This is a genomic window from Raoultella sp. (genome assembly GCF_039594335.1).
Classification (GTDB): domain Bacteria; phylum Pseudomonadota; class Gammaproteobacteria; order Enterobacterales; family Enterobacteriaceae; genus Klebsiella.
The window spans coordinates 1-42,402 of record NZ_JBCNNS010000030.1 but is presented as its reverse complement, the minus strand read 5'-3'; the positions used below and the strand labels follow the sequence as shown (position 1 = coordinate 42,402).

The following is a 42,402-nucleotide window of genomic DNA, read 5'->3' as shown; positions in this document are numbered from 1 at the left end:
TCTATCGGTGTGGTTGCGCAGATCCCTAACCTGCATCGCTTCCTGAAGAACAAAGATATCGATATTGAACTGCATACCGCCGGGCAGTACAAACGTACCTTAACAATGCTGGGTGAGAATACTGACGAAGGTCGGCGTAAGTTCCGCGAAGATCTGAATGAGACCCATCAGTTGTTCAAAGATTTTGTCCATAAAATGCGGCCGTCGCTGGATATAGAGACCGTCGCAACCGGTGAACACTGGTATGGTGTTCAGGCGTTGGAGAAAGGGCTGGTGGACGTCGTGGAAACCAGTGACGAACTGCTTCTGGGGCTGATCGATAATCACGATGTGATAGGCGTTCGTTACCAGCAGCGCAAAAAAATGCTCGACCGTTTTACCAGCAGTGCGGCCGAAAGCGCCGACCGTCTGCTGCTACGCTGGTGGCAGCGAGGGGAAAAGCCGCTGATGTAATCAGCGAATGTGAACAAAGCAACGCGAGGCAACTGTCTCGCGTTGGCGTTTTATGCCCGCGCAATAAATATAAGAGGGCTTAATCGGCCAGATGGTATTTCTCTGACAGCGCATGCGCGAGGTATTTGAACATATTGAATACCGCCGTGCTTTTCGCCGTTGGTAAGCCTTGCTCATCAAGATAAAACTCTCCGCTGAAGACCAGAACACCGTTACGCTGAACGACGTCGGTCGCTGCGATCCCGGCTAGCGTATCTTCATGTTCACGAATGAGTTTATTGGCTATTTCAAGCAGCGACTGGCGATCGATAGGTTGGGTTGTACCTTGCATAAGTGACTCCTGTGATTCTTCGCCCGGTAGTTTACGCCGCGCGGCGAGATGGGGCAAATTTTCCATTCAGAGTACAGGGTTAATGGCAAAGCTCTAAGAAACATGACTTTACTGGCAGGATTTGCTTTTGCATGCTAATAAAGTTGCGTAACGAATTTTATCAGGTACAGTGTGACGCTTTCGGCGATCTGGCAACAGATTTGCTTGACATTCGGCCAAAAATTCTTCGTGCTATGTCACCTGACGAGCAAAAGTCAGTAAACTCAGCTATCTGGTTTTATGGATGTGGAACTGGACGTGCAAAGGGTTGATATCCATCGACGGCGTCGCAACATTTGACTTACGTCGTCAGCGGATGGTGAATCAAAATGTGCGATGTATTCCTGGATGAATCAAATTAGGTAAAGGTGAATATGGGTAAAGCTCTCGTTATCGTTGAGTCCCCGGCAAAAGCCAAAACGATCAATAAGTATCTGGGTAATGACTACGTGGTGAAATCCAGCGTAGGTCATATCCGCGATTTGCCGACCAGTGGCTCAGCTTCCAAAAAGAGCGCCGACTCTACCTCCACCAAAGGGGCTAAAAAGCCTAAAAAGGATGAACGTAGCGCTCTGGTCAATCGTATGGGCGTTGACCCGTGGCATGACTGGGATGCTCAGTATGAAGTACTTCCGGGTAAAGAAAAGGTAGTTTCAGAACTCAAACAGTTGGCGGAAAAAGCCGACCACATCTATCTCGCAACCGACCTTGACCGCGAAGGGGAAGCCATTGCATGGCACCTGCGGGAGGTGATCGGTGGAGATGAAAAACGCTATAGCCGCGTGGTGTTCAACGAAATCACTAAAAATGCGATCCGTCAGGCTTTTGAGAAGCCGGGCGAGCTGAATATCGATCGTGTTAATGCCCAGCAGGCGCGCCGTTTTATGGACCGCGTCGTGGGCTATATGGTTTCTCCGCTGCTGTGGAAAAAAATTGCCCGCGGTCTGTCCGCTGGCCGCGTCCAGTCGGTTGCCGTACGTCTGGTCGTGGAGCGTGAGCGCGAAATTAAAGTGTTCGTGCCGGAAGAATTCTGGGAAATCGACGCCAGCACCACCACTCCGGGTGGCGATGTTCTGCCGCTGCAGGTGACGCATAAGCACGACAAGCCGTTCCGTCCGGTTAACCGCGATGAAACCATGGCTGCCGTTGCGCTGCTGGAGAAAGCCAGTTACAGCGTGCTGGAGCGCGAAGATAAACCGACCAGCAGCAAGCCCGGCGCGCCGTTTATTACCTCGACCTTGCAGCAGGCAGCCAGCACCCGCCTGGGCTTCGGGGTGAAGAAAACCATGATGATGGCGCAGCGCCTCTATGAAGCCGGCTACATCACCTATATGCGTACCGATTCAACGAACCTGAGTCAGGATGCGCTGAGCATGGTTCGTGGTTATATCGGCGATAACTTCGGCAAAAAATATCTGCCGGAGAACGCGAACCAGTACGCCAGCAAAGAAAACTCACAGGAAGCGCACGAAGCGATTCGTCCTTCTGACGTCAACGTGATGGCGGAAGACCTTAAAGGGATGGAAGCAGACGCGCTGAAACTGTATCAGCTGATCTGGCGCCAGTTTGTCGCCTGTCAGATGACGCCGGCGCAGTACGATTCAACCACGCTGACCGTGAAAGCCGGCGAGTTTAAACTCAAAGCGCGCGGTCGTACCCTGCGTTTTGACGGCTGGACAAAAGTGATGCCGGCGCTGCGTAAGGGCGATGAAGATCGGACGTTACCGGTCGTCAATCAAGGCGAGAGCCTGAGCCTGGTCGAACTGACCCCGGCACAGCACTTTACCAAACCGCCTGCGCGCTTTAGCGAAGCGTCGCTGGTCAAAGAGCTGGAAAAACGCGGGATCGGTCGTCCGTCTACCTATGCGTCGATCATTTCTACTATCCAGGATCGTGGCTATGTGCGGGTGGAAAACCGCCGCTTTTACGCCGAGAAAATGGGTGAGATTGTCACCGATCGTCTGGAAGAGAACTTCCGCGATCTGATGAACTACGATTTTACCGCGCAAATGGAAGATCGCCTCGATCAGGTGGCGAATCATCAGGCCGAATGGCATCAGGTACTGAATCACTTCTTCGGTGACTTCACGACTCAGCTGGAAACGGCGGAGAAGGATCCGCAAGAGGGCGGCATGCAGCCGAACCCGATGGTGCTGACCAGCATCGACTGTCCGACCTGCGGTCGTAAGATGGGAATTCGCACGGCCAGCACCGGGGTGTTCCTCGGTTGTTCCGGTTATGCACTGCCGCCGAAAGAACGTTGCAAGACCACCATCAACCTGGTGCCGGAAAACGAAGTGCTCAACGTGCTGGAAGGCGACGATGCCGAAACCAACGCGCTGCGTGCCAAGCGTCGCTGCCAGAAGTGCGGCACGGCGATGGACAGCTACCTGATCGATCCTAAACGCAAGCTGCACGTATGTGGTAACAACCCGACCTGCGATGGCTATGAGATTGAAGAGGGTGAGTTCCGCATCAAGGGTTATGACGGCCCGATCGTTGAGTGCGAAAAATGCGGTTCTGAAATGCACCTGAAAATGGGCCGTTTTGGTAAGTACATGGCTTGCACTAACGACGAATGTAAGAATACGCGCAAAATTCTGCGTAACGGCGAAGTCGCTCCACCGAAGGAAGATCCGGTTCCGTTACCGGAGCTGCCGTGTGAGAAGTCGGACGCCTGGTTCGTCCTGCGTGATGGTGCGGCAGGGGTTTTCCTTGCGGCAAACACCTTCCCGAAATCGCGTGAAACTCGTGCGCCGCTGGTGGAAGAGCTGCATCGCTTCCGCGATCGTCTGCCGGAGAAACTGCGTTATCTGGCCGACGCGCCGCAGCAGGATCCCGACGGTAACAAAACGCTGGTGCGTTTTAGCCGTAAAAGCAAGCAACAGTACGTGGCGTCAGAAAAAGAGGGCAAAGCGACCGGCTGGTCAGCCTTCTATATTGACGGTAAATGGACTGAAGCCAGCAAGTAAGCCAGCACTCTCCCTGGAGGGCCGCGATGCGGCCCTTTTTCTCACTGATTTTCCTGCCTTATTCACCCTTCCCGTATGCCGCACGCCGGCCTTATAACCTGCTTATTATTTTTCGTTAGTATCTATACACTGTAGATATAAATGATATAGTGGTTATAGCTAATCTCTTTTTTATTATTAAATCGTCTTATACATCATCGTGTTCAGGATGCTTTGTGGTGCCATCACGGCGAATCGCAGGGACGGCAAACGTGTCGCTTGCCGGCAGGTGGCCTGAACGTAAATGTATGAACGAATTCATTTTACGCGTTAACGGATATCAGCCATGAAACTACAGCAACTCCGCTACATCGTTGAGGTTGTTAACCATAATCTGAATGTCTCCTCGACTGCCGAGGGTCTGTATACCTCACAGCCCGGTATCAGCAAGCAGGTACGCATGCTGGAAGATGAGCTCGGTATTCAGATTTTCGCCCGTAGCGGCAAACATTTAACTCAGGTGACGCCGGCAGGTCAGGAGATCATCCGTATCGCCCGCGAAGTCCTGTCGAAGGTTGATGCGATTAAATCGGTCGCCGGCGAACATACCTGGCCCGACAAAGGCTCGCTGTATGTGGCTACCACCCATACCCAGGCCCGCTATGCGTTACCCGGAGTGATAAAAGGTTTTATTGAGCGCTACCCGCGCGTCTCCTTGCATATGCATCAGGGATCGCCGACGCAAATTGCGGAAGCGGTGTCAAAAGGGAATGCTGATTTCGCGATCGCGACCGAAGCATTGCACCTCTATGATGATCTGGTCATGCTGCCGTGCTATCACTGGAATCGTTCGATTGTGGTGACGCCTGAACATCCGCTGGCCTCCCGCGGGTCGGTGACGATTGAAGAGCTGGCCCAGTATCCGCTGGTCACCTACACCTTTGGGTTTACCGGCCGCTCTGAGCTGGATACCGCCTTTAACCGCGCCGGGCTGACGCCGCGCATCGTTTTCACCGCCACCGATGCTGACGTTATCAAAACCTACGTCCGTCTTGGCCTTGGGGTCGGGGTGATTGCCAGCATGGCGGTGGATCCCGTTTCCGATCCTGACCTGGTTAAGCTTGATGCTAACGATATTTTCAGCCACAGCACCACGAAGATAGGTTTCCGTCGCAGTACCTTCCTTCGTAGCTATATGTATGATTTTATTCAACGTTTTGCGCCGCATTTGACGCGAGATGTGGTGGATACCGCGGTGGCTTTGCGCTCGAATGAAGATATTGAGGCAATGTTTAAAGATATTAAACTACCGGAAAAATAACCCTGTAAGTTATAATGGCATCCTTGCGGGGATGCCAGAAACTATTATGGCCTATAATTGGGCCTCTAAACCTCGTGTAAATCACAATTTTCGTTAACTCCTCGTACCACATTTTCAAATATACCTGCCGCGATCAAATTAATGATTAAAGGTGTCCCTTTCTAAGAAAAGTAGCTGGATTAATCTTAATCCCATAATTAATATTTAATCGTACCTGATAATTTTAGCGATTGGTGGTGATGAAATGATAAGTGATATCGATTATATGAAGTTTGCGATGTCACAGGAAAGTGATAAAACGGAGATCGATCCTGTGTTGAGAAGTCGGGCCTGGAGCGCTGTTATCCTTGGGCTTGCGATGTTCTGGAGTATTGTTGCATTGGTGATTTGTAACGTTTGGATCATTAGCTGAACGTGTTTTCCTGAGTCTGAATATATGTCAGTTTTATGACAGTCAAAATATGAGGTATTGTTTAATCTAATAAACTAATGGCACCAAGGGGGATATATTTCGCCACAATGGTTTTTAATCCCATACTCATCTTGTTGAACTAATCGTCAATAAACCGGCGATTAGTTCTTTTTCGTTCCTGCGTATTAATCAACCTGCCCTGTTACACTCGTTTCATCAATTGTATTCAACATTTTCCGCTGTTGTTATTCAGGTTTTCTGTCCTTATCGGTTTTTAGTTCGTTTCCGCCGATTTTAGCAATTCGGGTTGTTATCAAAGTGTTATGCCTGGTATGTGTTATCTTTAATATTAACCCTGAGGAGGATCAGGGCATGCCATCCCTGTGATAAAGGAGGAGCTATGTCGTCAACCCTACGAGCAGCCAGTAAGGATACGCTACAGGTCAAAGATAAAACCTACCACTACTACAGCTTACCGCTGGCCGCTAAAGAACTGGGCGATCTGACCCGTTTGCCCAAATCGCTTAAAGTCCTGCTGGAAAATCTGCTGCGCTGGCAGGACGGTGACTCGGTCACCGCCGAAGATATTCATGCGCTGGCAGGCTGGCTTGAACATGCCCATGCTGACCGGGAAATCGCCTATCGTCCTGCGCGCGTTCTGATGCAGGATTTTACCGGCGTACCCGCGGTGGTGGATCTCGCGGCAATGCGTGAAGCGGTCAAACGCCTGGGAGGCGATACGGCGAAGGTCAACCCGCTGTCACCGGTTGACCTGGTTATCGACCACTCGGTCACCGTCGACCGTTTCGGCAATGACGATGCGTTCGAGGAAAACGTCCGTCTTGAGATGGAACGCAACCACGAGCGCTACGTTTTCCTGCGCTGGGGACAGCAGGCGTTCAGCCGCTTCAGCGTCGTGCCGCCGGGCACCGGTATTTGCCATCAGGTTAACCTCGAGTACCTTGGCAAAGCGGTCTGGAGTGAAGAGCAAAACGGCGAATGGCTTGCCTGGCCCGATACGCTGGTCGGTACCGATTCGCATACCACGATGATCAACGGACTGGGTGTGCTGGGCTGGGGCGTCGGGGGCATTGAAGCGGAAGCCGCGATGCTCGGCCAGCCGGTCTCGATGCTGATCCCGGATGTGGTGGGTTTTAAACTGAGCGGTAAACTGCGCGAGGGGATCACCGCCACCGACCTCGTGCTTACCGTTACCCAGATGCTACGTCAGCACGGTGTGGTGGGTAAGTTTGTTGAGTTTTACGGCGATGGTCTGGATTCGCTGCCGCTGGCCGACCGCGCGACCATTGCCAATATGTCACCCGAATACGGTGCGACCTGCGGCTTCTTCCCGATTGATGCGGTGACCCTGAGCTATATGCGTCTGAGCGGCCGTAGCGATGAACAGGTGGCTTTGGTGGAAGCCTACACCAAAGCGCAGGGAATGTGGCGTCAGACGGGCGATGAGCCGATCTTCACCAGCACGCTGGCGTTGGATATGGGCACGGTAGAAGCCAGCCTGGCGGGGCCAAAACGGCCGCAGGATCGCGTAGCGCTGGGCGAGGTACCGAAAGCTTTTGCTGCCAGCAGCGAGCTAGAGGTCAATCAGACGCAAAAACAGCGCCAGCCGGTCGACTATACGCTGAACGGGCATCGCTATTCGCTCCCCGACGGTGCGGTGGCGATTGCCGCGATCACTTCCTGTACCAACACCTCTAACCCCAGCGTGCTCATGGCCGCTGGCCTGCTGGCCAAAAAAGCGGTTGAGCTGGGTCTTAAGCCACAACCGTGGGTAAAAGCCTCTCTGGCGCCAGGTTCGAAAGTGGTGTCAGATTATCTGGCCCATGCCGGGCTGACGCCGTATCTCGACGAGTTGGGTTTCAACCTGGTCGGCTATGGGTGTACCACCTGTATCGGTAACTCCGGGCCGCTGCCGGAACCGATTGAACAGGCGATCAAAAAAGGGGATTTAACCGTCGGCGCGGTGTTGTCCGGTAACCGCAACTTCGAAGGGCGTATCCATCCGCTGGTGAAAACCAACTGGCTGGCATCACCGCCGCTGGTCGTGGCCTACGCCCTGGCCGGAAACATGAACCTCAATCTGACCCGCGATCCGCTTGGTATCGGCAAAAATGGTCAGCCGGTGTTTCTGAAGGATATCTGGCCGAGCGGCCTTGAGATCGCCGAGGCGGTTGAGCTGGTCACGACCGATATGTTCCACAAAGAGTACGCGGAGGTGTTTGAAGGAACGCCGGAATGGAAAGCCATCGCCGTCGATCGCTCTGATACCTACGACTGGCAGGAGGATTCAACCTATATCCGTCTGTCGCCTTTCTTTGACGAGATGGGGGTTCTGCCTGAGCCGGTGGAAGACATTCACGGCGCGCGTATTCTGGCGATGCTCGGCGACTCGGTCACCACGGACCACATCTCTCCGGCCGGGAGTATCAAGCCGGACAGCCCGGCCGGACGCTATTTACAAGAATACGGTGTCGCGCGCGCCGACTTCAACTCCTACGGTTCCCGCCGCGGCAACCATGAAGTGATGATGCGCGGTACCTTTGCCAACATCCGTATTCGCAACGAAATGGTGCCGGGTGTGGAAGGGGGGATGACCCGACACTTGCCGGGCAGCGAACCGATAGCGATTTATGACGCGGCGATGCGCTATAAAAATGAGGGGATCCCGCTGGCAGTGATTGCCGGAAAAGAGTACGGTTCGGGCTCCAGCCGCGACTGGGCGGCAAAAGGCCCTCGGCTGCTTGGCGTGCGGGTGGTGATTGCTGAATCATTCGAACGCATTCACCGTTCCAACCTGATCGGAATGGGGATCCTGCCGCTGGAGTTCCCGCAGGGCGTCACGCGTAAAACGCTGGGGTTGAACGGGGAGGAGCGGATAGATATCAGTAACCTGCAGGCCTTGCAGCCTGGTGCGACGGTGCCGGTGACGCTGACGCGGGCGGACGGCACACAAGAGCTGCTCCACTGCCGTTGTCGCATCGATACCGCTACCGAACTGACCTACTATCAGAATGACGGCATTCTGCATTATGTGATCCGCAACATGCTGTAAAAAAGGGCCAGCACACGCTGGCCCTTCATTTTTTTCTGGCGATTTACTTTTTCAACAAATGCCCCATCTTGGCGGCCTTGGTGTCCAGATAGTGGGCATTTTTCGGGTTACGCCCGACAATCAGCGGAACGCGTTCAACGATATTAATCCCGGCTTCGCTGAGAATTTCCACTTTTTTGGGGTTGTTGGTCAGCAGACGCACCTGGTTGACGTGGAGCAGTTTGAACATATCTGCGCACAGCGTAAAGTCGCGCTCGTCCGCCGCAAAGCCCAACTGATGGTTGGCTTCCACGGTATCATAGCCCTGGTCCTGCAACGCATAGGCGCGAATTTTATTCAGCAGACCAATGTTGCGGCCTTCCTGACGATGGTACAGCAGGATACCGCGCCCCTCCTCGGCAATATGCGACAGTGCCGCTTCGAGCTGAAAACCGCAATCACAACGCAGGCTAAAAAGAGCGTCGCCCGTTAAGCACTCAGAATGTACGCGAGCAAGGACCGGGGACTGGCCCGAAATATCGCCGAAGACCAGCGCGACATGATCCTGCCCGGTTGCCAGTTCTTCAAATCCCACCATCAGGAAATCGCCCCAGGGGGTTGGCAGTTTGGCTTCTGCCACACGTTTAAGCTGCATGTGTTTCTCCAGATTTTATCAGCACCTGAATGTGCTTTCTGTTTGGCGCTATTTTGCCACAATGGCGCGGCGTTCTCCTAATTACGCACGGCTGCCTGCGCGTAAAGCGCACAAACGTACCACTTTCCGTTATGATAGTCGGAAGAAGAAATAAGGAGAGAAGATGCTGTCGATTGCCAGACGAACCGCCCTCGGTGCGGCATTGCTTATGATTATGCCCGGCATAGTGTGGGTATCTGGCTGGAAGTGGCAGCCAGACCTTCCGCAAGCGTGGTTAAAACTACTCTACTGGGTGACAGAGAGCGTGACACAGCCGTGGGGCATCATCACCCATACGGTGTTATGCGGCTGGTTTCTGTGGTGTTTGCGTTTTCGTCTTCGAGCTGCGGTGATGCTGTTTGTGATTCTTGGGGCGGCGATCCTGCTGGGGCAGGGCATAAAATCCTGGATAAAAGAGCAGGTCCAGGAGCCGCGTCCTTTTGTGGTTTGGCTGGAAAAGACGCAGCAGGTGCCAGTTGACCAATTCTACGCGTTAAAACGCAAAGATCGCGCTAAACTGGTGCATGAGCAGTTGGCGCAAGAGCAGGATATTCCCCGATTCCTGCGCAAGCACTGGCAGAAAGAGACCGGTTTTGCTTTTCCGTCCGGGCACACGATGTTTGCGGCCAGTTGGGCATTGTTGGGGGTTGGACTGCTGTGGCCCCGGCGACGCTGGCTGACCATTGCCGCGCTGCTGACGTGGGCAATGGCCGTGATGGGCAGCCGTCTGGCGCTGGGCATGCACTGGCCGCAAGATTTGCTGGTCGCTACGCTTATCTCGTGGCTGCTGGTGACGCTGGCCACCTGGCTTACCCAGCGACTGTGCGGCCCGCTTACGCCGCAGGAAGAAGAGGCGCAGGAGATTAAGACACGGACGATAAATCAGGGATAACGTTGATTTTCGCGCCAGACGGACGCATATCCTGACAGGGTGTCATGCTTTTCCATTTCACCGCTGTCGCGAAAATGATACTTTATAGGGCTGAACGCGGGATTTTTTCGCTCAACCCACAAAACGGGAAGTAGTGTGAAATATTTACTGATTTTCTTACTGGTATTCGCCATCTTCGTCATCTCCGTGACGTTAGGTGCACAGAATGATCAACTGGTCACGTTCAACTATTTGCTCGCGCAGGGTGAATTCCGTATTTCGACGTTGCTGGCAGTGCTCTTTGCCGCAGGGTTTGCAATTGGCTGGCTGATTTGCGGCCTTTTCTGGCTGCGGGTTCGCGTTTCTCTGGTTCGCGCTGAACGTAAAGTCAAGCGCCTCGAACATCAGATAGCGCCAACCAACGCCGCGCCGGCCAACGCAGGTATTCCTGCGGTGAAGGAATAATCATTTATGCTGGAGTTGTTGTTTCTGCTTTTGCCCGTTGCCGCTGCTTACGGATGGTACATGGGCCGCAGAAGTGCACAACAGTCCAAACAGGACGACGCTAGCCGCCGGTCACGTGACTACGTGACCGGGGTGAACTTCCTGCTGAGCAACCAGCAGGATAAAGCGGTGGATCTGTTCCTCGATATGCTGAAAGAGGATACCGGTACCGTTGAGGCCCACCTGACGTTGGGTAACCTGTTCCGCTCGCGCGGTGAGGTTGACCGGGCTATCCGTATTCATCAGAGTCTGATGGAGAGCGCCTCGCTGACCTACGATCAGCGGCTGCTGGCCGTGCAGCAACTGGGTCGCGACTATATGGCCGCCGGTCTCTACGATCGTGCGGAAGATATGTTCAAGCAGCTGGTGGATGAAACCGATTTTCGCCTCAGCGCGCTGCAGCAACTGTTGCAAATCTATCAGGCCACCAGCGACTGGCAGTCGGCCATCGATGTTGCCGAGCGATTAGTGAAGCTGGGTAAAGAAAAACACCGCGGCGATATTGCCAACTTCTGGTGCGAGCTCGCGCTGCAGCAGATGGCGAACAGCGATATGGATAAAGCAATGTCGTTGCTCAAAAAAGGGGCTGCAGCGGACCGCAACAGCGCCCGCGTGTCGATCATGATGGGCCGGGTATGGATGGAGAAGGGCGATTACGCAAAAGCGGTAGAGAGCCTGGAACGGGTCATCAATCAGGATAAAGAGCTGGTGGGTGAAACGCTCGATATGCTGCAGACCTGTTATCAGCAGCTGGGTAAACTTGATGAATGGGAGCTCTTCCTGCGCCGTTGCGCCGATGAAAACACCGGGGCAACCGCGGAGCTGATGCTGGCACAAATTCTCGAACAGCGCGAAGGCGTGGAAGTTGCGCAGAGCTATGTTACCCGTCAGCTGGAGCGTCATCCGACGATGCGGGTCTTCCATAAGCTGATGGACTACCACCTTAATGAAGCTGAAGAGGGGCGCGCGAAGGAGAGCCTCGGCGTTTTGCGCAATATGGTGGGTGAGCAGGTTCGCAGCAAACCGCGCTACCGTTGTCAAAAGTGCGGTTTTACCGCCCACACTCTGTACTGGCACTGCCCGTCCTGCCGATCGTGGTCAACGATTAAACCCATTCGCGGCCTCGACGGACAATAGTTTTTAAAAAATCGCAATTTAGTTACAACATCCTTTTCGGTTTTTATCACTCGCTGCCTTTAACGCCAGCGCGGTCATCGTTCAGCAGGCGACGAAAAGCAGCCTGTCAATTTCCCTCCATCGCAGGTAGAATGCTGCCCGTTTACCTTTTTTGCGCCAAACGGCGCCCATCAACAATTAAGGTCTGGTCATGACGTCTACTGCTTCTTCTTCGCCTCGCGTTGTCACATCCTCTCCCGTTGTTGTTGCGCTCGATTATGATAACCGCGACAAAGCGCTGGCCTTTGTTGATCGCATTGATCCACGCGATTGCCGCCTGAAGGTGGGCAAGGAGATGTTTACGCTGCTGGGGCCACAGTTTGTTCGCGACTTGCATCAGCGCGGTTTTGAGGTTTTCCTCGACCTGAAATTTCATGATATCCCGAACACCACTGCGCGCGCTGTAGCCGCTGCGGCAGAGCTGGGCGTCTGGATGGTCAATGTTCATGCTTCTGGCGGTGCGCGAATGATGACTGCGGCACGTGAAGCGTTGCTGCCGTTTGGCCAGGATGCGCCGCTGTTGATTGCCGTGACCGTCCTGACCAGCATGGAAGCCAGCGATCTCCAGGAGCTTGGCATCGCGCTTTCACCCGCCGATCATGCGGCAAAACTGGCGGCGTTAACGCAGCGCTGCGGCCTGGACGGCGTGGTCTGTTCTGCGCAGGAAGCGGCACGCTTCAAGCAGGAGTTGGGACAGGCCTTTAAGCTGGTGACGCCCGGTATTCGCCCGCAGGGCAGCGATGCAGGAGACCAGCGCCGCATCATGACGCCGGAGCAGGCACAGCAAGCCGGCGTAGACTATATGGTGATTGGCCGTCCTGTGACTCAGTCTGCGGATCCGGCGGCGACATTACGCAGCATCAATGCGTCACTGAATAAGGGGGCATAATGACCGATTCCAATAGCCGTCTGGTTTATTCGACGGAAAGTGGCCGTATTGACGAACCAAAGGCGGTGGTTGAGCGGCCTAAAGGCGATGGTGTGGTACGTATTCAGCGTCAGACCAGCGGCCGCAAGGGGAAAGGCGTATGCCTGATCGCCGGGATTGACCTCGATGATGATGCGCTGGCAAAACTGGCCGCAGAGCTGAAAAAGAAGTGCGGTTGTGGCGGGTCGGTGAAAGATGGCGTGATTGAAATTCAGGGCGATAAGCGCGATTTGCTCAAATCACTGCTGGAAGCCAAAGGCATGAAAGTTAAGTTGGCGGGCGGTTAATAAACAACAAGGCCACGGTAAATACCGTGGCCTTGATTCTTTGCAAGTGCGTAAGTCTGCTGATGCGGATTATTTTTATCGTGGGTCCAGTTCAGACCTTATTTACCCACCTGGTGACCGATAATCCCGCCAACCGCGGCGCCGCCCAGGGTGCCCAGCGTGCTGCCATCGGTTAATACTGCGCCACCGAGTGCACCCGCACCTGCGCCGATTGCGGTATTACGATCGCGTTTGGACCAGTTGGAACATGCGCTCAGGGACATTACTACGGTAACGGCCAGAACAGCGGCAGCCATTTTTTTGCTCATTGAAATCATCATAATTTTCTCCTGAATAATCTATTCATGGATGCAACTTCCTTTACAGCATAGCGTGATGCTAAGTTTTAAGGGTTATTCCATGAAACTTAAGTTGCGCAGGTGTTACTTTAATCACGCAGGTGATAGTCACTTCCTGTTATATCGCTAACATTAATTCTACTTTTTTTTTATTTTACCGGCAGGTAAAAACTCTTAATTGCAGGCTCAGAAAACTCTCAGACAGTGATTCATGCGGCCTGCGCCCACGCAGGTGGGCGACGGGAGGAGAATAAACGCTGGGCGAAAAAGAGAGTCGGGACGAATTCAGGAAAAACTGACGATATCGACTGTGAGCCCGCTTTCTGTCAACTGCTGGCGTGCGTCATCGTGCAGACTGCTGTCGGTAATAATGCGGCTAAACCGCGCCACTGGACCGAGCGGATAAGGGTGCACGACGCTGAACTTCGAACTGTCGCTCAGGACAATCGCCTCACAGCCCTTTTCAAGGACGGCATTGACCACATCTGCGCGCATCATATCCCTCCCGGTAAAACCGGTTTCCGGCTGCCAGCCATCGATGCCAATAAAGGCTTTGCTGAAGTGGACCTGCTGAATAAACTGCCGCGTGAGGGGGCCGACCATACTTTCGCTGCGCTTCTGGTAGATTCCACCGAGCAGAATGACCTCCCCGGGCGTCTCTTTAAGCAGATGCGCAATATAGCTGCTGACGGTGATGATGGTAATATCGCCGCGCTCGGCAAGCGTTCGGGCGAGCAGGGCATTGCAACTGCCGTTTTCGATAAATACCGTTTCACCCGCATTGACCAGCTCTGCGGCGCGCGTAGCCAGTTCACGCTTAATCGAGAAATGGGTCATCATACGCGTTTCGACATCTTCGCTGTCCAGCGGCACGGCGAAACCATGGGTCCGGCGCAGATAGCTCTGCTTTTCCAGTAAATTCAAATCCTGACGAATCGTGACTTCAGAGACACCGGTCATTTTCGCGAGATCGGCCACGCTCATGCGGCCTTTATCGATGACCATTTGCAAAATACTTTGTTGTCGGGCGTTCATAGCAACATCACAGTTAGGGGGCTACTTGGGCTGACAATCGACATCATTGATCGATTGTGGCGATGTGGGCGATCAAATTTCCCAGGGCGCTTTGGCTTGGCCGGGTTTCGCTTCCGGCTCGTCGTCAGCAAGCGCCTGGAGTTCCGCTTTGAGGATCTCCAGATTATGAATTGCAGAGTGATAATCTCCGGCAACCAGAATATCCAGCACGGTATCGATACGTTGGGCGAGCAGGCGGGCATTCAGATCAGACATAGCATTATCCTGGTTACAAAAACGAATGAAATCAATGATGCAAAAAACAGATGAAAAAGAGAAGAGAAAAAAACACACAACGTAAATCATCTGCGCTGTAGCGTCAGGAAAAAGAGGAAATACGGGGCAATAGCAAACAATACGCGGAAAAAATAAGCGGCCCCCGATAGCGGGAGCCGCTGAAGACGGCTATCAGGCGAACGGACGCGCGATGACGCTGCGGGTTTCCATACGGACTTCAGCAATCTTGACGTCGATAACGTCAGTGACTTTGTAGACGGTTTCGCCTTTGATCTGCACAGTACCGTTTTCCTGGCTACAGACCAGTTCATCACGCACGGCGTGCAGGAACGGTGCCGGGATAAAGGCGACGGCGCCGTTGTCCACCAGACGCACGCGCATCCCGCCCCGGCTGATATCGATAATTTCCGCGGCATAGCGCGTATCGGTACCTGCCTGCGGGCTCAGATAGCGGGCGTACAGCCAGTCACCCACATCGCGTTCGGCCATGCGGTTCAGGCGGCGGCGCTCGGCCATCTGTACGGCAATTTCATCTTGCGGACGCGTTGCCGTTTCACCTTTGATGATTGCTTTCAGCAGACGATGGTTAATCATGTCGCCATATTTACGAATCGGTGAGGTCCAGGTGGCATAGGCTTCAAGGCCAAGGCCAAAGTGCGGACCCGGTTCGGTGCTGATTTCCGCGAAGGACTGGAAGCGACGAATACGGCTGTCGAGGAAACCCGACGGCTGGGCATCAAGCTCGCGACGCAGTTTGCAGAAACCGTCAAGCGTCAGCACTTCAACCGGATCAACGTGGACGTCATGGGTCTTCAGCAACGTTGCCAGCTGTTCGGTGTTGGCCGGATCAAAACCGGTATGCACGTTATAGACACCAAAGCCCAGCTTGTCGCGCAGAACGCGGGCCGCGCAAATGTTTGCCGCAATCATTGACTCTTCGACAATGCGGTTAGCGATGCGACGCGGTTCGGCAACGATATCCAGCACCTCGCCTTTCTCACCCAACACGAAACGGTAGTCCGGACGGTCCTTAAACACCAGCGCATGGGTTTTACGCCATTCGCTGCGGCGCAGGCAGACATCCTGCAGCAGTTTAATCTGCTGAGCGATAGACTCGCTTCCAGGCTGCCAGCTGCCGGTATTTTCCAGCCAGTCAGAGACGTTGTCGTAGGCCAGTTTGGCTTTTGACTCAATGGTCGCCGCGAAGAATTCGATATCGTCTTCAATCGTGCCGTCAGTCGTCAGGATCATGCGGCAGGCGAGGACCGGACGCACTTCGTTAGCGCGCAGAGAGCACAGGTCGTCAGACAGCTCGCGCGGCAACATCGGGATATTAAAGCCCGGGAGATAGTTGGTGAAGGCGCGAATTTTTGCCACTTTGTCCAGTTTGCTACCTTCGGCAATCCAGGCGGTCGGATCGGCGATAGCAACGGTCAAATGCAGCTTGCCGTCGTCGGCGGCTTCGGCATACAGCGCATCGTCCATATCTTCGGTGCTGGCGCTGTCAATGGTGACGAAGTCCTGCGCCGTTAAGTCACGACGTTCCAGGCCCTCATCCAGCATCTCGGTCGCTACGCCGTCCGGGGCTTCTTTTTCCAGATTGTGACGCGCCAGCGTAACCCACCACGGAACGAAATGATCGTCGCTGAAGGTGATAAATTGGGTTAATTCGGCATAAAAACCGCGGTCACCTTTCAGCGGATGACGGCGCATTTCAGCAACGGCCCAGTCTCCCTCTTTAAAATCATGGCTGACGCTACGATCGGCGCGGCAGGGAATGGCGTCTTTCAGCAGCGGATGATCGGGAACGATAGACAGTCGGTCATCTTTCTTATGCACTTTACCGACGAAACGGGTCAGGAAAGGTTCAATCAACTCTTCCGGCTCGGCGCTTTCACGTTCTTTTTCAGTGTGGATCACGGCGCTGATACGGTCACCATGCATCACTTTTTTCATTTGCGGCGGCGGAATAAAGTAGCTTTTCTGCGCATCAACTTCGAGAAAGCCAAAACCTTTTTCCGTCCCCTTAACGACCCCTTCAACACGAGGAGTCTGGGAATGCAGTTGCTGTTTAAGCTGCGCTAGCAGCGGGTTGTCCTGAAACATAATTAGGTATTTTCGTGGCTAAAAGAGCGGCTGACATTTTTACGCGATAATGCCTGTTGCAGCAAGCGATGTTTGGCATTTTACGTCTGTTGACGAACGATTCCGAGGGCGATTTTCAGACGATTCATCCAGCCACATACTCCGTTCCACGCCAGGATATCGATAATCTGCGCCTGGGAAAGCCCATGTTCCGCGAGGGGAGTTAATTGTGCTGCGCTGAAACGGTCAGGCGCCCGGGTTAAAAGCTGTACCGCCTGCAAGATGATGCGCTCGGTGGGATGGCTTTGTTCCCAGGCCTCTAGCGCCCGCTCGTCGTTGCGTAACGCATCACAAAGCTGCGGGGAAGTGGACCCCGTTTCGGCCCAGGCGTTAAAACAGCTGGCGCTACCGTTGATGCGGGCGGTCATCAGCGCCACCAGCGAAGCAAAAGGTTGATTCACGCTCAATTGGGTGAGTAACTGATGTTGAGCTTTGAGTATTGTTTCGTGGACCGCAAGCAGTGGCGCCAGTCCGGACAAGCCAGGATGTGTTAGCCAGTCGGCCAGCAGCGCCTGGCGTTCGTCATTGGCATAGCGGAGATCGCTATCGTTGATGTCGGGTACCCAGGTGAGCTGACCGAGCGTAAAATCGTCTGCCGGCGCATCTTCCTGCTGCGGCATTCCCGGCATCCAGCGCACCGGAAAGCGAAGGCCAGCGTGAAACGCGGCAATAGCGCGCGCCTGGAAACCGACAAAACCCACAATCTGATTAATGAGAATCATATCGCGGCTGGTCAACCCAACCTCATCCAACTGGCTGCGGGAAAGGGCGTTAATGACCGAAGGCGAACCGGCCAGCTGGCGGGCATATTGGGTCATTTGCGCCAGCCGGCGGTTGCTCTCACGGGAAGAGTCCGGTCCTGGCAGCGGCGCCAGCCGGGCAGCATAGTGATTACACAGCCGCTGCACGCCATACACCTGAGCGACGGTCAACGCCGTGCTCAGCCGGTCATAGGCGCTAACGGTTTGTAAGCGATTGACGACGACGGAGGCAGGAAAGAGCGCCTCGGCCAGACATCGCGCTGGCGTCAGCCAGCCCGCATGCGCGCGAAGCCACTCTTCCGGTAACGTCAGATCGAGTAAAAAGCGATCTTCGACATGGGCGGCTTCAGGGACGAGCGGCAGCACATCCACCGGGCAGATTGTTGACTGGGTTTCATGATACCAGTGGTTTTTGCCATAAACGCGGCGTTGCTCCATGGGCGTTCCTTGATCGGTATGTGGCGAGCCGCACTTCAGTGGGCCATATATGCATAACTATCCTGGCGTAACCCTGTAGCGGGAGAAAATATTGATACGTGCTAACAAATAGCTGTTTGGAATAACAGGGGTGAATATAGGTATCTGGTATGCAGAAAATGCAGAGAAGAGAAGGATGTCGCGAAGGCAATCCCTCCTCACCAGCGTGAGGAGGGAAAAGAACTTATTTCAGTTCCAGCTCGTTCATTGCCGCGATGCTGAAACCACCATCGACGTGAACGACTTCACCGGAGATACCGGCAGACAGATTGGAGCACAGGAAGGCTGCGCTGTTACCCACGTCTTCGATAGTCACGGTACGGCGAATCGGGGTGACCGCTTCGCAATGCGCCAGCATTTTACGGAAGTCTTTAATGCCGGAAGCGGCCAGCGTACGGATTGGACCCGCAGAGATAGCGTTGACACGCACGCCTTCCGGACCCATCGCGTTCGCCATGTAGCGCACGTTCGCTTCCAGAGACGCTTTTGCCAGACCCATAACGTTGTAGTTAGGAATCGCACGCTCTGCACCCAGGTAGGAGAGCGTCAGCAGGGCGGAGCCCGGGTTCAGCATACTGCGGCAAGCTTTTGCCATCGCCACGAAGCTGTAGGCGCTGATATCGTGAGCGATTTTGAAACCTTCGCGGGTGACCGCGTTGACATAATCGCCGTCCAGCTGGTCAGCCGGCGCGTAACCGATTGAGTGAACGAAACCATCAAATTTCGGCCACACTTTCGTCAGTTCAGCGAACAGAGAGTCGATGCTCTCATCTTCAGCCACGTCGCACGGCAGAACGATGTCAGAACCCAGTGCCGCGGCAAATTCTTCCACACGACCTTTCAGTTTTTCGTTCTGATAGGTGAACGCCAGTTCAGCCCCTTCACGGTGCATTGCTTGCGCAATACCGTAGGCGATGGACAGTTTGCTGGCAACGCCAGTGACCAGAATGCGCTTACCGGAAAGAAAACCCATAGCTTTAATCCTTATCGTTATTGCTTATTTTTACTTTAACAATCATGGGGTTAAGGTTGTTATTTCAAAATAACTCAAATTTAGCCGAGAATTATATCCCACTGATGACCCCTTATGTCACGCTATTTTCGTGCCTTAACGCGTAATGCTGAGCGGACACCCTCCAGTATATCACCGGATATCAGGCCCGTTTGGCGCAGTTCGGTGGGGAAAAGAGCGCTAACGACGGGTTGTGCCGTCCAGCAGAAGCCAGGTATCTGCCGGGAGCAGATACCTGCTCGCTCGGCGAGGTCTGAGATCTCGACAGGGGCGGCGAATATTCCCACGTTGGCCGCGCCGCAGCAACCAGGGATACAGGGAGCTCTTAGCGGTGAAGGCCGTTGGACAGGCGTGCTGATTATTTACCGTCTTTGCGCCAGGCATCGGCGGTCAGCGCCTCGCCAAAGTGGCCGGCAATCAGGCGTCGGGTGAGGTCATGCAGAGGTGACGCCAGTACATCGGCGGTGCTGCCGCGTTCGACGACCTCGCCCTGATGCATCACCAGAACCTGATCGCTGATATGCTTCATCATTCCCAGATGCTGGGTCACATAGATATACGAAATCCCCTGTTTCTCCTGTAACTCCAGCATCAGGTTGATCAACTGCGAACGCATCGACATATCCAGCGACGCCAGGGCTTCATCGCAGATGATCACTTTCGGACGCAGAATCAATGCGCGTGCGAGGCCCAGACGCTGTTTCTGCCCTGGAGCCAGCATATGCGGATAGTAGCTCACGTGGTCCGGCAGCAGGCCGACCATCCGCAGCGTCTCAATAACCTGCTTCTCCCGCGCCTCCGGTTCGAGATCGGTATTCAGGCGCAGCGGGAAGTCGAGGATCTGCGAAATACGCTGCCGCGGGTTGAGCGAGGTCGACGGGTCCTGAAAAATCATGCGGATACGCTGGCTGCGGAAAGAGTAGTCGCCAAACGTTAGCGGGTGATCGTCAATCAACAGCTCGCCGGATGTCGGCTCTATCATACCCGCCAGCATTTTCGCCAGGGTCGATTTTCCTGAACCGTTCTCACCAATAATCGCCAGCGTCTGGCGCTCGCGTAGCGTAAAACTGAGCGGTTTCACCGCCTCCACCATCTGACGACGAAACCAGCCGGTACGGTAGCGAAAGGTCTTACTCAGATTACGGACTTCGAGCAATGTTTCGACCATTTCACTCTTTCTCCATGTTTAGCGGGAAATGACAGGCGTACAGATGTGTTCTGGCTCCGGTCAGGCGTGGCGTTTCAATACACTCGCGTTGCGCGTAGGGGCAGCGCGGTCCAAGACGACAGCCAATCGGCAGTTGCTCGAGCAGGGGAATGGCTCCCGGCAACGTATTCAGGCGACTTTTATGCGGGAGTGCGCTGCCAAAATCCGGGATCGCGCGGATTAACGCCTGGGTATACGGATGATGAGGCGTGGTCACCAGCTCTTCGCTGGGTGCCGTTTCTACCGTTTGTCCGCAATACATGACATTGATTTTATCTGCCCATTTGCTAAGCATTTGCATATCGTGGCTGATCAACAATATGGTGGTGTTATTGTTCTGGTTCAGACGCGTAAGCAGGCGGATGATTTGCGCCTGGGTCGTCGGTTCCATGGCGTTGGTCGGTTCATCGGCGATCAGCAGACGCGGTTGGTTGGCGAGGGCGATGGCAATCATCACCTTCTGGCACTCCCCGTCAGTTAATTCGTAGGGGAAACTGCGTATGGCGTCTTTGTGATCTTTAATGCCGACACGGTGCAGCAGTTCGATGGCCCGGCGTTTTCGCCAGCCGATACGCTGCCACCAGCGGCCTTTAAAGGTCCAGCCGGGGATATTCTGCATTAGCTGCAGGCCAATACGTTCCGACGGGTCGAGACAGGATTGCGGCTCCTGAAAGATCATCGACACGTTGTGGCCAATTAGCTTGCGGCGCTCGCGGCCGGAGAGACGTAAGAGATCGATATCATCGAAGCGCATACGGTCGGCGGTGACCCGCCAGTTGTCTTTGGTGACGCCACAGATCGCTTTGGCAATTAAGCTCTTACCGGAGCCGGATTCGCCCACCAGACCGCGAATTTCACCTTCCGCAAGGGTCAAGCTGACGCGGTCGACGGCTTTGACCCAGCCTTCATTGGTTTTGAACTCAATGGTTAAGTTGCGAATATCAAGTAACGGCATTATTCCACCCCGGCGATAATGGCCCGGCGGATCCCGTCGCCCAGCAGGTTGACCAACAGGACGCTAATCATAATCGCCGCGCCGGGCAACATCACCGTCCATGGCGCGACGTAAATCAGTTCCAGCGCGTCGCCCAGCATCGCACCCCATTCCGGTGAAGGAAGTTGGGCGCCGAGGTCGAGAAAGCCCAGGGCAGCGATATCGAGAATCGCCATTGATAACGCGCGGGTGATCTCGGTGACCAGCCCGGAAGCGATATTCGGCAACACCGCAAACCAGAGAATATTTAATGTTGATGCGCCGTCGAGACGGGCGGCAATGACGTACTCTTTTTCCAGCTCATCATGCACCATGCTGTAGACTGAGCGCACGACACGCGGCAGCAACGCCAACCAGACGGCAAACATCGCGTGGCTCAGATGCGGCCCGGCGAAAGCCACGACAATAATGGCCAGCAGCAGTGACGGAATCGACAGCAGAGTATCGAGGATATGGTTCAACATCGCCGACAGCAGGCCATGGGTTGAACCGGCAACGACGCCGAGCACCAGCCCGAATAGCGTGGCCGCGAAGGTGACGACAAAAGCGCCGCCAACGGTCGGCGCCGCGCCGCTCAGCAGACGGCTCAGCACATCGCGCCCGAGATCGTCGGTCCCGAGGAAGAACGACACTTCACCATAGCGCGACCATGACGGCGGCAGCAACTGGTAGCCAAGAAACTGCTGATCGATACCGTAAGGCGCAAACCAGCCGCCAAAGACGCACAGCAGCACCAGAGCCGCGCAGCCGTACAGGCCGATCATCGCGGTCGTATCGCCGTAGAATTTTCGCCAGACGGTACGCAGCGCACCGGGCGGACGCTTTTCCAGATACACGCTATCGTAGGGCATATGAATCCGTTTTAAGTTTGTTAGTCATGCTTTGTGTCTTTTTAATACTTCTGCTTTCTGAGCGGCTTTGCCGCCCGTTTTTGCTTTAAATCTGTTTCGCCCGGACAGCCCTGAAGGTGCTCAATTTACAGGAAATGTACACATTCATGCGTCTATCGTCTGCGGAATGCACACACGCTAACTGATACCTGGTTAAGAAAAGCCTTTGGCAAAAAATCGATGTCATTTCAGATGCTCACGGACTGAATATCAGACTCTCTGTAACCGGCAGTATAACATTCTTTATCGCTACAGATGGAACGGCAAGGCCGTACAGCTGACGACTGGCGATTATCCGAGCGTATAGGGAGCGCAGGCAGCAATTCAGCGCCTGGCAGGCGGAAGGTGTGGGCTGAGTTTCTTTGATGATATGGGGAGACGAGTGATGAGCTGCAGCGAGAGAGCAGGGGTATATCGGCGGAGATCGCCGGGTTATGACTCCTGATGGTGTGGATCGCTGCCGCAGGATGATGGCGAACGGCGCTAACCGGAAGCAGGTCGCAGACGTGCTCAGGGAGGAGTGAAGACCGTTTATAAGTATTTCCCTGCAACCGTCAGTGACGTGATCCAAAATGTCAGTAGTTTTTCTTCAGTGTGACATTTGAGATAATCAATGTTTTCAGCTTTGAAAACAGTTTGGTTTGGTTGTGAACGGTAAGAAAACAATAAGTTTTGAGCAATTTTTAACTATTAACAGCAATCTTGGGCATATATCCGATACATGGTCTGACTTGTGGGCGTTGATTTTTTATACAGGTCTGAGTGTTGGGCGATTAATCACGCTGCGCTATGAAGATATCGGACTGAATTCATTATATTTGCGGGAAACAGGGCGGTTAAAAGCAATGAAGATTCAGCTCTCATCCCCATCACGCGCATTACTGAGTCGCAGGCGAGAGAGATACCCGGAAGACATTTTTGTTTTCCAGAGTCACTCAAATCGCGTCAAAAATCAGGTTGGTCCGGTTACCGTGATTGCCTTTAATACCGCATTAAGAAGGGCCGGAGAGGTCTTGCCGCTTCGTACGGTAAGCAGCAGAAGCGCCAGAAATGTAGCAGTATAAAGATGTTCACCAATGAAGGCGCATTACCAGAGACTGCCCGTCATTCTGTGTCATTGCCACCGTATGAATAGTGACCGTTTAGACGGCCACCGAACTCGATAATAAAACGACTCATCGCCAGACACCAATTCCGTATCGGCATACTCCACTTTTTTGACGCTGACTGGATAGCCAGACCGGTCGGAAATTCAGCCCTGCCAGCTACCGTGCACACGACCTGTCAGTGGCAGAAAATCTGCTGAAACACCATCATCTGCGAGGGAGCATGAGCGCAAAAGTCTGCTGCTACGACAATGCCTGTGCGGAAAGCTTCTTTCACACACTACTTCTTTCACACACTAAAAGTGGAATGTATCCACGGTGAACATTTTAACAGCCGGGAAATCATGCGGGCGACGGTGTTTAATTATATCGAGTGTAATTACAAGCGTTGCCGTCTACACAGTGCCTGTGATGGACTCCGTCCGGAACAATTTGAAAACCAGAACCTCGCTTAGGGCTCTGTCCATATTACGTGGGTAAGATCAAGAGACAATTTATGTTTCTGGTAAATCAATGATAACCAATGTACCAAAACTGCCGATTTCCACAGTATGAGGAACGCCAGCTTTGGCTACATAAAGCTGGCCAGACGTTACAGAGATTTTTTTACCTTTAACACTCAGTTCGAGACGCCCGTCAATGACCAGTAACCCCTCATCATACTCATGTACCTCTTCAATTACTGAGCGTTCATCCATACGTAAAATTTTGAGATTTGTTTCCCCAATGCGGCCTAATACTTGAGATCGCCAGGCCTCCTGTAATGCATGTGCTTCGGTCCTAAGGTCAAAAAGCGACATAAGATCATTCCCTTTAATATACGTTTAGTGCATTTATGACATAGAAATTCCCTCTCACCATATAACAAATATGGAAAAACAAGTCGAAAAAGAGGCTATATCTTTTCTCAATACGGTATTAATTCTGCAGTGCCAGATTATGGAGTCTGTTTTGGCCAGAACTTTAATTATCGAAGGACCAATGGGGTAATTGCGTCCGCTTCTCGCGGCGATGTCAATCGATGGATGCAACAGACTGGTTAAACCGCTCTGCGGGTGGTTCATCGCCTGGTGTTTTTCTCGGCCTCTCGTTGAACGACCTGGCAACCCTGTTTAGCCTTTGCTGGCTGTGAACCGCTAAGGCAGTTCCTTTTGGAAAATATTGTCGGGGCAACCTGTTCGTATTTTCATTTGAGCCACGTTGCCAGGGAGATTGAAGATCACAGAAATAAATCTGAATGGCTGTCGCTAAAGTAAATCAGATGTGGTTGGTCATGATCGGTTAAAACCTTCTATAAATCGCATCAGGTTTAATATTTTTTGGCCAGCATATCCCATGTTATAGCTCGTGCAATAAAACATAGCAAATGCAATATCTTGTTGATATAAAAGAATATTTTGAATGAACTAATGGTTTGTGGCATTATGCGGCTTCCTTTGCCAGGCGTCATAGCAAAGGAAGTTTCCTGGCTCGTGATACGTTTCGCTACGTGCAGGTTTTCAATAAACCGGCAATGACTTGTCAGGAAAAATTAAAAGCCGGAAGCATTCCGGGTTACCCATAAATTTATAAGCCTGAGTAATGTCAATATGATGTCTTCAATTGCTGAGCTTTTTTTTTCGCTTATCATCATCCTTATTGCGGCCGAAATTTTTACCAACGCGCTCGAACACCTCGGCCAGAAACTACGTCTTTCGCAGGGGGTCACGGGTTCACTTTTCGCAGCAGTAGGGACAGCTCTGCCTGAGACGATTGTGCCGCTTCTGGCCATCATTTCCGGCCCCACCCTGTCAAGCCACAGTGAGGAAATTGGGGTGGGTGCGATTCTGGGGGCTCCTCTTATGCTGTCAACGCTGTCGATTTTTCTGATGGGGGCTGCGGTTATAGGAAAACGAGGACCTGCAGGAAAAATCAATCCAGAACCAAGTGGATTCCAGCGAGATACTGGCTTTTTTCTGGTTGCTTTCATTCTTGCCACTCTGGCGATGTATATTCCGCATGACAAGACGCTCTACAGACAGATCATCAGCGTGATTCTGGTACTGCTGTATTTACTGTATGTGTATCGGACGATAAAAGCATCTCACCATCTGGTTCAGGAAGGTGGGGGAACTCAAGCAGAGCGGCCTCTGTTCTTATCCCATGCGGGGTTACCCGGAAATTTTCTCGTGATTCTCATGCAAGTTATGCTGGGTCTCGGCATCCTGCTGGCAGGGGCCTTTTGGTTTATAACTGGTGTGGAAAGTGCCTCAGGATATTTTGGTATCTCGGCTCTGCTGCTGTCACTGATCATTATTCCGGTTGCCACGGAGTTACCAGAAAAAGTTAACAGTATTTTGTGGATACGTCGTGGCAAGGACACTCTGGCGGTGGCCAATATTACAGGGGCGATGGTATTTCAGGGAACGATACTGCCGGCGATTGGTATCATGTTGACACCGTGGGAGCCCCGCTCGGAAGTCATTACCGGCGTTTTCATTACGCTTACCGCCGCATTCTGGCTGTGGCTCGCGGCGAGGAAAAAGAAAATCCCTGTGGCCTGGTTAGGATTGAACGGTCTGCTTTACGTTCTGTATATCGGCATTTCGTTGTATAACCAGTAAGTCGCTTGCCTGAATTCTTTACCCGATATGAGCGACAGTATGAGGTAGCTCAATACAGCACCTATAACCGCAACGCCAGGCATAATCGGGATGCCCGTTCCTCGGGTGACGCCTGACACCGTCATCGTCTTCCCGGAAACCGTGAGTGCTGACAGGCTGCAGGTCGCAATCAGTAAAGCCACCGCACACAACGATGCTCTAATCTGAAGTACGGGGAGCGCGACAGTGGCACGTAATGCATGATTATGACTGGCAAAAGCGGGGGGCGTCATCCTTGCACCAGAGATAATAGAAGCGCCTGAGCAGCTCTGGTGGCCAGCCGGGTTCGCCAGGCATCTCGGCCATTTCCAACCCTTCTCCGCGATGTCTGAGGCAGGCGGCCATAATCTCCCAGGTAAATTCCGGGTGAAACTGCACCGAATACGCTGTGTCGCTATAGCGTAGAATCTGGCAGGCGTCCCGGGCGGAAAACGCCAGCACGCTGGCACCTTCCGGTGGTTGTAGCACGGTTTGCCGGTGCGAAAGCCAGGCCGAAAAGCGCCTGGGAAATGCCGTTAGCAGCGGGGCCGTGCTTTGTTCGGCGATCTGGATCAGCTGTAGCCCGCGTTCGCTCCCCAACGGATTATCAGCAACCACTCCTCCCAGCGCGTGGGCAATCAGCTGGTGGCCATAGCAGACGCCCAGTAGCGGCAGATTCAGGGCGTGAGCGCGGCGTATCCACTGAGCGGTCTTCTCGCTCCACGCCAGCCTGTCGGTGACCATCGCCCAGGAGCCGCTGATGATGGCGCCGCAGATGGTGTCGAAAGCGGGCAGGGGAACATGGTGATCCGGGCGAATAATCCGGTACTCCCCTCGGGTTAAGGCGAGCGCCTGAACGAACCATTGGCTTTACTCGCCTGTCGCCTGCCGGATGACCGCCGGCGGTTCGCCCATTTGAATAATCGCCAGCGGCCTGGCCATCTTAGTCCTGCAGATAAAAGTCGAGGCTGGAATTCAGCACTGGGCGAATAATCCCCGTCCGTACCACAAAGTCGCCGAACGCCTCATCCGGCTTAGCCGCCTGCGCCCAGGCGCTCAACAACGCGTCAAGATCGCGGATAATCTCCTCAAGCGGCTGGTTCTCTTTATAGAGGCGAGGAATACGTGTTCCCTCGCGGTTGCCGCCGAGGTAGAGGTCATAGCGGCCCACGGCGCGGCCCACCAGGCCGATTTCGGCCAGCATCGCCCTGCCACAGCCGTTCGGGCAGCCGGTGACGCGAAATATCACCGACCGATCGGCAATCTTGTTGCGTAATAAGATCTCGTCAAGGCGATCGACGATGCCCGGCAACACGCGTTCGGCCTCGGCCATCGCCAGCGGACAGGTGGGATAGGAGACGCAGGCCATCGCGCTTTTTCGCTGCGGCGATACGGTGTCATCAATCAGGGAATAGCGCTGTGCCAGGGCGTCAATCTGCGCACGGTTGTGCTCGCTGACGCCGGCGATAATGATGTTTTGATTGGGGGTTAAGCGAAAATCACCCTCGTGGACGGCGGCGATGGCGGCAAGGCCCGACTTGAGCGGCTTGCCAGGCTTATCAATTAATCTGCCGCTTGGGATAAACAGAGTGAGATGGTGCTTACCGTCGATCCCTTCGACCCAACCGATACGATCGCCGCGACCGCTGAAAGCGTACGGCCGCAGTGGTTGGAATGTCATGCCTGCCCGCTGCTCGACTTCCGCTTTAAACACCTCAATGCCGAGCCGATCGATGGTATATTTCGTTTTGGCGTTGCGTCGATTTGCGCGGTTTCCCCGGTCTCTTTGAGTGGCGACAACGGCGGTGGCAACCGCCAGCGTGGCGCTTAACGGAATATATCCCAGCTCCGTTGCAAGGCGCGGATAGGTGCTATGGTCGCCGTGGGTCATCGCCAGGCCGCCGCCGACAAGCACGTTGAATCCCGTCAGCTGCCCATTCTCGCCGATAGCAATAAAGTTAAGATCGTTGGCGTGCAAATCGACGTCGTTTTGCGGCGGGATGACCACTGCAGTTTTAAATTTGCGCGGCAGATAGCTGTTGCCCAGAATGGTCTCTTCTTCCGGCTGCGCGATTTTTTCACCGTCCAGCCAGACCTCGGCATAGGCGTTTGTTTTCGGCAACAGATGCTCCGATATCTTTTTGGCCCACTCGTAAGCCTGATGATGAAGCCCGGACTCCACCGGATTAGAAGTACACAGCACGTTACGGTTGACGTCGCCCGCCGTCGCCCGCGAATCGAGACCCAGCCGATGCAAGAGCCGATGAACCGGCTTGATATTGCGCTTTAGCACGCCGTGAAGCTGCAACGCCTGGCGGTTGGTGATGCGAATGCTGCCGTAAAGCGTATGCTGCGACGCAAACTCGTCGATCCCCAGCCACTGCTGCGGGCTGATGATCCCGCCGGGTAAACGCACCCGCAGCATCACCGTATGCAGCGGTTCCAGCATTTGCGCCGCTCTTTCCTGGCGAATATCGCGATCGTCCTGCTGGTACATGCCGTGAAAGCGGATCAACTGGAAGTTATCGCCGAGAAATCCGCCGGTTAATTCGTTATGCAGATCCTCTTTAATCGTGCCGCGCAGAAGCTGGCTCTGCTGTTTTAATCGCTCATTATCCGAAAGTTTATCATTGCTCATTATAGTGTTCTCAAAAATGTGCGGGTTAATTCGCCCGAAAATACCGGGAAATTACATCACAGCAGATCCTTAACCAACATGAACAGTTATTTGGTTAATTGATATAACAGTTGTTATAACCGCTAGTTCTAATTAATCATTATTCGTCCTGAACAGTTTTACCGTTATACCTTAGCAATTATTTTGCTAATGGCTGTTCGCGCTGCCGACAGGCGGCATCATGGCTGCGGTGATATTGAGTCTGCCAGTGCGAAAGGTGATTTATTTTTTATGCGCTGCGCCGGTCGGCAGGCTATCCACGGCAGGCACTGTGTACATATAGTGCTGAATCTGGCCGATAAACGCCTGTTTACTTTTGAAATTATATTTAAGGTAAGCTGAGGCGGTATCTTCAATCCCGAGGAGGATATCCATCATCGCATATTCAATCTTTTTATGGCTGATGTAGGCGCTTACAGTCGTTCCGGTTCGCTTTTTAAAAATACGATGTACATATTGCCGGGAAACCTGCAGATATTCAGCGAGATCATAAACTGAAATGTTATTTTTAATATGTTGATAAATATACTGGATGGCAAAATTAACCAATGCGCGGTCATTAGATATTATGCTGTCGGAGAGTTGAGTCTGGTGTTGCATAGATACTGGTTCTTGTTTGACTTTATCTTTTTATCATAGGCGATTTAAAACAGAACGAAATATACAATATTGTGGTTTTTATGGATAACAGTATTACGAGTGCCGCGATGATCAGGATTTTAGCGCAGGCATTTTGTATGTATCATTAACGCTCGTAGCGCGAGGCAATGCCTCAAGCATGGCCGATGCAATGAGCCATGCCGGACAGGGGCGAACTAAATGGCGAGTTTTGTCTTCACCATGCTGATCCAGCTGATGATTATCGGCCTGCCGGTCTGGAGTATACATGTCCACCTGCTGATCCGTGCTTAACGCAGGGTGCAGAGGCGGTTAGCGCAGCCCTGGCAGATTATCTGCCAGGGCTGTTTTGGTTCAGGCGGCGGGCGAGCGGCCATGAAATTGCTGAGCGGCAGCCTTGTCCCGGCACTGCTGGCCGTAGCGGCCGGGGGTGACGCCGGTGACGCGTTGAAACGCGCGATTAAACGCGGCCTGGGATTGATAGCCGACCCGTTCTGCGCTTTGCGTCAGGCTCACGCCGTTGGTGATGTGCTGGCAGGCGAGCGCAATGCGAATATGGCGCACGATTTCAGCCGGTGGCAGCGGCGAAACTTGGTTAAAGCGCTGAATAAACCACGAGCGCGAAAGGCCCGATGCGCGCGCCATGGTTTCCACCGTCCAGCAGCGTGCGGGGAACAAAACAATCTCCGCCATCAGATTAAGGAACTCCTTCGTCAGCGGAATATTATCCAGCGGGGTCTTCACCGTATGGCAGGATAAATAGTGGCGGATCACCATAAAAAAGAGTAATTCCGTCAGTGAAGCGATAAGTTTTTCACTGCGCAGCGCCGTCTGCTTCGCCTCCTGATTAATTACCGCCACCAGTTTGTCGATGGAGCCGGACCGGTCGTCCTGCGCTTTAAATACGATAACCTGCGGTAAAAAGCTCAACAGCATCTGGCTAATGGTGGTTTTAAAGGTAATAAAACCGCAGGTTAATGCGGTGCTGGTCTCATCTTTATAAGCGAGCGGTTGCATTTCCCGCACCGGCGCCCGGTAAGCGCTTTGCGCATTTTCATGGGAGGAAAGAACGAATGGACAATCCTGTAAGATAAAAACCATACTGCCTTTTTCCAGTCGCAGTGGATCAGCAGACAGGGCGCTGTGCAGCCAGCAACGCCCCTCCATCACCAAGTGATAGCTGGCTTTGCCGCTGCCAGAAGTACCGCCTTGCCATGAGCCGCAATATTTGCCCACATGGTAAACGGAGTTCTCAATACTCAGATTATCTAATAACCATTCGCTATTTAGCATAGTAAAAAAGAATAAATAAAGGACGAATGAACAATAATCAGCTTTTTATCAGTATTGCTCCCCGCGTTCAATAAAAACATACTAGTTGTAATTTAACTGGAGACTCATCATGACAAGAATTACCTTACAGACTCTGGCTGGCGCTCCGGAGGAATCAAAACCGTATCTGGAAAATGCCCGGCGCGCTTCAGGCTTTATTCCTAATTTATTACTGGCGCTGTCTAATTCGCCACAGGCGTTGGAAACATATATAACAGTCGGCGCTATAAATAATAATAACAGTCTATCCGCAGCGGAACGAGAAACGGTGCAATTAATTGCCGCAACTGTTCACGGTTGCGGTTTTTGTGTGGCGGGGCACAGCGCAACGGTTGAAAAGAAAAAAATCATGCCGACGGCCGATTTACAGGCGCTACGCCAGCGGCAGCCGCTGCCCGACCCGCATCTTGAAGCTATCGCCAGCTTCACCCGCGAGGTCATCGCCACGCGCGGCGCGGTTAGCGAGGCGGAATGGCAGGCGTTTCGCGCGGCGGGGTACGGCGAGCGCCAGGCGCTGGATGTGATCCTCGGCGTCAGCCTGGCTACGCTGTGCAACTTCGCCAACAGCCTGGCGCAAACGCCGCTCAATATTGAGCTAAGCCCGTGGGCCTGGTCCGACTGAACCTGGCCGCCCTCTGCTGAAGGAGAGTACGCATGCTACATCACTCATTACGCGAGTGGCTTGACGATCGGGCGGCGGAACTTGACCGCTCCGGCGAACACAGCCATGCGCTATTGCAAAAGCTGGCGGAAGCGAACCTGTTTCGTATCGGGATCGCGCCGGCGTCCGGGGGCAGCGGCGGTACGCTGCTGGACGCGATTGACGCCATCAGCGCGGTGGCCCGCCATTCGCTGACGGCGGCGTTTATGTTCTGGGGACACCGTACCTATATCGACATCCTGACCCAGGCGCTGCAGAGCGCATTACGCGAACGTATATTGCCCGATCTGCTGTCAGGCCGGCTGGCGGGGGCGACCGGTTTATCCAACGCGATGAAATTCCTCTCCGGGCTCGAAGAGCTGCAGGTCGGCGGCGTACCTGACGGGGTGGGGGGCTGGCGGCTCTCCGGGCAACTTTACTGGGTTACCAATTTGCAAATCCGCGGTTTCCAGGCGGTGGCGGTTGTTCAGCCTGATGGCAGCGGCGAACCGTTCATCGCCAGTATCGGATCCGGCCTTACCGGCGTGTCGCGCTCTGCCGATCTTGCGCTGATGGCGATGCAGGGCAGCGCCACGGCGGCATTGCGCTTTGACGATGTCGCGCTGGAAAAAGACGCGGTGATCCATCCTGCTGCCCGGACGTTTTTGCCTGCGGTGCGCCCGCGCTTTCTCGGTTTGCAGTGCGGCATGGCGCTCGGGCTGACCGAACGGATTCTTGACGAGTGCCGCGACCGATTAAGCGACGGCCACGTACTGCGCGGGGAATGGCAGATACTGCTACAGCGCTATCGCCAGATCCGCAGCGACCTTTACGCAGGGGTAGAAAGCCAGCGATTTGTACAGCAGCCCGGAGAACTGTTCCGGCTGCGCATCGGGCTGGTCGAACTGGCGATGAGCAGCATACAACTGGAACTGATGCTGGCGGGAGGCCGGGCCTACCTGTCGCCGCAGGGCGATCAGACCGCGCGCCGCTGGCGTGAATGCGCCTTCCTGCCGCTGGTCACCCCCAGCGTTGTGCAGCTGAAACAGCAGCTGGCAAGGCTGTCCTCATGACCGTTTTGCTGCATGCCAGCCGCCTTGAGGTGGGGTATCGCCGCGGTCAGGTGACGACCCGCTTGCTGCAGGATTTCAACTTTGCGCTGGCGGAAAATGAAATTGTCGCGGTGGTGGGAGCCAGCGGCGTCGGGAAATCCAGCCTGCTGCGGATCCTGGCCGGGCTGGAAAAACCGCTGGCCGGTGAGGTGAACTATCTCGGCCAGCCGCTGGACGGCCCGCATCCTCACCTTTCGGTGGCTTTCCAGGACCCCACGCTGCTGCCCTGGCGCACGCTGGAACACAATGTCGCCTTTGGCCTCGATTTCCGCCATCAGCCGCGGCTTAGCGCGCGGGAACGTCGGGAACGCGTGCAACAGGCGATTGCGTCGGTCGGCCTGAGCGCCCACCTCAGTAAGTTACCGGCCCAGCTTTCCGGCGGGATGGCTCAGCGCGTGGCGCTAGCCCGATGCCTGGCGCGGCGGCCGAAGGTCATGCTGCTTGATGAGCCGTTCAGCGCGCTGGATGAAGTCACCCGCCACGACATGCAGCGGCTGTTGATCGCTGTGCTTAATCAACACCGGATGTCGGCGCTGCTGATTACTCATGACATTGACGAGGCGCTGCTGGTGGCGGACCGGGTTATTTTGCTGGGCGGCGCCCCGGGTCGTCTGATGGGCGAATGGTCCCCGCAGATCCCCCATCCGCGCGATAATGCGCTGGAGGCGCTCGCCACCCTGCGGCTGGAAATATTGAAGAAACTGCGCGATGTACGCGCGGATACTGATGCGGAGAAACGCCATGTGCCTGATGTGTGATGCGATGTCGCGACGCGACTTTCTGAAACTGAGCGCGCTGCTGAGCGCCGGAACCGCTCTCCCGCTGATAATGCAACAGCAGGCACGCGCTGCCGTTGAACCGGACGCGCCGGTCAGAGTGGGTTATCTGCCGATCACCGATGCGGCGCCGCTGCTGGTGGCGCACGGGCTCGGTCTGTTCGACAAGGCCGGGGTGAAGGCCGAGCGTCCGGTGATGTTCCGCAGTTGGTCGCAACTGACCGAGGCGTTTATCGCCGGCCGGGTGAACGTGATTCATATGCTCTCGCCGGTGACGATCTGGGCGCGCTACCAGGCGAAACTGCCGGCCAGGGTGGTAGCCTGGAACCATACCAACGGCTCGGCGCTGACCGTGGCACCGCAGATTAGTCGCCCCGAAGAGCTGGAGGGGAAAACCGTCGCCGTGCCTTTCTGGTACTCAATACATAACGTGGTGCTGCAGCAAATATTACGCAGCGCCGGGCTGCAGGCGGTCACCGGCGTGCCGGGGAAAAAGCAGGTTCGCCTGCTGGTGCTTTCGCCTGCTGATATGGTGCCCGCGCTGGCGGCCGGGCAGATTCAGGGCTTTATCGTCGCCGAACCGTTTAACGCGCTGGCGGAAGCGCGCCATGTCGGGCGGATCCTGCGTTTTACGGGCGACGTCTGGCAAAACCACGCCTGCTGCGTGGTAATGATGCACGATAGCGATCTCAGTACGCGACCAACGTGGAGCCAGAGCGTGACCGATGCGCTGGTTAACGCCCAGCGGTGGATCCGCCAGCATCGGGCGGAAACGGCGCAACTGCTGGCGCGCAGCGATGAGCATCGCTATACGCCGCACGATGCTGAGGTGCTTCGTCAGGTACTGCTGCCCACTCCGGCGATGCAGGCCAGTTGGCAAAAGGACGGCGCGATCCGCCACGAAGCGTGGCGCCAGCAGCGGATTGATTTCCAGCCCTGGCCGTACGCCAGCTATTTCGCATCGCTGACCGAGCAGCTGAAGCAGACGGTAATGGAGGGAGATCGTGATTTTCTCACCCGGCTCGACGGACATCAGGTCGCCGCCGAGCTGGTGGCGTCGGATTTCGTGCGTCAGAGTATCGCCCGTGTCGGCGGCATGACCGCGTTTGGTCTGCCCGACCAGGCGTTTGACCGTGAGGAAACGATCGCGCCATGAAGTCGCTTTTCATCCGTATTGGCTGGGCGCTTCCCGGTCTTACACTTCTGCTGCTGCTCTGGGGTGCAATAACGCACTTTGCCGGGGGAATGGCCGGGCTGTTTGCGCCGGAAAATGCCTTCCGCAGCCTGCTGGAGATGCTTGTTCAGGGGGAACTGATGCGTAATATCGCCATCAGCCTGTCGCGTGTGGCGGTTGGACTGGGGCTGGCGATAATGGTCGGTATCCCGTGCGGCCTGCTAATTGGCTGCTCGGCAGCAAGCGAACGTCTGGCGATGCCGGCGCTGCAGTTTCTGCGCATGATCTCGCCGCTCTCGTGGATGCCCGTCGCCGTGATGCTGCTGGGGATCGGCGATCGCCCGATCTGGTTCTTGCTTAGCTTTGCCGCCGTGTGGCCGGTGCTGCTCAATACCGCCAGCGGCGTCAGGCAGTTGCCCCCCGGCTGGCTGCTGCTGGCCCGTTCGTTGAGCGCAACGCGCCGGGAAACGCTCTGGCATATTATTCTGCCCGGCGTTCGCGCCCATATTCTCACCGGTGTCCGGTTGGCCATCGGTATCCTGTGGATTGTGTTGGTGCCTTGTGAAATGCTGGGGGTCAGCTCAGGGCTGGGCTATGCCATCCTTGATGCCCGTGACCGACTGGATTATTCCGCCCTGATGGCGGTGATTGTGACTATCGGTGCTATCGGTTTTCTGATGGACTGGCTGGCCAGATATTTTATCCGCACGGTGAGCACCTGAATTCTCTTAACCCCCGCCGAGGGCGAATGTTCTCGGCATGTCGTTGCGCATCAGCGCATCGGCGTAGAAATCAGAGACGCTGCTTTCACGGATCGCCTGAGGTTGACAGGGGGGCTTCGCCCGGTGGCGCGGCCACGGTTCTGACCCTGTCGCGATGGGGATTCCCGCTAACCCGCACGTCAAAATGATACTGCTGCATAGGTCAGCAGTTGCTCGTCGCTGACCTCCTGTGTCAGAGACTTCGACAGAGAACGCGGGCGGCGTGCACCAGCAGCCCCTCAGCTGCTGTTCGGCGTTCCTGAGCCGGCCATCGCCAGAAAATGCGGCTTATCACCTGCGCACTGCCCAGCCTCATATATTTTGCATGCGGAATAGTTGCCATCAGGTGACACTGTCGCGGGAAGTGCCCGTACGTTGACCAGGACTTTTGCGTCAGCGCCCGAATTTTCAGTTGCTCTCAAGATAAAGGTTTGCCCATTCCGCAGTGTCTCTGATAACCGTGAGTATGGTTTCGGCTGATGTCCTGACAGGTTCGTCCGTCAGTCGGGTGTCTGCTGACGCCACATTTAATCAGCGCTTTCCCGGAGCGGGAAAGCGCCATTCTGGTCAGATAAGCCGGGTATCAGCCTCTGAGACGGGCGGCGGTTTCCGCTACGCGCTGCCCCAGCAGCCTTGCCGTCTCCAGGTCGCCGCTGCGAGGAGCCTCATCCGGCGACGCGTCGGACGGGGATATGGCCAGTGCGCCGGCAAAGCCGGCAGTCCAGTTGACGTCCTGCGGACCGCTGGCCTTGGTGTTGGCGGGTAGCTGACCCAGTCCGACCCAGACCTGGCTGTGCTGCTGGGATAGCGTCCACTGGTACTGGATGGCGGAAAACTTATCGCCGTTCACGGAGGCAGAGTTAGTGAAGCCAGCCGCCACGGTGTCCTTAAGCGCCTGTTTTACCCATAGCTTTGACGAGGCGTCGGCAAACTTTTTGAACTGCCACGCCGGGCCACCCATGTAGGTCGGGGATCCGTAAATCACTGCGTCCTGCTGAGCCAGCAGCTCAAAACTGTCCTCCGGCAGGTCGCCGTTTTCATCAATACGCAGAACGGTGACGTCGGTTCCGGCCACGCTGCGCGCACCTTGCTCAACGGCTTCCGCCTGCTTTGCCGTGTGTCCGTAACCACTGAAGAATACGATTGCTACTTTTGCCATGTCAGTTTCCTCGGTTGTGATAATCCGTATTGGTTATGTCAGTGATGGTAGCTCTGCCAGCGCTGCGCTGATGCTTTGCATCCCGCCGTACAGAGCATGGCCGCTGATGACGTGCTCAGCATCGTCAGCGGTTGCCAGCAGCAGGGGCACGCCCCTGACGCCTTTTTCGCTCATGAGACGCTGTACTCGGGCAGTGCGCAAGTCGGAGAGACTGCGCAGTCCATCGTCAGCCTCAAGCCTGTCCGCCAGCTCAGCGCCGCCGTCAGTGCCGTGCTCCTGCGCCCATGTCGTGCTGATATCCGCCACCACGTCGCTGCGTGAGGTGTCCTGGCCATCCACGTAGCGGGCATGCTGCAAGGCGTGAAGCAGGCCCGCTTCGGCGGCCGCACCGGCGTGCTGAAAGGCGGTCAGCGCGCGGTTCATGTACGTTGAGTCAAAGCTGCCGCCAGAGAGCAGGAGCCGGTGATAAGCCTCACTGAACGGCTGGCCGGTCAGCGACGCGATGCGTTGGTCGTTGCTCCAGGCGTGCCCGGCCCACAGCGCCGTAATCTGGCGGGCGCCGTCGCCGCTGAACAGGCCGCAGGGCATCAGCTCCAGGCGGTCGCCGTAGTGTCGGGACAGATAATCCAGCGCTGGCGCGCTGGCGTAGCACCAGCCGCAAAGCGGGTCAAAAATGTACTGCAGCTTGTCGATATGCACGTTGCCATCTCCGTAAATCAGTTGCGTCCATCATATTTGGATTCCGCAATCCGAAAAACAGGCATACAGTAGACACATTGTTGCATGAGGTGAGCGAATGGACAGATTTACGGCACTGCAGGTCTTTTCTGAGACGGTTAAACGGGGCAGTATTTCGGCGGCGGCCGAACATCTGGGCCTGTCACGGGCCATGGCGTCGCGCTATATCGCCCTCATGGAGGAGTGGACGGGGTCGCGCCTCCTGCACCGGACGACCCGACGGTTAAGCCTGACGGTACCCGGAGAGCAGGCATTACTGCTGTGCCACGATATCCTGGCGTTGACAGACGGGCTGGCGGCGATGGACCCTGGCATCGTGTCCGCGCCCAGAGGCAAGCTGAAGATAACCTCCAACTCCATCTTTGCGGAGTTCTGCCTGACGGACCTGATTATCGACTTTCTGGCCGCCTATCCGGAGATTCAGGTTGATCTGCAGGTTGCGGACAGGACCGTTGACCTCGCAGAAGAAGGCATTGACCTTGCCATCCGGGTTTCCAGCTCGATTGCACCTAACCTGTACGCCCGTAACCTCGGCCACTGCTCCTCAGTGCTGTGCGCCAGCAAAGTCTATCTGGATAAACACGGCGCGCCCGGCGGCCTGAGCGATCTGAAAAACCATAACTGTCTGACCTATACCTATTTCGGGCAGAGCGTGTGGCGGTTTCATAAAGATAATGACGTGGTCAGCCTGCCGGTCACGGGCAGCGTCAGCACCAACGAGGCGGCCATCCTGCTGAAGGCGACGAAGATTGGGGCGGGAATAGCCATACTGCCGCTTTTCGCCGTGGAGCATGAGCTTATGACGGGCAGGCTGGTTACGCTGCTGCCGGAGTATGAGCTTGACAGGCTGGAGGTCAGCGCAGTCTACCTGTCACACAAAAAAATGCCGCTGGCCCAGCGAGTACTGATTGATTATCTCGTCAGCCATCTTCGGCTTCCCTGAATCGCAGATGCGGGTAACGGACTATCCTCTTTTGGAGCATGACTGCCGGCACGATGAATGCGACCAGTGAAGCTAAAAGAAGGTGACAGACAGCAAGATAAGACATACGTCATGTTGATGATGGCATCGTAGTATCAGGTATGTACGCTTCTGGCGGTGAGTTGAACGGGTCGATGCAAGACTCTCCTTCATCAAGGGGGACGTTGCCATGAAACGAAGCTCGCGGATTAACTCCACGCCAGCCCTTATAATGAGATCTGCTCCGTGATTTTTCACGTTGCCAACAGCACGGGATACAGGGCGCCAGATGAAATGGTCCTCTGACACCGTACCGTAGGTGGCGATTTCTCCCGCCTTTACTCCCCCGAGAGCCTGCCTCATCCATTCACACGTGCTTGCGCAACCTGGACGTCTGACTAGCGGTCGTCAATGTCTGGCAGGTCCTGAACGGCTGCAGTGGCCACCAGCAAAAAGCCCTCGGATTCATCCCGGCGTTCGAACGGTACGCTGCCGATTGCCGCCATAAAAATAGGTTGTTCGTCTTTTCTGTGAATGATCCCGCCCTGTTTCATTCATCCCTGCCGTCAGCAAAGCAAATTGCCCGGCCATATTGCCAAAGGGGTTTCAACATCCGGCTTGCCGCGGTAGTTTCAATGCGGGCGTTAATGAGTGCTGGCTACTTCCCCCCTCCGGCGCGTAACCCCAATGAACCGGATCGAGGTGCAATTGTTCATCGTTCACTCAGGTGCAGTACGCGAGTACCTGGCAACGTTGTAACGTCCAATTGGTTCGGGTTCATAGGTCATGTCACGATCTGCTTCTTCTGCCAGCTAAGCCAGATATTCTTCGTCTGTCTGTGATTGCGCAAACTGGAGAAGGTACATCGCCATCACGTTCTGATGGCTGTTTTGAAAGTAGCGAAAAACCATTATAAGAAAGTGGGTATAGATGAGGATGGTTTAACTTGATATAACACATTCTCTCATCTCACCTGGAGGCTACTATATGGCAATTTCGGCTAGAAACCAGCTGGTTGGTACGGTCAGCGCGACTGAACGCGGTGCCGTTAACGATGAAGTTGAATTAACCCTGAAAGATGGCGCTAAACTGGTTGCCATTGTCACGTCAAGCAGTAAAGCCGCACTGAGCCTCGAGCCGGGGAAAGACGTCATTGCGCTGATTAAGGCGCCCTGGGTCACACTGGCAACCGAAGACTGTGGGCTGAAATTTTCAGCGCGTAATCAGTTTGCTGGTGAGATTAGTAAGGTCACGCCAGGTGCGGTGAATGCCACAGTGCATGTAAAAACGGATGCGGGGTTTGAAATTGTGTCCGTCATCACCAATGAAAGCTGTGAAGAGTTGCAGTTGGCTATTGGTGTTCGTGTGATTGCATTGATCAAAGCCTCTTCCATCATCATTGCCACTCGCGCATAAACTAAAGCCTGAAAGACGTCTGGAATTGACGATTTTTTATCGCGGTGATTCGTTTAATATCAGAGAAAGATCTGCCTCGCCGTGGCGGGGCTTTTTTTATATCAATCACACTCCGCCTTCACAAACGCGCTTAATCCGACAGATCCCTTATCCGGCTCCGGTTGCAACGCTTTCAGAGCCGTAAGAGAGTCAGGTTGTGAGCGGCTTTTGTAGCGGACGACAAATGACAGCCAGAGCAACGGCGCTACACAAGGGAAACAGCGCCAGCAGTAGCCACGGATAGATGGCCCGGACGGAGGGTACAAGTGCCTCATCCAGCAACGGGCCAAACAACAAATTACCCATTAGCACCGCGAAACCTCCGGCGGTGGCTAGCGCGCCATAGTGCGCACCAAGCGTCGACTCGTCGGCAAACAATGGGATCAGATCTTTTGCCGAGGGGACCAGCAGCATCTGCCCCAGCGTTAACAGCGTCACAAGACATACTGAAGGGATTAACCGCAACCAACCTTCCGCCGGTTGCGTCGCCGCGAACATAGCCACGCTCACAAAAGCGGCGGAGAGCAGCAAAAAACCAACCGGTAAAATTTTAACCGCCCCCACTCGTCGAGCGAAGCGCGCAAGCGGAAGCTGGAAGGTAATAATCAGGAGAGAGGCCAGCATAAAAAGTGGGCCGAGATCTTTCTCGCTGCCTCCTGAGCGCTGAATCTCCACCGGTAGCGCCAGATAAAGCTGGTTGTAGCTCAAAAGCCACGAGCTGTAGGCAATGATAAAGGCGACGAAACGCGGCTGGCGGAATGTCGTCCACCAGGGAAGTATTTTTAACGCCCGTTTGCTGTCATGAGGGGCAGGGAGGCAGAAGTACAGCACAACTAAGGCGACGACAAAGACGCCAGCGCCTGCGAGCGCAACCTGGCGAAAGCCGAGCCCCGTCAACAGTGCACCTGCAACCGGGCCTAGCACGGCGCCGAGTTCACCGCACACGGCAAAAAGCGCAAACCACTCCGCGCGGCTACGCTTGCCGTTTGTTTCGCTTTGTGTCCCTGCTTTTGCCAGTAGCGCTTCAATAGACGGGGAAAACAGTGCTCCGCCGATGCCGGTAAGACATGCGCCCAGAATGATGGACCACAGGGATTGTCCGCATGCCAGCAACAGATAACCCGCAATACGAATCATGCAGCCGCACAGGATAACGACCTTCGCTCCGTAGCGGTCAGAGAGTGCGCCGCCGATGATAAACATCCCTTGCTGTGAGAAGGTGCGCAGTCCGAGAACCAGCCCGATAACTCCGCCGGAGAGCAGCATATCGTCGCGTAAAAAGAGGGCGAGGAAAGGGACGACCGCATAAAAGCCAATGTTGAAAATAAACTGGCTGCCCAGTAAAACGGGCGGCCGAAGCGTTGTGACAGGGCGCAGAGACAAAAGAGACATGTTACCTGAACCTAAACGATAAAATGGATGTGTTTTTTGCCATGGAAGCGTGAGGTCTCAATTTTCGTTTTCACCCGAAACACCGCCCAGAGAAGTTCTTCGGACAGAATGTCCTGCGGTGTCCCGCTAGCGATGATCTGTCCTGCCTGCATCACGATCAACGCATCACAGAACATCGCAGCATGGTTGAGATCGTGGATGGCCACAATACTGGTGACGGGTAACTCACTAATCAATTGCATTAACTGCATCTGATGGTGGATGTCCAGATGGTTGGTCGGCTCATCCAGCAGGATCTCGGTGGGAGTCTGCGCCAGTGCGCGAGCAATATGTACCCGCTGGCGTTCCCCGCCGGAGAGACTCAGCCAGCCCTGATCGCTTTTTTCCAGCATGTCCACTTTTTGCAGGGCGGCGGTGACGGTCTCGTCATCATGCGTACTCCAGTTCGAAAAAGGAGAGTGATGTGGAATACGCCCAAGTTTTACCACATCGCGAACGCGCATATTGGCATCGGTCATGCCATGTTGCTCAACGAAGGCCACCCGGCGGGCAAACTGCTTTTTGCCCACGCGGGAAATGTCTTGCCCGTCGAGCTTCACGCAACCACTATCCGGGCGACGCAGTCCCGCAAGGATACGCAGAAGTGAGGATTTGCCGCAGCCATTAGGGCCGAGAAGCCCCACGGTCTCGCCGCGAGAAACGTCCAGCGAGACACCATTGACGATGACTTTTTTGCCTACCTTCCAGGTAATATTGTCAGCGGAGATACTCATTACTTATTCCTTGAGCGGTAGATAATCACGGCAAAGAAAGGCACACCGACCAGCGCAGTCACCACGCCGACAGGAAGGCTTTGCGGCGCGATCAGCAAGCGCGAAGCAATATCGGCCAGTACCATCAGGATCGCGCCTGCCAGGGCGCTGGCAATTAGCAGCGTACGGTGCAGGGGACCAAAGAAGAAACGCATCATATGGGGAACCACCAGCCCAACAAAGCCGATAGAGCCCGCCATACTGACGATGGTCGCGGTGATGAGGGCGGTAACAGTGAAGAGAACCAGCCGCACCCAGGGCACGGCAATGCCCAGTGACGCGGCGGCATCATCACCGAAAGTAAAGGCATCCAGCGCCCGGGAATAGTAGAGGCAAACGGCCAGTCCAGCCAGCACTACCACCAGCACCAGCTGGAATTCAGGCCACCGCACGCCACTAAAGCTGCCCAGCAGCCAGAACATCACATCACGCGCCTGCTGCGCGCTGGCAGAGGTGCTGATGGTATAAGCGGTAATCGCATTGAAGAGCTGGGAGGCGGCAACCCCTGCCAGAATGGTGCGTTCATTACCGCCGCGCGCGCCGTTGGTCAGGAAGGCGACAAAGGCAAAGGCTGAAAACGCCCCGGCAAATGCGCCAGCAGAAAGAGAGATCGCCCCGGTACCGATTCCCAGTACGACCACAGAAACCGCCCCCGTTGACGCACCTGCGGAGACGCCAAGCACGTAAGGCTCAGCCAGCGCATTCTTTAGCAGGCTTTGCAAAACGGCGCCGCAAATAGCCAACCCGGCGCCACAGCATGCAGCCACCAGCGCGCGGCTCAGACGAAAGTCCCAAATCACGCTTTCATAGATGCGGCTGAGCGGAACGTTACTCCACCCCATTTTATTGCTGATGGCATAAAAGACGTTTTGCAGAGGGATCGAAAGCTCACCCACGCTGACACTAAGGGCTAT

The 42,402-nt window shown here is 54.9% G+C and carries 39 protein-coding genes and 5 pseudogenes; 21 read left to right on the top strand and 23 right to left on the bottom strand.

Features of this window, described 5'->3' with window-relative positions; genetic code table 11:
• On the top strand, positions 1-453 hold a 453-nt coding region (locus tag ACZAHD_RS07725), incomplete at its 5' end, for a S49 family peptidase (RefSeq protein WP_462456248.1).
• A 79-nt stretch (positions 454-532) separates the two neighbouring features.
• Here the strand turns inward: ACZAHD_RS07725 and ACZAHD_RS07720 are convergent.
• A complete protein-coding gene (locus ACZAHD_RS07720) occupies positions 533-784 on the bottom strand; it encodes a YciN family protein (protein ID WP_462456247.1) in 252 nt (83 codons plus the stop codon).
• A gap of 413 nt (positions 785-1,197) precedes the next feature.
• Here ACZAHD_RS07720 and topA point away from each other — a divergent pair, with 413 nt between their 5' ends.
• The 4 genes from topA to acnA all read left to right on the top strand — a co-directional run bounded on the left by topA (position 1,198) and on the right by acnA (position 8,580).
• Positions 1,198-3,795, top strand: a complete 2,598-nt coding sequence (gene topA, locus ACZAHD_RS07715) for a type I DNA topoisomerase (protein ID WP_462456246.1) — start codon at positions 1,198-1,200, stop codon at positions 3,793-3,795.
• A 325-nt stretch (positions 3,796-4,120) separates the two neighbouring features.
• A complete protein-coding gene (gene cysB, locus ACZAHD_RS07710; RefSeq protein WP_462456245.1) occupies positions 4,121-5,095 on the top strand; it encodes an HTH-type transcriptional regulator CysB in 975 nt (324 codons plus the stop codon).
• 244 nt (positions 5,096-5,339) lie between these two features.
• On the top strand, positions 5,340-5,507 hold the full coding sequence (locus tag ACZAHD_RS07705; RefSeq protein ID WP_100683926.1) for a YmiA family putative membrane protein: 168 nt from the start codon (positions 5,340-5,342) through the stop codon (positions 5,505-5,507).
• 400 nt (positions 5,508-5,907) lie between these two features.
• On the top strand, positions 5,908-8,580 hold the full coding sequence (acnA, locus tag ACZAHD_RS07700) for an aconitate hydratase AcnA (protein WP_462456244.1): 2,673 nt from the start codon (positions 5,908-5,910) through the stop codon (positions 8,578-8,580).
• 43 nt (positions 8,581-8,623) lie between these two features.
• On the opposite strand, the gene ribA is transcribed toward acnA, so the two are convergent.
• Positions 8,624-9,214 (bottom strand): GTP cyclohydrolase II, encoded by a 591-nt coding sequence (ribA, locus tag ACZAHD_RS07695; RefSeq protein WP_462456243.1) that lies wholly within the window; start codon positions 9,212-9,214, stop codon positions 8,624-8,626.
• 163 nt (positions 9,215-9,377) lie between these two features.
• On the opposite strand from ribA, the gene pgpB reads away from it, so the two are divergent.
• The 5 genes from pgpB (at position 9,378) to yciH (ending at position 13,019) form a co-directional block, all read left to right on the top strand.
• Positions 9,378-10,145, top strand: a complete 768-nt coding sequence (gene pgpB / locus ACZAHD_RS07690; RefSeq protein ID WP_462456242.1) for a phosphatidylglycerophosphatase B — start codon at positions 9,378-9,380, stop codon at positions 10,143-10,145.
• A 135-nt stretch (positions 10,146-10,280) separates the two neighbouring features.
• Positions 10,281-10,589: a LapA family protein gene (locus tag ACZAHD_RS07685; protein ID WP_462456241.1), complete on the top strand. Its 309-nt coding sequence runs from the start codon at positions 10,281-10,283 to the stop codon at positions 10,587-10,589.
• Positions 10,590-10,595: 6 nt separating this feature from the next.
• Positions 10,596-11,765, top strand: a complete 1,170-nt coding sequence (lapB, locus tag ACZAHD_RS07680) for a lipopolysaccharide assembly protein LapB (protein ID WP_462456240.1) — start codon at positions 10,596-10,598, stop codon at positions 11,763-11,765.
• 190 nt (positions 11,766-11,955) lie between these two features.
• The gene (pyrF, locus tag ACZAHD_RS07675) at positions 11,956-12,693 is read left to right on the top strand and encodes an orotidine-5'-phosphate decarboxylase (RefSeq protein WP_462456239.1); all 738 of its coding nucleotides are present in this window, start codon (positions 11,956-11,958) and stop codon (positions 12,691-12,693) included.
• Positions 12,693-13,019, top strand: coding sequence for a stress response translation initiation inhibitor YciH (gene yciH / locus ACZAHD_RS07670; RefSeq protein ID WP_462456238.1), 327 nt, complete (start codon positions 12,693-12,695; stop codon positions 13,017-13,019). The genes pyrF and yciH overlap by 1 nt, the downstream gene beginning before the upstream one ends.
• 98 nt (positions 13,020-13,117) lie before the next feature.
• Here yciH and osmB read toward each other — a convergent pair whose 3' ends face one another.
• The 9 genes from osmB to sapC form a co-directional block, all read right to left on the bottom strand.
• The gene (gene osmB, locus ACZAHD_RS07665) at positions 13,118-13,336 is read right to left on the bottom strand and encodes an osmotically-inducible lipoprotein OsmB (protein WP_407302738.1); all 219 of its coding nucleotides are present in this window, start codon (positions 13,334-13,336) and stop codon (positions 13,118-13,120) included.
• 306 nt (positions 13,337-13,642) lie between these two features.
• Complete coding sequence (gene yciT / locus ACZAHD_RS07660) at positions 13,643-14,392, bottom strand: DNA-binding transcriptional regulator YciT (protein WP_032688102.1); 750 nt, start codon at positions 14,390-14,392, stop codon at positions 13,643-13,645.
• A 72-nt stretch (positions 14,393-14,464) separates the two neighbouring features.
• Positions 14,465-14,647, bottom strand: coding sequence for a YciZ family protein (locus ACZAHD_RS07655; RefSeq protein ID WP_462456237.1), 183 nt, complete (start codon positions 14,645-14,647; stop codon positions 14,465-14,467).
• A gap of 192 nt (positions 14,648-14,839) precedes the next feature.
• Positions 14,840-16,774 (bottom strand): exoribonuclease II, encoded by a 1,935-nt coding sequence (locus tag ACZAHD_RS07650; RefSeq protein ID WP_462456236.1) that lies wholly within the window; start codon positions 16,772-16,774, stop codon positions 14,840-14,842.
• 80 nt (positions 16,775-16,854) lie between these two features.
• On the bottom strand, positions 16,855-18,012 hold the full coding sequence (locus ACZAHD_RS07645) for a CMD domain-containing protein (protein WP_462456235.1): 1,158 nt from the start codon (positions 18,010-18,012) through the stop codon (positions 16,855-16,857).
• A gap of 223 nt (positions 18,013-18,235) precedes the next feature.
• On the bottom strand, positions 18,236-19,024 hold the full coding sequence (gene fabI, locus ACZAHD_RS07640) for an enoyl-ACP reductase FabI (RefSeq protein WP_462456234.1): 789 nt from the start codon (positions 19,022-19,024) through the stop codon (positions 18,236-18,238).
• Between the two features lie 397 nt (positions 19,025-19,421).
• Positions 19,422-20,231: a peptide ABC transporter ATP-binding protein SapF gene (gene sapF, locus ACZAHD_RS07635; RefSeq protein ID WP_462456233.1), complete on the bottom strand. Its 810-nt coding sequence runs from the start codon at positions 20,229-20,231 to the stop codon at positions 19,422-19,424.
• A 1-nt stretch (position 20,232) separates the two neighbouring features.
• On the bottom strand, positions 20,233-21,225 hold the full coding sequence (gene sapD, locus ACZAHD_RS07630) for a putrescine export ABC transporter ATP-binding protein SapD (protein ID WP_100683914.1): 993 nt from the start codon (positions 21,223-21,225) through the stop codon (positions 20,233-20,235).
• Positions 21,225-22,115: a putrescine export ABC transporter permease SapC gene (sapC, locus tag ACZAHD_RS07625; RefSeq protein WP_100683913.1), complete on the bottom strand. Its 891-nt coding sequence runs from the start codon at positions 22,113-22,115 to the stop codon at positions 21,225-21,227. The genes sapD and sapC overlap by 1 nt, the downstream gene beginning before the upstream one ends.
• A 159-nt stretch (positions 22,116-22,274) precedes the next feature.
• On the opposite strand from sapC, the pseudogene ACZAHD_RS07620 reads away from it, so the two are divergent.
• The 3 genes and pseudogenes from ACZAHD_RS07620 to ACZAHD_RS07610 form a co-directional block, all read left to right on the top strand.
• Positions 22,275-22,504 (top strand): annotated as a pseudogene (locus ACZAHD_RS07620) (Arm DNA-binding domain-containing protein); the annotation flags it as partial.
• 291 nt (positions 22,505-22,795) lie between these two features.
• The gene (locus ACZAHD_RS07615; RefSeq protein WP_462456232.1) at positions 22,796-23,218 is read left to right on the top strand and encodes a site-specific integrase; all 423 of its coding nucleotides are present in this window, start codon (positions 22,796-22,798) and stop codon (positions 23,216-23,218) included.
• 235 nt (positions 23,219-23,453) lie between these two features.
• A pseudogene (locus ACZAHD_RS07610) lies at positions 23,454-23,715 on the top strand (IS3 family transposase); the annotation flags it as partial.
• 39 nt (positions 23,716-23,754) lie between these two features.
• On the opposite strand, the gene ACZAHD_RS07605 reads toward ACZAHD_RS07610, so the two are convergent.
• The gene (locus ACZAHD_RS07605) at positions 23,755-24,060 is read right to left on the bottom strand and encodes a cupin domain-containing protein (RefSeq protein ID WP_100683911.1); all 306 of its coding nucleotides are present in this window, start codon (positions 24,058-24,060) and stop codon (positions 23,755-23,757) included.
• A 214-nt stretch (positions 24,061-24,274) separates the two neighbouring features.
• Positions 24,275-24,517, bottom strand: a pseudogene (locus ACZAHD_RS07600) (IS30 family transposase); the annotation flags it as partial.
• A gap of 332 nt (positions 24,518-24,849) precedes the next feature.
• Here ACZAHD_RS07600 and ACZAHD_RS07595 point away from each other — a divergent pair.
• Entirely contained in the window at positions 24,850-25,863 is a 1,014-nt protein-coding gene (locus tag ACZAHD_RS07595; RefSeq protein WP_462456231.1) for a sodium:calcium antiporter, read from the top strand.
• 243 nt (positions 25,864-26,106) lie between these two features.
• Here ACZAHD_RS07595 and ACZAHD_RS07590 read toward each other — a convergent pair.
• The 4 genes and pseudogenes from ACZAHD_RS07590 to ACZAHD_RS07575 form a co-directional block, all read right to left on the bottom strand.
• Positions 26,107-26,823, bottom strand: a pseudogene (locus ACZAHD_RS07590) (glutamine amidotransferase).
• A gap of 1 nt (position 26,824) precedes the next feature.
• Entirely contained in the window at positions 26,825-28,519 is a 1,695-nt protein-coding gene (gene cysI, locus ACZAHD_RS07585; protein WP_462456230.1) for an assimilatory sulfite reductase (NADPH) hemoprotein subunit, read from the bottom strand.
• A 261-nt stretch (positions 28,520-28,780) separates the two neighbouring features.
• Positions 28,781-29,158, bottom strand: a complete 378-nt coding sequence (locus ACZAHD_RS07580; RefSeq protein WP_462456229.1) for an AraC family transcriptional regulator — start codon at positions 29,156-29,158, stop codon at positions 28,781-28,783.
• Between the two features lie 372 nt (positions 29,159-29,530).
• A complete protein-coding gene (locus ACZAHD_RS07575) occupies positions 29,531-30,469 on the bottom strand; it encodes an AraC family transcriptional regulator (RefSeq protein ID WP_462456228.1) in 939 nt (312 codons plus the stop codon).
• 109 nt (positions 30,470-30,578) lie between these two features.
• Here ACZAHD_RS07575 and ACZAHD_RS07570 point away from each other — a divergent pair, with 109 nt between their 5' ends.
• From ACZAHD_RS07570 to ACZAHD_RS07550, 5 genes are read left to right on the top strand one after another with little or no spacing between them, the layout of a single operon-like run.
• Complete coding sequence (locus ACZAHD_RS07570) at positions 30,579-31,130, top strand: carboxymuconolactone decarboxylase family protein (protein WP_100683905.1); 552 nt, start codon at positions 30,579-30,581, stop codon at positions 31,128-31,130.
• A 32-nt stretch (positions 31,131-31,162) separates the two neighbouring features.
• Positions 31,163-32,221 (top strand): acyl-CoA dehydrogenase family protein, encoded by a 1,059-nt coding sequence (locus ACZAHD_RS07565; RefSeq protein ID WP_462456227.1) that lies wholly within the window; start codon positions 31,163-31,165, stop codon positions 32,219-32,221.
• Positions 32,218-33,018 (top strand): ABC transporter ATP-binding protein, encoded by an 801-nt coding sequence (locus ACZAHD_RS07560; protein WP_191119119.1) that lies wholly within the window; start codon positions 32,218-32,220, stop codon positions 33,016-33,018. The genes ACZAHD_RS07565 and ACZAHD_RS07560 overlap by 4 nt, the downstream gene beginning before the upstream one ends.
• Positions 33,002-34,192, top strand: a complete 1,191-nt coding sequence (locus ACZAHD_RS07555; protein ID WP_462456226.1) for an ABC transporter substrate-binding protein — start codon at positions 33,002-33,004, stop codon at positions 34,190-34,192. Before ACZAHD_RS07560 ends, ACZAHD_RS07555 begins: the two co-directional genes overlap by 17 nt.
• Entirely contained in the window at positions 34,189-34,932 is a 744-nt protein-coding gene (locus ACZAHD_RS07550) for an ABC transporter permease (RefSeq protein WP_462456225.1), read from the top strand. The genes ACZAHD_RS07555 and ACZAHD_RS07550 overlap by 4 nt, the downstream gene beginning before the upstream one ends.
• Positions 34,933-35,554: 622 nt before the next feature.
• Here the strand turns inward: ACZAHD_RS07550 and ACZAHD_RS07545 are convergent.
• Positions 35,555-36,130, bottom strand: a complete 576-nt coding sequence (locus tag ACZAHD_RS07545) for a flavodoxin family protein (RefSeq protein WP_462456224.1) — start codon at positions 36,128-36,130, stop codon at positions 35,555-35,557.
• A 33-nt stretch (positions 36,131-36,163) separates the two neighbouring features.
• Complete coding sequence (locus ACZAHD_RS07540; protein ID WP_462456223.1) at positions 36,164-36,829, bottom strand: DsbA family protein; 666 nt, start codon at positions 36,827-36,829, stop codon at positions 36,164-36,166.
• A 97-nt stretch (positions 36,830-36,926) separates the two neighbouring features.
• Between ACZAHD_RS07540 and ACZAHD_RS07535 the strand changes: the two genes are divergently transcribed.
• Entirely contained in the window at positions 36,927-37,811 is an 885-nt protein-coding gene (locus tag ACZAHD_RS07535; protein ID WP_462456222.1) for a LysR family transcriptional regulator, read from the top strand.
• A 249-nt stretch (positions 37,812-38,060) separates the two neighbouring features.
• Here ACZAHD_RS07535 and ACZAHD_RS07530 read toward each other — a convergent pair.
• A pseudogene (locus ACZAHD_RS07530) lies at positions 38,061-38,641 on the bottom strand (SOS response-associated peptidase family protein); the annotation flags it as partial.
• A gap of 175 nt (positions 38,642-38,816) precedes the next feature.
• Between ACZAHD_RS07530 and ACZAHD_RS07525 the strand changes: the two are divergent.
• On the top strand, positions 38,817-39,245 hold the full coding sequence (locus ACZAHD_RS07525; RefSeq protein ID WP_100683897.1) for a TOBE domain-containing protein: 429 nt from the start codon (positions 38,817-38,819) through the stop codon (positions 39,243-39,245).
• Between the two features lie 189 nt (positions 39,246-39,434).
• Here ACZAHD_RS07525 and ACZAHD_RS07520 read toward each other — a convergent pair whose 3' ends face one another.
• The 3 genes from ACZAHD_RS07520 to ACZAHD_RS07510 all read right to left on the bottom strand — a co-directional run.
• A complete protein-coding gene (locus ACZAHD_RS07520; RefSeq protein ID WP_462456221.1) occupies positions 39,435-40,676 on the bottom strand; it encodes an MDR family MFS transporter in 1,242 nt (413 codons plus the stop codon).
• Between the two features lie 11 nt (positions 40,677-40,687).
• Positions 40,688-41,449, bottom strand: a complete 762-nt coding sequence (gene eitC, locus ACZAHD_RS07515; protein WP_462456220.1) for a siderophore ABC transporter ATP-binding protein EitC — start codon at positions 41,447-41,449, stop codon at positions 40,688-40,690.
• A partial coding sequence (locus ACZAHD_RS07510) for a FecCD family ABC transporter permease (protein ID WP_462456219.1) occupies positions 41,449-42,402 on the bottom strand: 954 nt, incomplete at its 5' end. The genes ACZAHD_RS07510 and eitC, both read right to left, overlap by 1 nt.

Coding starts and splice junctions, on each gene's coding strand:
- ACZAHD_RS07720 (WP_462456247.1), bottom strand. CDS start 784: ATGCAAGGTACAACCCAACCTATCGATCGCCAGTCGCTGCTTGAAATA.
- topA (WP_462456246.1), top strand. CDS start 1,198: ATGGGTAAAGCTCTCGTTATCGTTGAGTCCCCGGCAAAAGCCAAAACG.
- cysB (WP_462456245.1), top strand. CDS start 4,121: ATGAAACTACAGCAACTCCGCTACATCGTTGAGGTTGTTAACCATAAT.
- ACZAHD_RS07705 (WP_100683926.1), top strand. CDS start 5,340: ATGATAAGTGATATCGATTATATGAAGTTTGCGATGTCACAGGAAAGT.
- acnA (WP_462456244.1), top strand. CDS start 5,908: ATGTCGTCAACCCTACGAGCAGCCAGTAAGGATACGCTACAGGTCAAA.
- ribA (WP_462456243.1), bottom strand. CDS start 9,214: ATGCAGCTTAAACGTGTGGCAGAAGCCAAACTGCCAACCCCCTGGGGC.
- pgpB (WP_462456242.1), top strand. CDS start 9,378: ATGCTGTCGATTGCCAGACGAACCGCCCTCGGTGCGGCATTGCTTATG.
- lapB (WP_462456240.1), top strand. CDS start 10,596: ATGCTGGAGTTGTTGTTTCTGCTTTTGCCCGTTGCCGCTGCTTACGGA.
- pyrF (WP_462456239.1), top strand. CDS start 11,956: ATGACGTCTACTGCTTCTTCTTCGCCTCGCGTTGTCACATCCTCTCCC.
- yciH (WP_462456238.1), top strand. CDS start 12,693: ATGACCGATTCCAATAGCCGTCTGGTTTATTCGACGGAAAGTGGCCGT.
- osmB (WP_407302738.1), bottom strand. CDS start 13,336: ATGATTTCAATGAGCAAAAAAATGGCTGCCGCTGTTCTGGCCGTTACC.
- yciT (WP_032688102.1), bottom strand. CDS start 14,392: ATGAACGCCCGACAACAAAGTATTTTGCAAATGGTCATCGATAAAGGC.
- ACZAHD_RS07655 (WP_462456237.1), bottom strand. CDS start 14,647: ATGTCTGATCTGAATGCCCGCCTGCTCGCCCAACGTATCGATACCGTG.
- ACZAHD_RS07650 (WP_462456236.1), bottom strand. CDS start 16,774: ATGTTTCAGGACAACCCGCTGCTAGCGCAGCTTAAACAGCAACTGCAT.
- ACZAHD_RS07645 (WP_462456235.1), bottom strand. CDS start 18,012: ATGGAGCAACGCCGCGTTTATGGCAAAAACCACTGGTATCATGAAACC.
- fabI (WP_462456234.1), bottom strand. CDS start 19,024: ATGGGTTTTCTTTCCGGTAAGCGCATTCTGGTCACTGGCGTTGCCAGC.
- sapF (WP_462456233.1), bottom strand. CDS start 20,231: ATGGTCGAAACATTGCTCGAAGTCCGTAATCTGAGTAAGACCTTTCGC.
- sapD (WP_100683914.1), bottom strand. CDS start 21,225: ATGCCGTTACTTGATATTCGCAACTTAACCATTGAGTTCAAAACCAAT.
- sapC (WP_100683913.1), bottom strand. CDS start 22,115: ATGCCCTACGATAGCGTGTATCTGGAAAAGCGTCCGCCCGGTGCGCTG.
- ACZAHD_RS07605 (WP_100683911.1), bottom strand. CDS start 24,060: ATGTCGCTTTTTGACCTTAGGACCGAAGCACATGCATTACAGGAGGCC.
- ACZAHD_RS07595 (WP_462456231.1), top strand. CDS start 24,850: ATGATGTCTTCAATTGCTGAGCTTTTTTTTTCGCTTATCATCATCCTT.
- cysI (WP_462456230.1), bottom strand. CDS start 28,519: ATGAGCAATGATAAACTTTCGGATAATGAGCGATTAAAACAGCAGAGC.
- ACZAHD_RS07580 (WP_462456229.1), bottom strand. CDS start 29,158: ATGCAACACCAGACTCAACTCTCCGACAGCATAATATCTAATGACCGC.
- ACZAHD_RS07575 (WP_462456228.1), bottom strand. CDS start 30,469: ATGCTAAATAGCGAATGGTTATTAGATAATCTGAGTATTGAGAACTCC.
- ACZAHD_RS07570 (WP_100683905.1), top strand. CDS start 30,579: ATGACAAGAATTACCTTACAGACTCTGGCTGGCGCTCCGGAGGAATCA.
- ACZAHD_RS07565 (WP_462456227.1), top strand. CDS start 31,163: ATGCTACATCACTCATTACGCGAGTGGCTTGACGATCGGGCGGCGGAA.
- ACZAHD_RS07560 (WP_191119119.1), top strand. CDS start 32,218: ATGACCGTTTTGCTGCATGCCAGCCGCCTTGAGGTGGGGTATCGCCGC.
- ACZAHD_RS07555 (WP_462456226.1), top strand. CDS start 33,002: ATGTGCCTGATGTGTGATGCGATGTCGCGACGCGACTTTCTGAAACTG.
- ACZAHD_RS07550 (WP_462456225.1), top strand. CDS start 34,189: ATGAAGTCGCTTTTCATCCGTATTGGCTGGGCGCTTCCCGGTCTTACA.
- ACZAHD_RS07545 (WP_462456224.1), bottom strand. CDS start 36,130: ATGGCAAAAGTAGCAATCGTATTCTTCAGTGGTTACGGACACACGGCA.
- ACZAHD_RS07535 (WP_462456222.1), top strand. CDS start 36,927: ATGGACAGATTTACGGCACTGCAGGTCTTTTCTGAGACGGTTAAACGG.
- ACZAHD_RS07525 (WP_100683897.1), top strand. CDS start 38,817: ATGGCAATTTCGGCTAGAAACCAGCTGGTTGGTACGGTCAGCGCGACT.
- ACZAHD_RS07520 (WP_462456221.1), bottom strand. CDS start 40,676: ATGTCTCTTTTGTCTCTGCGCCCTGTCACAACGCTTCGGCCGCCCGTT.
- eitC (WP_462456220.1), bottom strand. CDS start 41,449: ATGAGTATCTCCGCTGACAATATTACCTGGAAGGTAGGCAAAAAAGTC.